The organism is Pseudomonas sp. LBUM1655 (assembly GCF_059716085.1).
Window position 1 is genome coordinate 6,210,699 of sequence record NZ_CP166801.1, and the last position, 57,671, is coordinate 6,268,369.

Annotated in this window: 54 protein-coding genes and 2 pseudogenes (2 of these 56 cut by a window edge); 18 read left to right on the forward strand and 38 right to left on the reverse strand. The window is 59.2% G+C overall.

The features are described 5' to 3' along the window. The 3 genes from uvrD to ACA074_RS28055 all read left to right on the forward strand — a co-directional run. A protein-coding gene (uvrD, locus tag ACA074_RS28045; protein WP_187677183.1) for a DNA helicase II crosses the window boundary here: on the forward strand, positions 1-1,474 show its 3' portion. Its footprint begins 710 nt before the window's first position; only the last 1,474 of its 2,184 coding nucleotides appear in the window; the start codon falls outside the window, past its left edge; it ends in the stop codon at positions 1,472-1,474. Positions 1,475-1,700: 226 nt separating this feature from the next. Beyond that, positions 1,701-2,576, forward strand: coding sequence for a Tim44 domain-containing protein (locus ACA074_RS28050; protein WP_497678175.1), 876 nt, complete (start codon positions 1,701-1,703; stop codon positions 2,574-2,576). 138 nt (positions 2,577-2,714) lie between these two features. Further along, positions 2,715-3,122, forward strand: coding sequence for an SMI1/KNR4 family protein (locus ACA074_RS28055; protein ID WP_003187120.1), 408 nt, complete (start codon positions 2,715-2,717; stop codon positions 3,120-3,122). Between the two features lie 21 nt (positions 3,123-3,143). On the opposite strand, the gene ACA074_RS28060 is transcribed toward ACA074_RS28055, so the two are convergent. Continuing rightward, on the reverse strand, positions 3,144-4,907 hold the full coding sequence (locus tag ACA074_RS28060) for a cation:proton antiporter (protein ID WP_187677185.1): 1,764 nt from the start codon (positions 4,905-4,907) through the stop codon (positions 3,144-3,146). A 280-nt stretch (positions 4,908-5,187) separates the two neighbouring features. Here ACA074_RS28060 and ACA074_RS28065 point away from each other — a divergent pair, with 280 nt between their 5' ends. Next, positions 5,188-5,670 carry an acyl-CoA thioesterase gene (locus ACA074_RS28065; RefSeq protein WP_041073853.1) on the forward strand — a complete coding sequence of 161 codons (483 nt, stop codon included), beginning with the start codon at positions 5,188-5,190 and terminating at the stop codon, positions 5,668-5,670. A gap of 101 nt (positions 5,671-5,771) precedes the next feature. On the opposite strand, the gene pdxY is transcribed toward ACA074_RS28065, so the two are convergent. After that, positions 5,772-6,644: a pyridoxal kinase PdxY gene (pdxY, locus tag ACA074_RS28070; protein WP_401266685.1), complete on the reverse strand. Its 873-nt coding sequence runs from the start codon at positions 6,642-6,644 to the stop codon at positions 5,772-5,774. 116 nt (positions 6,645-6,760) lie between these two features. On the opposite strand from pdxY, the gene ACA074_RS28075 reads away from it, so the two are divergent. Next, complete coding sequence (locus ACA074_RS28075; RefSeq protein WP_497678176.1) at positions 6,761-7,174, forward strand: DUF3301 domain-containing protein; 414 nt, start codon at positions 6,761-6,763, stop codon at positions 7,172-7,174. 1 nt (position 7,175) lies between these two features. Here ACA074_RS28075 and ACA074_RS28080 read toward each other — a convergent pair whose 3' ends face one another. Next, the gene (locus ACA074_RS28080) at positions 7,176-8,147 is read right to left on the reverse strand and encodes a CobW family GTP-binding protein (RefSeq protein WP_497678177.1); all 972 of its coding nucleotides are present in this window, start codon (positions 8,145-8,147) and stop codon (positions 7,176-7,178) included. Positions 8,148-8,187: 40 nt separating this feature from the next. On the opposite strand from ACA074_RS28080, the gene ACA074_RS28085 reads away from it, so the two are divergent. Continuing rightward, positions 8,188-8,544, forward strand: a complete 357-nt coding sequence (locus tag ACA074_RS28085; protein WP_497678178.1) for an NADH:ubiquinone oxidoreductase — start codon at positions 8,188-8,190, stop codon at positions 8,542-8,544. A gap of 4 nt (positions 8,545-8,548) precedes the next feature. On the opposite strand, the gene ACA074_RS28090 is transcribed toward ACA074_RS28085, so the two are convergent. From ACA074_RS28090 to ACA074_RS28100, 3 genes and pseudogenes are all read right to left on the reverse strand, one after another. Then, a complete protein-coding gene (locus ACA074_RS28090) occupies positions 8,549-9,199 on the reverse strand; it encodes a DUF1826 domain-containing protein (protein ID WP_497678179.1) in 651 nt (216 codons plus the stop codon). Then, entirely contained in the window at positions 9,199-10,404 is a 1,206-nt protein-coding gene (gene zigA, locus ACA074_RS28095) for a zinc metallochaperone GTPase ZigA (RefSeq protein WP_497678180.1), read from the reverse strand. The genes ACA074_RS28090 and zigA overlap by 1 nt, the downstream gene beginning before the upstream one ends. A 228-nt stretch (positions 10,405-10,632) precedes the next feature. Further along, positions 10,633-10,869: pseudogene (locus tag ACA074_RS28100) on the reverse strand (N-acetylmuramoyl-L-alanine amidase); the annotation flags it as partial. 278 nt (positions 10,870-11,147) lie between these two features. On the opposite strand from ACA074_RS28100, the gene folE2 reads away from it, so the two are divergent. The 6 genes from folE2 to ACA074_RS28130 are packed head-to-tail and all read left to right on the forward strand — an operon-like array spanning position 11,148 to position 16,354. Continuing rightward, the gene (gene folE2 / locus ACA074_RS28105; protein WP_187677192.1) at positions 11,148-12,044 is read left to right on the forward strand and encodes a GTP cyclohydrolase FolE2; all 897 of its coding nucleotides are present in this window, start codon (positions 11,148-11,150) and stop codon (positions 12,042-12,044) included. Next, a complete protein-coding gene (locus ACA074_RS28110) occupies positions 12,041-12,709 on the forward strand; it encodes a metal ABC transporter ATP-binding protein (RefSeq protein WP_497678181.1) in 669 nt (222 codons plus the stop codon). Before folE2 ends, ACA074_RS28110 begins: the two co-directional genes overlap by 4 nt. Then, complete coding sequence (locus tag ACA074_RS28115; protein ID WP_497678182.1) at positions 12,709-13,575, forward strand: metal ABC transporter permease; 867 nt, start codon at positions 12,709-12,711, stop codon at positions 13,573-13,575. Before ACA074_RS28110 ends, ACA074_RS28115 begins: the two co-directional genes overlap by 1 nt. Before the next feature lie 11 nt (positions 13,576-13,586). After that, the gene (locus ACA074_RS28120; RefSeq protein WP_497678183.1) at positions 13,587-14,462 is read left to right on the forward strand and encodes a metal ABC transporter substrate-binding protein; all 876 of its coding nucleotides are present in this window, start codon (positions 13,587-13,589) and stop codon (positions 14,460-14,462) included. Beyond that, entirely contained in the window at positions 14,459-15,019 is a 561-nt protein-coding gene (locus tag ACA074_RS28125; protein ID WP_187677196.1) for a gamma carbonic anhydrase family protein, read from the forward strand. Before ACA074_RS28120 ends, ACA074_RS28125 begins: the two co-directional genes overlap by 4 nt. A gap of 3 nt (positions 15,020-15,022) precedes the next feature. Beyond that, a complete protein-coding gene (locus ACA074_RS28130) occupies positions 15,023-16,354 on the forward strand; it encodes a dihydroorotase (protein WP_497678184.1) in 1,332 nt (443 codons plus the stop codon). A 72-nt stretch (positions 16,355-16,426) separates the two neighbouring features. Here the strand turns inward: ACA074_RS28130 and ACA074_RS28135 are convergent, their stop codons facing one another. Then, positions 16,427-16,945, reverse strand: a complete 519-nt coding sequence (locus tag ACA074_RS28135; RefSeq protein ID WP_497678185.1) for a DUF3617 domain-containing protein — start codon at positions 16,943-16,945, stop codon at positions 16,427-16,429. Between the two features lie 133 nt (positions 16,946-17,078). Between ACA074_RS28135 and cls the strand changes: the two genes are divergently transcribed. Then, a complete protein-coding gene (gene cls / locus ACA074_RS28140) occupies positions 17,079-18,518 on the forward strand; it encodes a cardiolipin synthase (protein WP_497678186.1) in 1,440 nt (479 codons plus the stop codon). A gap of 7 nt (positions 18,519-18,525) precedes the next feature. On the opposite strand, the gene cfaB is transcribed toward cls, so the two are convergent. From cfaB to hflK (ACA074_RS28180), 8 genes are all read right to left on the reverse strand, one after another. Then, positions 18,526-19,713: a C17 cyclopropane fatty acid synthase CfaB gene (cfaB, locus tag ACA074_RS28145; RefSeq protein WP_497678187.1), complete on the reverse strand. Its 1,188-nt coding sequence runs from the start codon at positions 19,711-19,713 to the stop codon at positions 18,526-18,528. 84 nt (positions 19,714-19,797) lie between these two features. Then, positions 19,798-20,586, reverse strand: a complete 789-nt coding sequence (locus ACA074_RS28150) for an HvfC/BufC family peptide modification chaperone (RefSeq protein WP_497678188.1) — start codon at positions 20,584-20,586, stop codon at positions 19,798-19,800. Further along, positions 20,577-21,422 carry an MNIO family bufferin maturase gene (bufB, locus tag ACA074_RS28155; protein WP_187677202.1) on the reverse strand — a complete coding sequence of 282 codons (846 nt, stop codon included), beginning with the start codon at positions 21,420-21,422 and terminating at the stop codon, positions 20,577-20,579. The genes ACA074_RS28150 and bufB overlap by 10 nt, the downstream gene beginning before the upstream one ends. Positions 21,423-21,487: 65 nt before the next feature. Beyond that, positions 21,488-21,739 (reverse strand): BufA2 family periplasmic bufferin-type metallophore, encoded by a 252-nt coding sequence (gene bufA2, locus ACA074_RS28160; RefSeq protein WP_401266721.1) that lies wholly within the window; start codon positions 21,737-21,739, stop codon positions 21,488-21,490. Between the two features lie 118 nt (positions 21,740-21,857). Continuing rightward, positions 21,858-23,759, reverse strand: coding sequence for a heavy metal translocating P-type ATPase (locus ACA074_RS28165; protein WP_497615708.1), 1,902 nt, complete (start codon positions 23,757-23,759; stop codon positions 21,858-21,860). Beyond that, positions 23,756-24,817, reverse strand: a complete 1,062-nt coding sequence (gene hflK, locus ACA074_RS28170; RefSeq protein ID WP_497678189.1) for a protease modulator HflK — start codon at positions 24,815-24,817, stop codon at positions 23,756-23,758. The genes ACA074_RS28165 and hflK (ACA074_RS28170) overlap by 4 nt, the downstream gene beginning before the upstream one ends. Beyond that, positions 24,814-25,851: a protease modulator HflC gene (hflC, locus tag ACA074_RS28175; RefSeq protein ID WP_497678190.1), complete on the reverse strand. Its 1,038-nt coding sequence runs from the start codon at positions 25,849-25,851 to the stop codon at positions 24,814-24,816. Before hflC ends, hflK (ACA074_RS28170) begins: the two co-directional genes overlap by 4 nt. Beyond that, positions 25,848-27,809, reverse strand: coding sequence for a protease modulator HflK (gene hflK / locus ACA074_RS28180; protein ID WP_497678191.1), 1,962 nt, complete (start codon positions 27,807-27,809; stop codon positions 25,848-25,850). The genes hflC and hflK (ACA074_RS28180) overlap by 4 nt, the downstream gene beginning before the upstream one ends. A gap of 212 nt (positions 27,810-28,021) precedes the next feature. Between hflK (ACA074_RS28180) and lpdA the strand changes: the two genes are divergently transcribed. Next, entirely contained in the window at positions 28,022-29,422 is a 1,401-nt protein-coding gene (gene lpdA, locus ACA074_RS28185) for a dihydrolipoyl dehydrogenase (protein WP_497678192.1), read from the forward strand. A gap of 86 nt (positions 29,423-29,508) precedes the next feature. On the opposite strand, the gene ACA074_RS28190 is transcribed toward lpdA, so the two are convergent. Beyond that, entirely contained in the window at positions 29,509-29,982 is a 474-nt protein-coding gene (locus ACA074_RS28190; protein ID WP_497678193.1) for an Lrp/AsnC family transcriptional regulator, read from the reverse strand. A gap of 144 nt (positions 29,983-30,126) precedes the next feature. Between ACA074_RS28190 and ACA074_RS28195 the strand changes: the two genes are divergently transcribed. Next, positions 30,127-30,756: a LysE family translocator gene (locus ACA074_RS28195; protein ID WP_497678194.1), complete on the forward strand. Its 630-nt coding sequence runs from the start codon at positions 30,127-30,129 to the stop codon at positions 30,754-30,756. Here ACA074_RS28195 and ACA074_RS28200 read toward each other — a convergent pair. From ACA074_RS28200 to ACA074_RS28225, 6 genes are all read right to left on the reverse strand, one after another. Continuing rightward, entirely contained in the window at positions 30,753-32,891 is a 2,139-nt protein-coding gene (locus ACA074_RS28200; RefSeq protein ID WP_497678195.1) for a hypothetical protein, read from the reverse strand. The two genes, ACA074_RS28195 and ACA074_RS28200, sit on opposite strands and share 4 nt — an antisense overlap. Further along, positions 32,878-34,062, reverse strand: coding sequence for a DUF3142 domain-containing protein (locus ACA074_RS28205; RefSeq protein ID WP_497678196.1), 1,185 nt, complete (start codon positions 34,060-34,062; stop codon positions 32,878-32,880). Before ACA074_RS28205 ends, ACA074_RS28200 begins: the two co-directional genes overlap by 14 nt. A 111-nt stretch (positions 34,063-34,173) precedes the next feature. Further along, positions 34,174-35,328, reverse strand: coding sequence for an acyltransferase family protein (locus ACA074_RS28210; RefSeq protein ID WP_489880170.1), 1,155 nt, complete (start codon positions 35,326-35,328; stop codon positions 34,174-34,176). Continuing rightward, positions 35,325-36,242, reverse strand: coding sequence for a class I SAM-dependent methyltransferase (locus ACA074_RS28215; protein WP_489880169.1), 918 nt, complete (start codon positions 36,240-36,242; stop codon positions 35,325-35,327). Before ACA074_RS28215 ends, ACA074_RS28210 begins: the two co-directional genes overlap by 4 nt. Further along, positions 36,239-37,543 (reverse strand): glycosyltransferase, encoded by a 1,305-nt coding sequence (locus tag ACA074_RS28220; protein ID WP_497615725.1) that lies wholly within the window; start codon positions 37,541-37,543, stop codon positions 36,239-36,241. The genes ACA074_RS28215 and ACA074_RS28220 overlap by 4 nt, the downstream gene beginning before the upstream one ends. Continuing rightward, the gene (locus tag ACA074_RS28225) at positions 37,537-39,117 is read right to left on the reverse strand and encodes a glycosyltransferase family 4 protein (RefSeq protein ID WP_497678197.1); all 1,581 of its coding nucleotides are present in this window, start codon (positions 39,115-39,117) and stop codon (positions 37,537-37,539) included. Before ACA074_RS28225 ends, ACA074_RS28220 begins: the two co-directional genes overlap by 7 nt. 598 nt (positions 39,118-39,715) lie before the next feature. Between ACA074_RS28225 and ACA074_RS28230 the strand changes: the two are divergent. The 3 genes and pseudogenes from ACA074_RS28230 to ACA074_RS28240 form a co-directional block, all read left to right on the forward strand. Then, positions 39,716-39,910, forward strand: a pseudogene (locus ACA074_RS28230) (ABC transporter ATP-binding protein); the annotation flags it as partial. Then, a complete protein-coding gene (locus tag ACA074_RS28235) occupies positions 39,907-41,274 on the forward strand; it encodes a glycosyltransferase family 4 protein (protein ID WP_497678198.1) in 1,368 nt (455 codons plus the stop codon). The pseudogene ACA074_RS28230 and the gene ACA074_RS28235, both read left to right, overlap by 4 nt. Beyond that, positions 41,265-41,660, forward strand: coding sequence for a glycosyltransferase (locus ACA074_RS28240; RefSeq protein WP_497678199.1), 396 nt, complete (start codon positions 41,265-41,267; stop codon positions 41,658-41,660). Before ACA074_RS28235 ends, ACA074_RS28240 begins: the two co-directional genes overlap by 10 nt. 24 nt (positions 41,661-41,684) lie before the next feature. Here ACA074_RS28240 and ACA074_RS28245 read toward each other — a convergent pair whose 3' ends face one another. The 16 genes from ACA074_RS28245 to ACA074_RS28320 all read right to left on the reverse strand — a co-directional run. Next, positions 41,685-43,715: a pyridoxamine 5'-phosphate oxidase family protein gene (locus ACA074_RS28245; RefSeq protein ID WP_497678200.1), complete on the reverse strand. Its 2,031-nt coding sequence runs from the start codon at positions 43,713-43,715 to the stop codon at positions 41,685-41,687. A 44-nt stretch (positions 43,716-43,759) separates the two neighbouring features. Continuing rightward, complete coding sequence (locus ACA074_RS28250) at positions 43,760-44,386, reverse strand: glutathione S-transferase family protein (protein WP_497678201.1); 627 nt, start codon at positions 44,384-44,386, stop codon at positions 43,760-43,762. Between the two features lie 104 nt (positions 44,387-44,490). Next, on the reverse strand, positions 44,491-45,417 hold the full coding sequence (locus ACA074_RS28255; protein WP_497678202.1) for a LysR family transcriptional regulator: 927 nt from the start codon (positions 45,415-45,417) through the stop codon (positions 44,491-44,493). Between the two features lie 74 nt (positions 45,418-45,491). Next, positions 45,492-47,324, reverse strand: a complete 1,833-nt coding sequence (gene glmS / locus ACA074_RS28260) for a glutamine--fructose-6-phosphate transaminase (isomerizing) (RefSeq protein WP_401266783.1) — start codon at positions 47,322-47,324, stop codon at positions 45,492-45,494. 2 nt (positions 47,325-47,326) lie between these two features. Then, complete coding sequence (locus tag ACA074_RS28265; protein ID WP_064116539.1) at positions 47,327-48,103, reverse strand: DeoR/GlpR family DNA-binding transcription regulator; 777 nt, start codon at positions 48,101-48,103, stop codon at positions 47,327-47,329. A gap of 163 nt (positions 48,104-48,266) precedes the next feature. Beyond that, positions 48,267-49,634, reverse strand: coding sequence for a bifunctional UDP-N-acetylglucosamine diphosphorylase/glucosamine-1-phosphate N-acetyltransferase GlmU (gene glmU / locus ACA074_RS28270; RefSeq protein ID WP_401266785.1), 1,368 nt, complete (start codon positions 49,632-49,634; stop codon positions 48,267-48,269). Between the two features lie 117 nt (positions 49,635-49,751). Then, positions 49,752-50,177, reverse strand: coding sequence for a F0F1 ATP synthase subunit epsilon (locus tag ACA074_RS28275; protein WP_016772407.1), 426 nt, complete (start codon positions 50,175-50,177; stop codon positions 49,752-49,754). 45 nt (positions 50,178-50,222) lie between these two features. Next, positions 50,223-51,602: a F0F1 ATP synthase subunit beta gene (gene atpD, locus ACA074_RS28280; RefSeq protein WP_025112247.1), complete on the reverse strand. Its 1,380-nt coding sequence runs from the start codon at positions 51,600-51,602 to the stop codon at positions 50,223-50,225. A 27-nt stretch (positions 51,603-51,629) separates the two neighbouring features. Then, entirely contained in the window at positions 51,630-52,490 is an 861-nt protein-coding gene (gene atpG / locus ACA074_RS28285; protein WP_007911960.1) for a F0F1 ATP synthase subunit gamma, read from the reverse strand. 50 nt (positions 52,491-52,540) lie between these two features. After that, the gene (gene atpA, locus ACA074_RS28290; protein ID WP_103302851.1) at positions 52,541-54,085 is read right to left on the reverse strand and encodes a F0F1 ATP synthase subunit alpha; all 1,545 of its coding nucleotides are present in this window, start codon (positions 54,083-54,085) and stop codon (positions 52,541-52,543) included. 21 nt (positions 54,086-54,106) lie between these two features. Then, entirely contained in the window at positions 54,107-54,643 is a 537-nt protein-coding gene (locus ACA074_RS28295) for a F0F1 ATP synthase subunit delta (RefSeq protein WP_103396062.1), read from the reverse strand. 12 nt (positions 54,644-54,655) lie between these two features. Continuing rightward, complete coding sequence (locus ACA074_RS28300; protein ID WP_064116541.1) at positions 54,656-55,126, reverse strand: F0F1 ATP synthase subunit B; 471 nt, start codon at positions 55,124-55,126, stop codon at positions 54,656-54,658. A 59-nt stretch (positions 55,127-55,185) separates the two neighbouring features. Then, positions 55,186-55,443: a F0F1 ATP synthase subunit C gene (atpE, locus tag ACA074_RS28305; RefSeq protein WP_003097235.1), complete on the reverse strand. Its 258-nt coding sequence runs from the start codon at positions 55,441-55,443 to the stop codon at positions 55,186-55,188. A gap of 133 nt (positions 55,444-55,576) precedes the next feature. Then, entirely contained in the window at positions 55,577-56,446 is an 870-nt protein-coding gene (atpB, locus tag ACA074_RS28310) for a F0F1 ATP synthase subunit A (protein WP_095188717.1), read from the reverse strand. A 16-nt stretch (positions 56,447-56,462) separates the two neighbouring features. After that, positions 56,463-56,870, reverse strand: coding sequence for a F0F1 ATP synthase subunit I (locus ACA074_RS28315; protein WP_497678203.1), 408 nt, complete (start codon positions 56,868-56,870; stop codon positions 56,463-56,465). A gap of 148 nt (positions 56,871-57,018) precedes the next feature. Continuing rightward, positions 57,019-57,671, reverse strand: the 3' portion of a protein-coding gene (locus tag ACA074_RS28320) for a ParB/RepB/Spo0J family partition protein (RefSeq protein WP_401272288.1). Its footprint extends 220 nt past the window's final position; only the last 653 of its 873 coding nucleotides appear in the window; the start codon falls outside the window, past its right edge; the stop codon is at positions 57,019-57,021.

Here is a 57,671-nt window from a genome sequence, read left to right on the forward strand (position 1 = left end):
GCTCGGCAAGGGCGGCGACAGCCTGATGGTGGTCGGCGACGACGACCAGTCGATCTACGGCTGGCGCGGCGCGAAAATCGAGAACATTCATCAGTATTCGTCCGACTTCCCGGACGCCGAGACCATCCGTCTGGAGCAGAACTACCGCTCCACCGCAGGCATCCTCAAAGCGGCCAACGCCCTGATCGCCAACAACACCGGCCGTCTCGGCAAGGAGCTGTGGACCGACGGCGGCGACGGCGAGGCGATCAACCTGTACGCCGCGTTCAACGAACACGACGAAGCACGCTACGTTGTCGAAACCATCGAAAGCGCGCTGAAAACCGGCTTGGCTCGCAGCGATATCGCGATTCTGTACCGCTCCAACGCCCAATCCCGCGTTTTGGAAGAAGCCTTGCTGCGCGAGCGCATTCCGTACCGCATCTATGGCGGCCAGCGCTTCTTCGAGCGGGCGGAAATCAAGAACGCCATGGCGTACCTGCGCTTGCTCGAAGGTCGCGGCAACGATGCGGCACTGGAGCGGGTGATCAACGTCCCGGCGCGCGGCATCGGTGAGAAAACCGTCGAAGCCATTCGCGAGCATGCACGCCACAGCGATGTATCGATGTGGGAAGCCATGCGCCAACTCGTCGCCAATAAAGGCCTGACCGGCCGCGCTGCCGGTGCACTCGGCGCGTTTATCGAGCTGATCGAAAACCTCGCGGCCAAGTGCATGGAGATGCCGCTGCATTTGATGACGCAAACCGTCATCGAGCAGTCCGGCCTGATCGCCTACCACGAAGCGGAAAAAGGCGAGAAGGGCCAGGCTCGGGTAGAAAACCTTGAGGAACTGGTCAGCGCCGCACGCAACTTCGAGAACACCGAAGAAGACGAAGAACTGACGCCACTGGCGGCATTCCTCGGCCACGCTTCGCTGGAGGCCGGCGACACTCAGGCCGACGAACACGAAGACAGCATTCAGCTGATGACCCTGCACAGCGCCAAAGGCCTGGAATTCCCTTACGTGTTCCTGGTGGGCATGGAAGAAGGCCTGTTCCCGCACAAGATGAGCCTGGAAGAGCCGGGGCGTCTTGAAGAAGAACGGCGCCTGGCCTACGTCGGCATCACCCGGGCGATGCAGAATCTGGTGATGACCTATGCAGAAACCCGACGCCTGTACGGCAGCGAGACCTACAACAAGGTCTCGCGTTTCGTACGTGAAGTGCCGAAAGGCCTGATTCAGGAAGTGCGCCTGTCGAACAGCGTCAGCCGACCATTCGGCGGCAACCAGTCGATGAGCGGCAGCAACCTGTTCAGTGGCAGCGAGATTCCGGAAACCGGCTTCAGCCTGGGTCAGGCGGTGCGTCACTCGATCTTTGGCGAGGGCGTGATCCTCAACTTCGAAGGCGCCGGAGCCCAGGCTCGGGTGCAGGTGAACTTCAGCGAAGGCAGCAAGTGGCTGATGCTGGGTTACGCGAAGCTGGAAGCGATCTGACGTTCACGCGTAGAACAAATGTGGGAGCGAGCCTACTCGCTCCCACAGGGATCGATTTCTTTCTGAACCTATCGACTTTTCCTACAGCCAAAAGTACATGGCCTTATTGCCGCGACCAAGCTGAACGTAACCTGTCAGGCAAAAGCCCGAAACACTCTCTCGCTAGCCAGCAACAGTTCAGCTGTGCAACATGGCGCGCGTGTCTCCACAAACGGGAATTCCCTTTATGAAACGTTTTCTTAGCATCGCCATGGCGTTGTGCATCGGCCTGACGATGAGCCTCGACGCCAACGCCAAGCGCTTTGGTGGTGGCAAAAGCGCCGGCGCTGCGCCGACGCACCAGACCAGCCAGATGGCTCCTTCTTCCCCAGGCGTGAGCGGCGCTGCAGCGACCGCTGGTGCTGCCGGTGCCGCTGGCGCTGCTGCCAAGGCTGGCGGCGCTTCGAAATGGCTCGGCCCTCTGGCCGGCATCGCCGCCGGTGGTCTGCTCGCTTCCATGTTCATGGGCGGCGGCTTCCAGGGTATGCAGATATTCGACATCCTGATCATGGCCGTGATCGCGTTCGTGATCTTCCGCTTCATCGCCGCTCGTCGTCGCAAGCAGCAGGAGCAACTGGCTCCGGCCGGCGCGCCAATGCAGCGTGAAGTGTTCGAACAAAAGCCTGCCGGCATGGGTTCGATCTTCGGTGGTTCGGCTGCACCTGCCGCCGCCCGTCCGGTAATCAACGCACCGGCCTGGTTCAACGAACAGAACTTCCTTGAAGCAGCCCGTAGCCACTTCCAGTCGCTGCAGCAGCACTGGGACGCCAACGAAATGGACAAGATCGCCGAGTTCGTGACCCCGCAAATGCTTGAATTCCTCAAGCGTGAGCGTGCGGATCTGGGCGACGCTTTCCAGTCGACCTACATCGACAATCTCCAGGTGCAACTGGATGGCGTGGATGACCGTGCGGACAAGACCATCGCCACCCTGACCTTCAGCGGCGTGTCGAAGACTTCGCGTTTCGACCAGGGCGAAGTGTTCAGCGAAAGCTGGAACATGGAACGTCCGCAGGGCGACAACCAGCCTTGGCTGGTGGCTGGTATCCGCCAGAACGGCTGATACCCTCTGCCTTAAGCATGCGGTAACGAAAACCCCGGACTTGTCCGGGGTTTTTCTATTTCGCGGTTGCATCTATAGCGAGCTACTGTATAAACCGGCCCATATAAACCGCGCCATTCAAGCAAGAGGATCCCGGACGTGGAAGAAATCATCGAACAACTGCGCGAAGCCAACGAACCCGTACCGGTTCCATTGGAGTTGCCTGACGAAGACTTGCTGGTCGAAATCGAAGAACAGCTGTTCATCGACATTCCGTTTGTCTTCAGAGAGTTTTTGCTGACGGTCAGCGACGTGGTTTACGGCAGCCTGGAACCGGTAACTGTCACCGACCCGCAATCGCACACCTACTTGCCGGATGTCGCCGCCAACGCTTGGGATGCCGGCGTGGATCGCAGCCTGATCCCAATTTGCCAGGACGGCGACGACTACTACTGCGTCGAAGAAGACGGCACCGTGGTGCTGTGGCAGGCCGAAGAAGAACTGATTGCCGAAGAAACCTGGGAGTCGGTGTGGCACTGGGCGCGGGACGTCTGGCTGGAAAGCTGATCGGCCAAACGCCCCGGTTGGTCAGTGGCCCGACGACTCCTTGTGGTTGTCGAGGGTTTCCAGCAAGGCCACCTGCATCCGCGTGTGCACGCGGATGAACCATCGCCAGAGCAGCGCCGCCACAGCGGCCGCGACCACGGCGATCAGCACCAGCAACTTGTTGGTCGGCAAGATACTGGCCGACAAGGCTGCCAGCAGCAGGAAAATCACCAGCAGCGAGAGAATCGGGATCACTTCTGAGATGACCCGACGCACTCGCTGCGTGTGCCGCCCGGCCATCTCCGGCTTCACGCCCATTTCCGCCAGCAGCATCGACAGCGCCTTGAGCTTGCGATAGGCGGCGATCAAGAACGGCAGCGACACCAGCAATGCCCCGCCCCAGATCAACGCCTTCTGCCAGCTCGAATCACTGATCCAGTCTTGCAGCGACAGCGAGATGCGCTCGGCGAAATACGCACCGGCGAAGAAGATCGCAATCACCAGCGCCAGATTGACCCCGACCTGCAACAGAATCCGCCGGATCATCGACGCCAGCATGGCGCCCTCGCCTTGCGGCTGGATGCTGCGCAGCCATTCGCCGTACATTCCGAATACCCGTGCGAGAGGCTTGGGCATGGCGGCAGACAGCTTGATCGACAGCGGATCCGCCGCGCGAATCAGGTACGGCGTCAGCAGTGTGGTGATCACCGACACTGCCACGGCCACCGGATAGAGGAAGTTGCTGGTGACCTGCAAGGTCATGCCCAGCGCGGCGATGATGAAGGAAAATTCGCCAATCTGTGACAGCCCCATCCCTACCCGCAGTGAGGTCCGTCCGTCATTGCCGGCGATAAAGGCACCAAGGCCGCAGGACAGAATCTTGCCGAGCACCACGGCGACGGTGATCACCGCGATCGGCCACGCGTATTGCAGGAGAATCATCGGGTCGAGCATCAGGCCAATGGCGACGAAGAAGATTGCACTGAACAGGTCTCGAACCGGCTCGATCAGCCGCTCGATCTTCAGCAGTTGCCGCGACTCGGCCATGATCGCGCCAATCAGGAACGCCCCCAGCACCATGCTGTATTCGAGCTTGACCACCAACAGGCAGAAACCGAAACACAGGCCCAATACGGTGATCAGCAGCATCTCGTTGCTTTCGAATTTCGCCACGTAAGCCAACAGACGCGGCACCAGCAGAATGCCAATCACCAGCGCGACAATCATGAACAGCGACAGCTTGCCGACCGTGGAAAATACTTCGCCGGAGCTAACAGTGCCGCTGACCGCGATACTCGACAGCAAGGCGATGATGCCGATGCCGAGGATGTCCTCGACGATCAATACACCGAAGATCAACTGCGCGAAGCGCTCGTTCTTCATCTTCAGATCGTTGAGCGCCTTGACGATGATGGTGGTCGAGGAAATCGCCAGGATCGCGCCGAGGAACAGCGAATCCATGGTGTTCCAGTCGAACCAGCGGCCGATTTCGTAGCCGATCCAGATCATCAGCACGATTTCGAGGAACGCCGCGATAAATGCCGTGGCACCGACCTTGAACAGCTTGCGCAAGCTGAACTCCAGGCCAAGGCAGAACATCAGGAAGATCACCCCCAGCTCGGCGAGGGTCTTGATGGTTTCTTCGTCGTGGATGAGGCCGAACGGCGGGGTGTGCGGGCCGATGATAAACCCGGCGACGATGTAGCCAAGCACCACTGGTTGCTTGAAGCGATGAAACAGGACGGTCACCACACCCGCGACCAACATGATCACTGCCAGGTCCTGAATAAAACTGATGGCATGCATGGCGTGGGCTCCTTGAATGACGAGGCTCGCAGTCAGACATCAGAAAAGTCTGAGCGAGCTGGGTAAAAATCCGCTTTTCGTGTGGGAATTGCCCTTGAGGCGGGCTTTTGCAGGGTAACACCGCGACTTCCGGCAGGAAGGCGGTGCAATATAAGGAAACAGATCGATCCCGGCGTGACGGCGGCCCGTCGCCCGGCGTCCCGATAACGGTACTTTTGAAAAGCGACCAGGCACCCGCAGAGGTGCTTCCAGCAAACCCGCCTTGATCCGTGAGAACGTTATGGAACCCGGAAACGCCCAGCTGTCGATGACGGTACTGATGACCCCCGACATGGCCAACTTCTCTGGCAATGTCCACGGCGGCACCCTGCTCAAATACCTCGACGAAGTGGCCTACGCCTGCGCGAGCCGTTATGCCGGCCGCTACGTGGTGACGCTGTCGGTGGATCAGGTGATTTTCCGCGAGCCGATTCATGTCGGCGAACTGGTAACCTTTCTGGCGTCGGTCAACTACACCGGCAACACCTCGATGGAAGTCGGTATCAAAGTGGTGACCGAGAACATCCGCGAGCGCTCGGTGCGCCATACCAACAGCTGCTTTTTCACCATGGTCGCGGTCGACGATCAGCGTAAACCGGCTCCAGTGCCGCCACTGCAGCCGCAGAACAGCGAAGACAAACGCCGCTATATGCAGGCCCAGCAGCGCCGGCAGATTCGCCAGGAGCTGGAAAAGCGTTATCAGGAAATAAAAGGCGACGCCTAAGATCAAAAGCAAAAGATCGCAGCCTGCGGCAGCTCCTACAGAGGATTGACGTCCACCCTGTAGGAGCTGCCGCAGGCTGCGATCTTTTCGCTTTTAGCTGGTTACAGACTGATCGGCGTAGCCTCGAACTTCACCCGCGGATGCGCAATACGATCCTGCGCCCGCACCAGTTGCAGCTCATAACTGGCGCACGCCTGGGTCTCCAGCAGCACCTCATGCACCGCTGCCGCCGTGAACTCGAACGCGGCTACCAGACTGTCGCCCAGCAGCACCCGCGCCAGAAACAGGCCGGACGTCAGATCGCCCACACCCACCGGTTGACGCGGAAACGCCAGCAACGGGCGGCGCAGATGCCAACTGCCCTCGGCAGTCACCAACAGCATCTCGAAAGCCTCCGCCGGTTTGCCCGGGTAGTCCAGATGCTTGACCAGCACCGCTTTCGGTCCGCGCGCCAGCAGCGCCCGCGCCATCGCCAGGCAATCGAACAACGATTGCGGCTTGCGCCCGGAAAAGCTGTCCAGCTCCAGTTGGTTCGGGCACATGAAGTCGGCCACAGCCGCTGCTTCTTCCAGCAAGAAATCACTGACCTCGGCCGGCACGCTGCAACCCTTCTCCGGGTGGCCCATCACCGGGTCGCACAGATAGAGAGCCTTCGGGTTGACCGACTTGATGCGTGCAACGCCGCTGAGAATCGCCCGACCCTGCGCTGCGTTACCCAGATAACCGGATAGCACCGCGTCACAGTTGCCCAGCTCACCAATGGCCGCAATGCCTTCGACCAGCTCGGGAATCTGTTGCGGCGCCAGCACTTCGCCGGTCCATTGGCCGTACTGGGTGTGGTTGGAAAACTGCACGGTGTTGAGCGGCCAGACATTCACCCCGACCCGCTGCATCGGAAATACAGCGGCGCTGTTACCGGCGTGGCCGAACACCACATGGGACTGAATGGCGAGCAGATGAGGCGTACGTTTCATTCGGGTTTTCCGTAAAACGATTGAAATTCAAGCCGCGCAGTATGCGACGAAACGCAGCCTGTACGACAGACCGGCGACGCAGTTAAGCTGACGCTATCTTTTGGAGTCCCTTGTTGATGCTGACCCTCGAAAACATCTTCGTGTTGATGCTGTTCGCTGCTGCCGGCGCTTGGCTTTGGCACAACCACGGCTTGCGCGAGCGGGCGCTGGAGCGGGTCAAACAGCATTGCACCAACGTCGGCGTCGAGCTGCTGGACGGTAACGTCGCGTTGAAGAAAATTGGTTTGATCAAGGATGCCAGTGGTCGGCGACGCCTGGCGCGGGTCTATAACTTCGAATTCACCGTGACCGGCGAAACCCGACACAACGGCACCATCACCCAATTCGGCGCCCATAGCGCGCAGATCGAACTGGCGCCCTACCCGGTCCCATTCGACGACACGCCGCCAGTGGTTGAGGTGCATAAGCCTCGGGCTGAAGTGATCGAGCTCAGTCAGTGGCGGCAGGAACATACCAAGTGGAAGCCGTGAGTCAGCCTGCCTGAATCCGGCACTGCGCCAGTCCAGCCTGTAATTGGTCGATATTTTGCGGATCGGCGAAGATCAGCTCGATCCGCGAGTCCTTTCGCCATTCGCTGGCTGTCCAGTTCAGCGTTGAGTTATCCAGCGCATTCGCCGAAACCCAGCCGTCCGCGCTGTGGATAACCAGTTTGGCCCTTGCCCACACAAGGCTTTCAAGCCAAACGGCCATTCGATGCATGTCTAACTGCTGGCTCGGATGCCAGCGCCATCCGATACTCCAACCGCCCTCCTGCGCCTGACTCAGGCAAATGGGTTGCGTCGGATCGCTCCAGACCGTCGGCATCTGCGCCAATCCTTTGGGCACGACCCAGTTATCCACACCCGCCACCGCTTGAATGGCCAGACCTGGCAGTTCGCTCAAGGACAGTTGCGCCTGTTGCGTCCAGATCAGCCTGACCGGTGGCAACCGACTGGATATTTTTTGTCGAGCGACGTCATCCAGGCTTTCAGCCTTGTTCAGCAACAACAAACCGGCGCTCGCCATCGCTTGCTGTTGCGCAGCTGGCAGCGCTTTCCCCGCGTTGAGCGACTGGGCATCTAACACCAGCACACACGGCTGTATGGCGAGTACGCCCTGCCATGGCGCTTCACTCAGTTGCTTGAGTAATTGCGCCGGATGGCCCAGCCCGGATGGCTCGATAAACAGCCGATCCGGCCTGGCCTTGCGCAGCAACCGCCCGAGGCCGATCTGAAACGGCGCGCCATTGACGCAACACAAGCAGCCCCCGGCCACTTCGCCCAGTGCGATACCATCGCCGTCGCGGGTCAGCAGTGCGGCGTCGAGGCCGATCTGGCCGAACTCATTAATCAGCACCGCCCAGCGCTCGCCTTCCGGCCGTTGCGCCATGAGATGGCGGATCAGGCTGGTCTTGCCGGCGCCTAACGGGCCTGCAATGACATGAGTAGGAATGTTCTGCAACATGGTGGGTATTTTCTGAGGAAAGCTTCTGAGGAGGTTGAAGATGCGTTGGATGGGATGGTCGTTGCTGTTAATGATGATGTCGAGCGAAGTGTTGGCCCAGGCCTGCGTGGTGCACAGTCAGGGCGAGCGGCTCGACGTCAAAGTCTGCCAGCAAAACCGCAACATCCCGGAAAAGCTGTTCAACGACGGCTTTTGCCAGCCCACACTAGCCGGGCAGAAAGTCGACGTGCAGTACGTCGATCAATGCCCGACCGGAGCTTTCGGCGTGTGCAGCAACGCGCAAGTCGCCAATATGCCCTATCGCCAGGACATCCACTATTACGGCGTTGCCACCGATGCCGCGTATCTGAAACCTTACTGCGAAGGCCAGAGCCAGGGTGCTTGGCTCAAGCCTTGAGCCGTTAGCCGAGCCAGTCGAGGGTCAGGATCAGTCGACGCTCATCGTGAGCGAGTTGCGGCGAGCGATGGATCAGGCCGAAGCCTTCATTGCCGTGCCATTTTTCGCCTTTCAATAACGCCACATCAGCGCTTTTGAGCTGCTGGATCTGCCCTGCTTCCTGAGGCTCGGCATTGGCCTGGCCCAGTTGCTGACGATCCATTGCGCCTTCCCTGAGCCACTGGCTGCCGACTCCCGCGTAGGTGGTGATCAGGCGCACCGGCACATGATCGACGTGAAAGCGTGGGCACATGGCTTTATCCAACACCCGCAGGCGCAGGCCGATCCGCCGGGCGCCGAGCAGGCACGCGAAGGCGCTCACGAGCCATTTCACATCAGCGATAAAGCCGTCATAGCCTTGCAGATCGCGAAATCCCAAGGCTAGCCCGGTAAGATCCGGCTCTGCCTCCTCGTCGAATAACTCCAGGCAGCGCGACTCGGCCAGAGGCTCGTTGAGTGACAGCAGCAAGTGAGCGAAATCGGCGATGTGCAGCGGCAGTTGTCGCTGCCAGACGGCGAGGTTGGTGTCGTCCTCTAGGATTCGTGTCAGCACCTCGGGCGTCGGCCCTTGATGCTGATGGCGTGTGCGGTTTTGCTGGAGTTTCAATGCGAGCATCAGGCGGCCTCTTCGTGCCAAGGGCCGAACGGATCCAGCAGCAATCGCCAGCCTTCAACACCGATCGCCATTTCATCGTCGGTCAGCAGACAACCATCCAGTTCGGCAGAGAGCTGTAGGAAATTGATGTTTTGGCCGATGAATACCAACTCCTGGCGGCAGTCGCCTACGCTCGGCGTCCAGTTTTCCATGATCGCCTGGGTACTTTCCTGATCCTGCGGCCACTGGTTTTTCGGCACGAAACGCCACCAGCGCCCGGCAAAACCATGGCGCATCAAACCGCCGGCCTGCGACCAACTGCCCGCATCTGTAGGCTTGCTCGCCAGCCAGAAGAAACCTTTGGAGCGCAACAGTTTCCCGTTCAGCCATGGGCGGTCGATGAAGCTGAAGAAACGCTGCGGGTGAAAGGGCCGGCGCGCGCGGTAGGCCGTTGAGGCGATGCCGTACTCCTCGGTTTCCGCGACGTGCTCGCCGCGCAATTCCTGCAACCAACCGGGCGCTTGCGCGGCTTTCTCGAAGTCGAAACGGCCGGTGTTGAGGATCTTCTCCAGCGGCACTTCACCCATCACCATCGGGATGATTTCGGCGTGTGCGTTGAGACGTTTGAGGATGGCGATCAGCTCTTCACGCTCATGTTGGCTGATCAGATCGATCTTGCTGATGAGCAGTACATCGGCAAACTCGATCTGCTCGATCAGCAAATCGGTGATGGAGCGTTCGTCCTCTTCGCCCAGGGTTTCACCGCGAGAGGCGAGGCTTTCGGCAGCCTGGTAGTCGAGCAGGAAATTCACGCCGTCGACTACAGTGACCATGGTGTCGAGGCGCGCGATGTCGGCGAGGCTTTGTCCCTGTTCATCGCGAAAGGTGAAGGTCTCTGCCACCGGCAGTGGCTCGGAGATACCGGTGGACTCGATCAGCAAGTAATCGAAGCGACCATCGCGAGCGAGCTTGCTGACTTCTTCGAGCAAGTCTTCGCGTAACGTACAGCAGATACAACCGTTACTCATTTCCACGAGTTTCTCTTGGGCGCGGTTCAGGCTGACATCGCGCTGAACTTCGCTGCCATCAATGTTGATCTCGCTCATATCGTTGACGATGACCGCTACGCGCAATCCCTTGCGATTACGTAGTACGTAATTCAAAAGTGTACTTTTTCCAGCGCCGAGAAATCCGGAAAGAACGGTGACGGGCAGTTCGGCTGACATTGGGTAATCCTCTTCAGGTAGCAGCCGATCTGCACTTTTGCGTAGCGCGTGACGTTCTGGGCTTCATACGACGGTTCGTAGAAGGTAAACGCTTGAAATCGGCTGAATCAGGCTTAGCTCAAATTAATGTTATAGTATAACAACTTAAATTAGCCAGCCTTGCTCTTGCCCCTTAGAGATAAAGAGTCAGAAGCTGCCATCAGTGCAGCGCTTGGGAAATGTGATGAAAATTGCGTAGAAATGCTGTTCCACGCGCTTCTGATGCAGTGTGGTGATGCCGGCCAGACTGCGGAGAATCGTACTTCCCAGTTGCAAACTCACGGCGATGGTAGCGTTCATTGAGATGTCGAGAATCACACCGGCGAGCATCGGATCCTTGTCCTTCAGATTTAGCAAACTGGTCGCACCGAGCAGATCCGCACCGTTCTCTCGCTGTGCCATGAAACGCGCAGTCGCCGATGTCGCTCTTCGGATGAGTCTATCCCCAGGTGTTTCACGTGGAACCTCTAGTATCGGAAGTGCCTGATTGTTCGAACGAATCATCGTGTCGCCGAGCGCCAAAGTCTCACGTTGCGGATCTTTGTCTTTGCGGCTGAGACAGTGAAAGGTAAAGCGAACACGGCGGCGAGGATCAGATTGAGCAAGTGGCATCTGTGAATATGAAAGCCTGTTCATGAAAAATGCGTCGTGATTTGAATTGTTATAATGTAACATCAAATTCAATCAACACGATGGTCCCGCACATGAACTCGCTGACACTTCCGGATATCGCTGCGCAGGCTGCGCGCCAAGCGTTAACACTCGAATGGGTGGGCATGCGCGGCATCGCTTTGCCAGTCTTGTTAGAGAGCCAACGGCTGAATGCCAAAGTCGATGCAGGTGTAAGCCTTGATGACGGCGATGCTCGCGGCATTCATATGTCACGACTGTATCTGGCACTTGAGACCCTTGAGCGGGACAACCTTTGCCCTACTTTGCTGCGTTACGTACTCCAGCGTTTCGTCGATAGCCATGAAGGTTTATCCAACAACGCGTACCTGAATATCCACACAGAGATTCTGCTGAAAAGGCCTGCACTGGTCAGTCCTTTGGCCGGTTGGAAATCGTATCAAGCGACCATTTCAGCCAGTCTGAAAAACGAAATGTTCCACGTGGAACTCAAAATCGATGTGCCCTACTCTTCGACGTGCCCTTGTTCTGCAGCCCTCGCAAGACAATTGATCCAGCAACAATTCATCGACGACTTCGCAAACAAGCCGCTACAACACGCCGACGTTTTAACTTGGCTCGGTTCGACCCAGGGCATCATCGCCACGCCCCACAGCCAACGCAGCACCGCACAACTGCATGTTCATCTCGATGAATTCATCGATGAGTTGCCGCTGAGTGCACTCATCAATGACGCAGAAGCAGCACTCGGAACAGCCGTCCAAACCGCCGTAAAACGCGCTGACGAACAAGCCTTCGCACTCGCCAATGGACAGAATCTGATGTTCTGCGAAGACGCCGCGCGTCGACTGAGTCTGGCACTGCGTCGCTCCCCCGGCGTCAGTGCTTTTCATCTGCGGGTGATCCACGCCGAAAGCTTGCACGCACACGATGCCGTTGCTGAAAGCCATTGGCATCGGGAGCACGCATGATTCGCTGCCAATCATTGAGTTGGGGCGCACCCGGTCAACCGCTGACATCCCCCCTCAGTCTCGAACTCGACAGCGGTAGTCTCACGGCAATCATCGGGGCGAACGGCTGTGGCAAAAGCAGTCTGCTGAAAGTCATCGCCGGACTGCAAAAGCCATTGGCAGGCAACGTCACCCTGAGTGTTCCACGCCAAAGCGGATTGTCCTTCCTCCCCCAGCAACAGCATCTGGATCGCCAGTTCCCCATCAGTCTCCAAGATTTGGTAGCCGCTGGTTTCTGGGGACGACGACTGTCCACGCAATTGCGCGCTCAACGCCTCGCTGCGGCACTGGAAAACTGGCACCTGAGTGGACTCGAAGATCGTCCGCTGATGGCCCTGTCCGGCGGAGAATTACAACGTGCCCTGCTCGCTCGATTGAGTCTGACCGACTCACCTGTGCTGCTGCTCGACGAGGCCCATGCTGCACTTGATGAGCTAGGCCAACGGCTGCTATGGCAACACATCCACGCATGGCATGGCGAAGGTCGAACATTGGTCGTGGTTTGCCATGACCTCGCCGCCGTCCGCCAACACATCCCAAAAACGCTGTTAATCAAAAACGGCGATTGCGTATTTGGCGCCAGCGCAGAACTCATCCAGCAGTCACCTCACACTCAGGTGGCCTGATGCTCACCCTCGCTCACTTCTGGCAACCGTTCACCGAGTTCGTCTTCATGCGCCGCGCCCTCCTCGGTGGCCTGGTATTGGCCTGCAGCACTGCGCCACTGGGTGTGTTTCTGATCCTGCGGCGCATGAGTCTGATCGGCGACGCCGTGGCCCACGGCATCCTTCCCGGCGCCGCATTGGGCTTCTGGTTCGCCGGGCTGAGTCTGCCCGCGTTGACCTTTGGCGGTCTCGCCGCGGGTATGAGCATGGCCGGCCTCGCCGCCTGGATTACCCGCCGCACAGGCCTGCGCGAAGACGCCAGCCTCGCGGCGATCTATCCCATATCGCTGGCCAGTGGCGTGTTGATTCTCGGCATCGCCGGCAAACGCCTCGACCTCTTGCATCTACTGTTCGGCTCGGCATTGGCCGTCGACGGACCAACCCTCAATGGCATGTTGTGGGTCTCGGCATTCAGCCTGATCGCGATGATGCTGATCTACAAACCCCTATTGCTCGACACCCTCGACCCATTGTTTTTAAGAACCGTGAGCCGCCTCGGTCCGCTCGCCCACGGCGTATTCCTGACCCTGGTTGTGCTGAATCTGGTGATCGGTTTCCAGGCGATCGGCGCGTTGATGGTGGTCGGCCTGATGATGCTGCCCGCTGCCGCTTCTCGATTCTGGAGCCGCCGATTGCCGACCCTGATTGCCATCGCGGCGATCATCGGTTGCGTCTCGGTGTGGTTCGGCTTGCTCGTCTCTTTCTATTACTCGCTCCCTAGCGGCCCGGCCATCGTGCTGGTCGCTGGCACGGGTTATCTGCTGTCCGTGGTGTTCGGGCCGGTCCATGGCCTGCTGCGCCGCCCGCCTTTGCTCACATCCCAATGAGGTGTTTCCCGATGCGCGCTCTACTCGTGCTGTTCAGTCTGATGCTGTCGATGTCCTTATCGGCGGCGGAGAAAATGCCGGTGGTCACCAGTTTCAGCATCCTCGCCGACATGGTGCATCAGGTCGGCGGCGAGCATATTCAGATCATCAACATGGTCGGGCCTGACGCTGACGCTCACACCTATGAGCCGACCCCGGACGACGCCAAAGCGCTGCTCAAAGCCAAACTGATCATCAAGAACGGCTTGGGTTTCGAGCCGTGGCTGGATCGCCTGGTGAACAGCACCGACACCCAAGCCACAGTCATCAGTGCCAGCCATGGCGTGATTCCACGTTCACTCGATGAGGACGGTGAAACCATTCCCGACCCGCACGCCTGGCACAATCTGGCCAACGCCGAGTTGTACGTCGCCAACATCACCAAGGCACTGGTCGCCGCTGATCCGACGAATAAGGCCGACTACGAGCGCAACAGTAAAACCTACCTGAAACAAATCTACGCCCTGCTCGCCGAAGCCAAGGCCAAGCTCGGATCGCTGCCAGCAGGCAACCGCAAAATTGTCACCAGCCACGATGCGTTCGGTTATCTCGGTCAGGCTTACGGCATCGACTTCATAGCCCCGCAAGGTCTGTCCACAGAACGCGACCCTTCTGCTGCAGAAGTCGCTGCGCTGATCACCCAAATCCGCCAAGCCAAAGTCAAAGCGGTGTTCATGGAAAACATCAAGGACGCACGACTGCTCAAACAGATCGCCGACGAGAGCGGCGCCCACATCGGCGGCACGCTCTACTCGGATGCCCTCGCCGCGAGCGGCCCAGCCAGCACCTTCACCGGGCTGTTCGAATACAACCTCAACACCCTTTACAACGCGCTGAGCCAACCATGATCCGCAAGAATCCTTCAGGCGATCTCCCCCAAATTGCCGAGTCGGCCTATGTCGACAAGACTGCGATCATCTGCGGCAAAGTGGTGATTGGCGAGAACGTCTTCGTCGGTCCCTACGCAGTCATCCGCGCTGACGAAGTGGACGCTTCGGGCAACATGGAGCCGATCACCATCGGCGCCAATTCGAATATCCAGGACGGCGTGGTGATCCACTCCAAATCCGGTGCGGCGGTGACCATCGGCGAATTCAGCTCCATCGCCCACCGCTCGATCGTCCATGGCCCCTGCGTGGTCGGCGACCGGGTGTTCATCGGCTTCAACAGCGTGTTGTTCAATTGCGTGGTCGGCGACGGCTGCGTGGTGCGGCATAACTCGGTGGTCGACGGCCGTGATTTGCCGGACGCGTTCTACGTGCCCTCCACTACCCGGATCGGGCCGAACACCGACCTTTCGTTATTCCCGCCGGTGAGCGTCAGCGCTTCGGAGTTTTCCGAAGATGTGGCGCGGACCAACGTCGATCTGGTGCGCGGCTACAAAGCCCTGCAGAACGAGTTCTGAACCATGAGCAGCGTGCTAATTCGCAACGCCAGACTGGTCAACGAGGGGCGTGAGTTCGACGCAGATTTGCTGGTCAGCAATGGCCGCATCGTCAAGATTGCCCGCAGCATCGAAGGTGAAACCGCGCGCGTGGAAATCGACGCCAAAGGACAATGGCTGCTGCCGGGCATGATCGATGACCAGGTGCATTTTCGCGAACCCGGCGCGCCGGCCAAGGGCAGCATACATAGCGAATCCCGCGCGGCGGTCGCGGGTGGCATCACCAGTTTCATGGACATGCCCAACACCAATCCGGCCACCCTCACCCTCCAAGCGCTGGCGGATAAGAAGCGCCGTGCGGCAATCAGTTCGGTGGCCAATTACGCTTTTCACTTTGGCGTGAGCCAGGACAATCTCGACACCGTTGCCGCGCTCAATCCTTATGAAGTGGCCGGGGTCAAAGTGTTCATGGGCGCGTCTACAGGCAACATGCTGGTGGATGATCCGAAGATTCTTGAACGACTGTTCGCCGAAGTACCGACAATTCTATTGGCCCACTGCGAGCACACGCCGAGTATCGACGCCAACGCGGCCAACCTGCGTGAACGGTTTGGTATTCATCTGCCTACTGCGGCTCATGCACTGATTCGCAATGCCGAGGCGTGTTATCGCTCCTCCTCACTGGCCGTGGATCTGGCGAGACGTCACGGCACGCGCCTGCATGTTTTACATCTGACTACCGCCCGTGAACTGGAACTGTTCGAGGACAAACCCCTGGCGCAAAAACACATCACTGCCGAGGTCTGCCTGCACCATTTGTTGTTCGATGATCGCGACTACTCAAGCCTCGGCAACCTGATCAAATGCAATCCGGCGATCAAGACTCAGGCCGACCGCGATGCATTGCGTGAAGCGTTAAACAGCAATCGACTGGATGTGATCGGCAGTGATCATGCCCCCCATACGTGGGACGAAAAGCAGCGTCCCTATGCCGAAGCGCCCTCGGGGTTGCCGTTGGTGCAGCACGCCCTGCCGGCGTTGCTGGAACTCGTGGCGGAGGGTGTGCTGCCGATCACCACGCTGGTGGCGAAGATCAGCCACCGAGTGGCGGATCTGTTTGCGATTCCGGATCGGGGTTATCTGCGTGAGGGGTATTGGGCGGATCTGGTATTGGTTAAACCAGAGATGCTGGATGTGTCGCGGCAACCGGTTCTGTCGCAGTGTGGATGGACGCCGTTTGCCGGCCGAAGCTTTCGGCATCGGGTAAGGACGACGTTGGTATCAGGGCAGATTGCCTGGCACGAGGGCCAGGTGAATGAGGGGTGTCGGGGATTGCCGCTGCGCTTTATGCGCTGATGCCTTCGCGAGCAGGCTCGCTCCCGCAGGTACAGCGCACTACCAGTGGGAGCGAGGCTACTCGCGAAGCTTTCAAGCTCTTGGTTTGACCGTGCCGCAATCCTGTCCCAGCCACACTGCACGGGTTTCCAGGCTGCCCTTCTGGTTGATACCAATGGCATTGAGCGTGCCATTGGCAACCGTGGTGAACTCACGATCACTGAGGAACGTCGCCACACCGGTACCCTGAGCTTTCGGGCAGCTGAAGCGGAATTTCCACTGGTTACCGCTGCGCTCGGTAATCTGCTGTTTACAGCCCGATTGTGGATCGGCCAACGGAATATCGTTGGTCGCCACTTGCTGTGGAGTCAGGCAGGCGCGGATGCCCTTGCCGCCGATATTGATGCCGTTTTTCTCCAGCGCCGCCCGTTGCTGCGGCGTCATCTGGCCTTGAAGCTGACCCAGGATCGATTGCACATCCATTGGCTGGTCATCGACTTTCACATTACTCGACGTCATTTCCCACAACCCCGGCTGCAGCATTTGCGCCTGCGCAATCACCGGCAATGCCAAACCCAGGCCCAACGCCAAACCCAGCAGACGAACGTTCATCGAGAAACTCCTGATCAGTAGTGGCCGTTAGACGTCGGCCGATTGCTTCGGTTCATGCGCCAATTAAATAGCGACATTCGCCACAGAACATGGTCTGTTAAGGCATCAAAATCTTGCGGAGCAAGGCTGCCCCATGGATTATTTTGGACCGCACATTTTCGGTTATTTGATCGCCCTTATACACACCCTCGGCTTGATCGCTGCCATACATGCGGTGCTGACGGTGCGCACGGCGCAAGGCTCGATCGCCTGGGCATTGTCGCTGATCTTCATTCCTTACCTGACGCTTATTCCGTACCTGGTGTTCGGTCGCAGCACCTTCGATGGCTACATCAAGGCGCGCCGACAGGCCAACGAGCAGATGCGCCTGGCCATTTCCGAGCTGAACTGGCGCCCGTGGGTGGAAGAAGCGCTGACCGCGCGCGCCTCGAATGCCTACGCCTCCTTGCGTGCGATGCCAAAACTGGGGCGCATGCCGTGTCTGGCGAACAACGAAGTCCAGTTGCTGCTGAACGGCACCGAGACGTTCAACGCGATTTTCCAGGCCATCGATCAAGCGAAGGAAGCAGTGCTGATCCAGTTCTTCATCATCCATGACGATCGCCTTGGCCAACGCCTGCGTGACTTGTTGCTGAAGAAAGCTGCCGAAGGCGTGACGATTCACCTGCTCTACGACCGTATCGGCAGCCACGCCCTGCCCCACAGTTATGTGCAGGCGCTGCGTGATGGCGGCGTCGAGGTCAAAGCGTTTGCCACGCGCAGCGGCTGGCTCAATCGCTTCCAGGTCAACTTCCGCAATCACCGCAAAATCGTCGTGGTCGATGGCGTGGTCGGGTTTGTCGGCGGGCACAACGTCGGCGATGAATACATGGGCGAGAAACCGCCGCTGGCACCGTGGCGCGACACTCACGTAAAAGTGCGCGGCCCGGTAGTAGCGTGCATGCAGGAATCCTTTGCCGAAGACTGGTTCTGGGCCGCGCGCACGTTGCCGCCGCTGATCCTGCCGGACGAATACCCGGACGACGGCGTGCTCTGCCAATTGCTCGCCACTGGCCCTGCAGACGCCTACGAAACCTGTTCGCTGTTCTTTGTCGAAGCCATTCACGCAGCGACAGAGCGGGTGTGGATCACCAGCCCTTACTTCATTCCGGATGAAGCAGTGTTTGCGGCGTTGCGTCTGGCGGTGTTGCGCGGTGTCGATGTGCGCCTGTTGCTGCCGTCGCGACCCGATCACCGCATCGTCTACGCCGCGTCCAGCCTATATGCCTTTGAGGCTGTGCGTGCAGGCGTGCGGGTGTTCCGTTACGAGCCCGGTTTCCTGCATCAGAAAGTGGTGTTGATCGACAGCGAGATCAGCGCGATCGGCAGCGCCAATCTGGACAATCGTTCGTTCCGGCTGAATTTCGAAGTGATGCTGCTGACCGTCGACAGCGACTTCGCTGCCAGCGTGGAACACATGCTCAAACAGGATTTCGAGCAAGCCTACGAGATCGCCAAAGAAGAAAGCCGGGAGGTCCACCGCCTGCAACAAGTCGGCATGCGGATCGCCCGGCTGATCTCGCCGATTCTCTGAAAAACCATCAAGGATGGTAGATATCGTCGCGTGTCCATGGCAGTTCATGGCTGCCATCGGCGTGTGCTTTCACCGCAAGGATCTGGTGCAGGTTGATCCAGCCGTGCGCGAACGCGTAAGCACAACCGGCCAAGTACAGCCGCCAGATCCGTAGCGCCTGATCGGGCACCAGTTTGCCGGCCGCTTCGAGGTTGTCCTCCAGCCGCTCACTCCAGTGATCCAGCGTACGGGCGTAATGCAGGCGCAGACTTTCGACGTCGACAATCTCCAGGCCTGCTTCGCTGATCTCGGCGGAAATCATCGACAGATGCGGCAACTCACCGTTGGGGAATACGTATTTCTCGATGAACTCCCCGGCGCCACGCCCGACCGGACGGCCATCGATGTGCCTGGCGGTAATCCCATGGTTCATCACCAGACCGCCCTCCTTCACCGCGCCGAACAGGGTCTTGCAGTACTCGGCCAAGTTGGCGTGGCCAACGTGTTCAAACATGCCGACGCTGACGACTTTATCGAAACGGCCGTCCTGCGGCAGATCGCGGTAGTCGAGCAATTGCAGTTCGATCTGGTCTTCCAGACCTTCGGCCTTGACGCGCTCGCGCGCCAGTTCGAGTTGTTCCTTGCTCAGTGTGATGCCGAAGACCTTGGTACCGAATTCCCGCGCAGCGTAACGCGCCAATCCGCCCCAGCCACAACCGACATCCAGCAGATAATCGCCCGGCTGCAAACGCAGCTTGCGGCACAAATGACGGAATTTGGCTTGCTGCGCCTGTTCGAGCGACTCGCTGCCAGTCTCGAAATAGGCACAGGAATACGCCATGTCGCTGTCCAGCCAGAGCTGGTAGAACGCGTTGGACAGGTCGTAGTGGTAGGAAATGGCTTTGGCATCGGTTTCCTTGTCGTGCAAGGTCCGCACAGGCTGATTGTCTTCGTCTTCATTGAGCAAAGCGTTGCTCAGTTCGTCGCAGACCCGGATGACCTCGCTGATCGAGCCCTCCAGTTCAAGCTTGCCTTCAACGAACGCCGCCCCCAGCGCGTTCAGGCTTGGATGGGTGAACTGGCTGACCATCTGCGGGTCCTTGACCACGATGGTGACACTGGGCGCCGGGCCCAGATTGTACTCGTGGCCGTCCCAGAGCCGCAGGCGAAGCGGAAGCTGCAGGTTCTGTAAGGCCGGTGGAAGTTGCACGAGCATGGAAAATCCCCCATGTTTCAGACGTCCAATCTGAGGGTAGACCATCCTGGAAAATTAGCAGGCTATCGATTTAATTAGCCTTATCTATCGTTGCAGACGCTCTAGCAGGCCCTCCTGCACCCACTGTTTCAACCAGGTCACGGCCTGAAGTGGAGCGCCCTCTCCATAAATGACTACTAACTCGGCGCACAGTTCGGCGAAACTCCAACCTTCGTTTACCAAGCCATTCAGGGCATTGGCCTCGGCAGATTCCAGACTGCGGTAATGACAGCTCAGACCGTTGCGCCAGATCAGGTAGATCTGGGGGATTTGAAGTGGCTGGCTGGGAGGGAAATCGGTTTCTTCCTTGACTGAGCGCCACAGGGTAAAGCTATTGAACCGGCATTCCAGCCACTGAACGCAAGACGCCTGTTTGACTCGCAGCGCTGGCCATTCTTGCGCGGACAGTGTCGTCATTGTTTCGAGGGTTAACGGCTCACCCGCTGGCGCATCGAAAGCCAACGTGAATGCCCATTCGACTACTGCCATTTCAGCCAAAGGAGCACTTTGCTCAGGCACCAGATGCTCGCGAATAAACCCTTCGAAGCCTTTGCCCAGCCAACGCAGACTGTAATGCGCAGACGGGGATTGGCGCAGGTACGCGGTAGCGAGCGCGTCAAATTCCTCGTCGCCCATCCAGTGCCAGATGGCTGGAAAATCGTTGCGCAACACCTCCAGTAACCGCGCTAGATAGGCGTTGTGATAGATCGCCAGACCGGTGCCGACATCCAGTGTCGGCCCGCCGATCAGGCTGGTGCTCAATAGCGGATGGGCTGTTGCCCCCTCATCCAGCAAAAACGACTCAAATGCAGATTGCCATTCTTTCAGGCGCATTGCTGTCTCCCGGCCAGAACCGTGTCACCTGACTGCCGGGCTTTCTGCAGTTCATCGAGCAACTCTTCAAAAGGCGGAAAATGATCATCACGTTCCAGCAAAGTAGCCACCGGCCCGAAGTGCTCCAATGTACGTTGATACAGCGCCCAGACGGGGTCGCTCACTGGTTGGTCATGGGTATCGATGACGTAATCGCCGTAATCGCTATGGCCCGCCAGGTGCAGTTGACGCAACTTGTCCGCCGGCAGGCTTTGAATGAATGTCCACGGATCGAAGCCGTGATTGCGTGAGCTGACGTAGACATTGTTGACGTCCAGCAGCAACTGGCAGCCGCTTTCCCGGCTCAGGGCAGCAAGAAACTCCCATTCAGTGAAATCATCTGAAGCGGCTCGGACATAGCTGGAGACGTTCTCCAGCACCAACGGACGCTGCAAAACATCCTGAACGTGGCGCACTCGCTGGGCAATGTACTCAAGACTTTCTTGGGTGTAAGGCAGAGGCAGCAAATCGTGCAACTGATGGGCGTTGCCGCGGCTCCAGCACAAGTGATCGGAGATCCACGCCGGGTTGACCCGTTCGGCCAGTTGCTTGAGTTGTTTCAGATAGTCCGCATCGAGGGCATGCGGCCCGCCGATGGAGAGGGAAACGCCATGCATCACCAGCGGATAGCGCTCGGCGATGGCGTCCAGGTAATACAGGGCTTTGCCGCCCTGCACCATGAAATTTTCGGAGACCACTTCAAACCAGTCCACGTCCGGCGACTGTTCGAGGATCTGCTGGTAATAAGCGCTACGCAATCCCAAGCCGTAGCCGAGGAAGGGAACAGAGGCGGACATGTGCAGACTCCTGATTAAAAGTGGCCGCAGTGGCGTGAGCCACTGCGGCGGCACTTGCCGGCCAGTTATTCGCCGACCTTGCCACCTGCTTTTTCGCAAGCCGCTTGAGTCATGGCTTTGAAACCCTGGCCTTTGCAGGAGCCCAAGCCTTTGCAAGCGTGGTCTTTGGTTTTGCAGTCGTTCTGGCCTTTGCAGGCAGTCACGCCGTAGCAGTGAACGTTGGCATCAGCGGCCATCGCGTTGGTTGCGACACCGGCAAACAGGGTAGCGGCAGCCAAAGCGAGAGCGGCACCAGCAGCAGCGGTCTTGATAGTCATTTTTCTTATCCTCGGTAATCATCAGGTGTGTCGGCTGGACGGTGTGTTCAGTCACGACATAGCACTAGAGAGAGCGGTCCCGACGGCGTTACAGAGGTGTCAGAAAAAATATTCAGATTTATTCCTTGAGCTTGAGCAGCGGCTCCTGAAAACGCAGCAAACGCCCAGCGTTGCCCAGTACCAGCAACGTACTGAGGTTATGCAACAACGCGGCGATCATCGCCCCGGCGGCGCCCAACCAGCCGAACGCGGCGAATACCACGATGGCCAGCGTCCAGCCCAGACCGATGATCACGTTAACCTGCAAGGTGCGACGACACTGACGACTCAGCCGCACGCAAGTGCCGAGCCGGCGCAGGTCGCTGCCTATCAGAACGATGTCCGCCGACGCCAAGGCGATGTCTGCCCCGCCCGCACCCATCGCCACACCGACTACGCCCGCCTTAAGTGCCAGCGAATCGTTGATGCCGTCACCGACCACCATAGGCCGGAAGCCGTTGTCGATTTCCTTGAGTACGCGATTGAGTTTGTCCTCGGGCAAGGCCTGGGCTTGTACCTCGTGCAAGCCGACTTCTTGCGCCAATGTCTGGGCGACACTTTGTCGGTCGCCAGTCAGCAACAGTTGCCGCCCGAGGCCCAATTCGCGCAATTCATTGAGAGCAAACCGGGCCTCCGGTTTGACGCTGTCGGCCAACAACAGCCAAGCGAGAAATTCACCGTTCAAGGCCAGGCCGGCAATGGGGCCGTCATGCTCAGGAATACTCGTCGTGGCGATTTTCAATTGGGTGAACAACTCTGGCCGACCAAGCGCTGCTTCGCCCTGCGCGGTCATTGCGACGATACCGAGTCCCTGCCGCTCGTGGATTTCGCTCAGCGGCAGATAGCCTTCCTGACTGACCAAGCCTGCCAGTGCCCGACTGACCGGGTGACTGCTCGCCGCGCCGAGGCTGGCGGCGAGCGCCATGACCGTGGATTGATCCGCGCGCGAACTGTTGATCGACTGCAAGCGCAAGGTGCCGTAAGTCAGGGTGCCGGTCTTGTCGACCACCAGCGATGTGAGGTCGGCCAGTTCTTCGAGGAACGCCGAGCTGCGGATCAGAATCCCATGCCGCGCCGCAACCGCTACACCGGCAATCGCCGTGGCTGGCGCCGACAACACCAAGGCGCAAGGGCACGCCGCCACCAACACCGCAAGCATCGCTTGCGCGTTGTTGGTGATGAACCAGGTGACCGCCGCCAGCAGCAACACCAGCACCATGTAACTGCCGGCATAGCGTTCAAGCAATCGAGTGATTGGCGGTTTGGAACGTTCGGCGTTTTGCATCAGAGCGATAACTTTGCCGAGCGTCGATTCGTCTCCGGTGCGGCTCACTTCGATTCGCAGCAGGCCGTCTAGATTGATCGCGCCGCCGAACACCGTCATGCCCACTGCAGCTTCTACCGGAACCGACTCTCCGGTAATCGAAGCGGTGTCGAGGCTGGCCTGGCCAGAGAGAACTCGACCGTCAGCCGGCACCCGATCGCCGGCACGCACCTCAACGGTATCGCCCGGTTTCAGCGTGCCGTTGTCCACTTCAATGATCGAGCCGTCAGCCTGAATCTTTCGTGCATGGCTGCGGGTCAATTGGCCGAGTGCATGAATCGCTTCTTGGGAACCAATGACGCTGCGCTCCTCCAGCACATGACCGAAGATCATGATGATCGGCAGCAAAGCCGCAGTGAGCAGATCACCCGTCGCCCAAGCGCCGAGCATCGCCAAAGCAATGAGTTGATCAGTGATGCCGTGCAAGCTCGGATAACGCAGGCTGTACCACGCCGAACGCATCACCGGCACCGCCACTAATAAAGAAGCAAAACCGAGCAGCAATTGGCTGACACCGGTTTGCTCCGGCGCCAGCCAACGCCAGATCAAGCCGAGGCCAAGCAAACCCAGGGCGAGCATCGCCAAGGTCAATTGCCTCGCCGCACGACGTTGTTCGGCCGAGGACAACAGGCTCGGTGCTGGGGTGGTCGCGCTCATTGACTGGCTCCCTGAATGATCAGGCGGGAATCGTCTTTCGGATCGACTGTGGTCACCGATCCGGCTTGGCCGAGGATCTTCGGCATGCGTTCGCGGTACAGACGCAAGAGCAATTGCGGGTCGGTGCCTTGTTGTTGGGCTTTGGCCAGGCTCAACACCGTCGCAGTGTCGGCAGATGCTTTGGCCAAGCGCTCACCCGCCTGAGCGTGGGCGACTTGCAGCGTGCGGTCGGCTTGTTCGTTGGCGGTCTGGGTGAGTTTCTCGGCATCGGTGCGCGCGTTGGCTACGGCTTTGTCGGCTTGCTGGCTGGCGGTCAAAACGGCGTTGAAGGCACTGACGGCAGGCTCGGGCAGACTCGATTGCACATCGACCCGCGTCACTTCGACACCGATGCCCTGACCGCTCGCCTTCAGTTCGGACAAACGTTTATTGATGCCTTGCACCAGATCGCCACGCAGTCTTTCGCGGCGCTCGGCGGCCTGATTGTCGGCGCCGATCAGTTCCGGTCGGGCAACCAGAATGGTGTCCAGATCCCGAGCGGCCGTCAGTGCCACGGCGCTGCGCGTGACCAAACGATCCAGCGCCGGCACCACATGCTCGCCCTGAAGCACAAAGTCATAGGGGTCAGTGACCTTGTAAAACACCCGCACATCCAGCTGCACCACACCGGCATCACCGGTCAATAAATAACCAGAGCCGGCCAACGCATCGCTGATCGGTGTGGCGAATGAAGCGACCCGTTCAGCTTTCAACGCTTCGTCACTGCGCAGCAGATTCTCCACTCGACGCTCGATCACACGATCCGCCGCTGGCAGCAGAACTACCTGCTCGAACGGCTGTGGCCAGGCCAATAACAGGCCGGCGTTCTGGATGCGATCCAGCGCACCAAAGTGCAAAACCACGGCGCGATTCTGCGGATCAATCTGCCGCACATTAGAGAACGCCCAAGCCAATGCGGCCAACACCGTCACCGCGTACAAGGCTAAAAAAGCCAAGCGTCCCGCCTGAATCCACGGACTGTTCAGCGAATGTGTTCCACGTGGAACTTCTTCATTCATGGCTGCGATCCGGATTTGCTGTCGAGATTTGGCGGGCCATCGACCAGCACGCGGAACGGCGCGGCATCGGTGCGCAGTATCAGTTTTGTGTCTGGGGTGACGATGGTCCCGAGGGTATCCAGTGAGCGCAGCAGGTTGTACAGCTGCGGCGAACCCGCGTAGGCGCGACCATAAATCTGCGCGGCCTCAACGCGAGATTGCGCTTCGATATCGGCGGCTTTCACTGTGGCATCCGCCTGAACAATCCGCGCATCGCGCTCGGCAGCGGAGCGGATTTGCGCCGCCTCACGCTTGCCGATTGCGGTGCGTTCGGTGGCAATTGTTTCACGCTCGGCGCGCATGCGATCAACCGTGGCAGTGAGTGTCACTGAGGGCAGCGTCAGCCGTTCGATACCGACCTGCACCACGCGCACGCCATAAGTGGCGAGCAATTGCTGATCAATCTGCTGACGTAATTGTGCTTCGAAATCGGCAATCCGCACCTGACTGGCATCGGTGTTCACCAAGTTGGCCAAGTCGAAACTGCTGGCGGTGGTCTCCAGGGCAGAGCCGACAAACGTGCGAATCTGCCGCGCCGCTTCGTCGGGTTGGTTCTGCACCGCACGCATGAAGCGCTGCACATTGTCCGGGTCACCCTGCACCTGCCAGGCAACGTAAGCCTGGACGATGATGCGCAAACCGTCGCGGGTGCCAACATCCTGCAAACCGCTGGAGGTGGTGCGCAGGCGCAAGTCCACCGGGATCGCCGCTTCGAACGGCGCCGGCCAGCGCCAGCTCAACCCCGGCTCGAGCAGAACTCGCGACGGGTTACCGAAACGGGTAATGACAGTCGCTTCACCGGAGCGCACTTGCACCAGACTCGCTGCGGCGATGGCAAACGCCACCAGCAACGCCGCCCAACCCATGCGCCGCCAAGGGAATGGCCCCGCCTCCTCCGGCGCACCGTGGTGGTGACCGTGATGATGGTGATGCCCGCCGTGGCCGTGATCGTGGCCGCCGTGGTCATGATGATCGTGTGTATGCGACTGGCTCAATGGGCAACTCCTGGTTGAGCGGTGGTACGCGCGGGCGTCGGGTCAGCCGGCAGCGTGAACGTGCGCAAGTCGATGGTCGGCGCGTTGCTGCTGCCGCCCAGGCGATGGTCGAGGATCAGCAATTTGGCTTTACTCAGGCCTTGGCTGAGCTGACTGAGGTATTGCTCCAGCACAAACGCCTGGCCGGCGCTGACGTAGGCTTTTTGTTCGGCACTGAATTTCAAATCAGCGGCCTGTGCGGCTGCGCCGATTTCGCGGGCGTTGGCGCTGGCCTGATCGCGAGCAAGGCTGGCTTGCAACTGCGCCTGGTTGCTCGCTTCGGCAGCAGCACCGCGCTCGCGGGAGATCAACGCCTGCGCACCGATCTGCGCCGCTTGCACACTGTGATAGGCGTTCGCGGCGCCGGCCGGCGGGTGAATCGCCTCAACCACCGTGGCGAGAATCTCCACGCCACTGTCGAGTGTTTGCAGATCATTTTGCACCGCACGGCCGATCTCTTCCGCCAGCCCTACCCTGTCCGCACCGAGCAAACCGTCGAGGGTGCGTGAGGCAAAGTCGTGGACGAGAATTCGGCTGGCGGTGCTGCGGATGAGAGTCGGCACGTCGGCGCTGTTGTAGGTTGCAGCCAGCGCTGCCTGATCACTCAGACCGATGCGGTAGACGAAGCGCACGTCCATGTTGACGATTTGAAAGCTCTGTTGCTCGCCCCGACTGCTGGCGATGACTTGGGATTTATCGTTCACATGACTGGCGTCCCACAGGCGATTTGCTGTAATCGGTGCTGGGCCTTCGGCGGGATCGAATTGCAGCGGTGCCGGGTTTTCGCCGACGCTGGTCGCCAGTTCATGGACCACGCCGTTTTCGACGTTCAACACTCGACCCAGTGGCCATGGCAAACCGGCGTGCAAACCGGGGCCGAACACCTGCACCGGTTTGCCGAAACGTTCGTAGATGCCACGACCTTGCAGGGGAATTTCGTGGATACCGGTCAGCAACCAGCCGAACGCCGCGACCAGTGCCAACACCGGAAGAAACGCACGACGCATGTAACTGAACGCCCAGATCTGGCGCAGATCGATGCCGAAGCGGTTGTGCAATTCGTGCTGCAGCGCGAGCAGTGGTTGAGGCGGCCAACGCAGCAGGTCGGCGACAAAACTGCGCGCCAGTAGCGTCGGTTCAAGCTGTTCGCGGCGCGGGCTGAATATCGAAAGAACGGCACGCAATAGCAACTCAATCGCGACCAACCCCGGCAAGATGCCGATCAGCACTGCAAGGCGAACCGGCCATAAGGCGGTCTCGCTGGCGAACAACAAACACAGCGCCACCACCACCAGGCTGATGATCGCGACTCGCGACAGTTGCGCCAGCGAACTCGCTTCAGGCCATTGCGCCGGGGTTTGCTGAGCCAATTGCCGCTCCAGCACCAGCAAACCAAACGCCAACAACAGGGCCAAAGCCGCGCCGACAGTGGCAGACGCCCCAACAGCGGCGGGCGGTAAGGCAAGGTTCCACACCTGATCAAGGCTGATTACCACCAGCACTGCCCAAGCGCCCAGCCATAACGTCGCCGTACCGATCAGACTTAGTAGGTGCAGGCTGCGTTGACTCAGTCGATCCAGCAGCCGTTCGTACCAGCCATCCGGCGCGCCAGGCTGCTCCATCGGCGCAGGATTCGGTACGACAGGATTGATCACCCGTGCCCGCCATCGCGTCACCCACCAAGCCGATTGCAACCCGGCAACCAGCACCAGCAACGCCGCGCTCTGGTTGATCAGTAGCGGAACCCACAACGATTGCGGCGCAAACAGTGCGACAAAAAACGCCAGCACCCACCCTGCCCCGGCCAATCCACCCAAAGCAATCGCCAGCCGTCGCAATCGGCGGCCCTGCGTAACCGCCTGCTGAAAGCGCGGCAATCCGGCCACTTGCGTGCCATCAACCTCCAGATCGACCTGCATATCACCCCAACGCCATCGGCTCTCATCTCATATCGTTACGATATAACGAAATACGTGAAATATTCGTCCACAAATTGCGCTTATCTAAGAACGCCCAAGCTGTCGCTTGCCTGAAGCCTTGACCGAAATGTTCGGGAGCGCACATATTACGCTCGTAATTTTACTCAAGAACTACCGTTAGCGATCCGCATCCCTCAACCAGGAGTAAGCGCATGAGCAACTATGACGTAGTGATTCTGGGCGGCGGCCCCGGTGGCTATAACGCGGCCATCCGCGCTGGCCAGTTGGGCCTCAAGGCTGCCTGCGTTGAAGGTCGCGCGACGCTCGGCGGCACCTGCCTGAACGTCGGTTGCATGCCGTCCAAAGCCTTGCTGCACGCCTCCGAGCTTTACGATGCGGCCATGGGTGCGGAATTCGCCAATCTCGGCATCGAGGTCAAACCGACGCTCAATCTCGCGCAGATGATGAAGCAGAAAGACGAAAGCGTGACCGGCCTGACCAAAGGCATCGAGTTTCTGTTTCGCAAGAACAAGGTCGACTGGATCAAAGGCTGGGGCCACATCGACGGCCCGGGCAAGGTCACCGTGACAGGCGATCAGGGCAGCAAGATCGAGCTGACTGCCAAGGACATCATCATTGCTACCGGTTCCGAGCCCACGCCCCTGCCCGGGGTCGAGATCGACAATCAGCGCATTCTCGATTCGACCGGCGCGTTGTCCCTGAGCGAAGTACCCAGGCATCTGGTGGTGATCGGCGCCGGCGTGATCGGCCTCGAATTAGGTTCGGTGTGGCGCCGTCTCGGCGCGCAGGTCACCGTGGTCGAATACCTCGACCGCATCTGCCCCGGCGTCGATGGCGAGGCAGGTAAAACCCTGCAACGCTCACTCAGCAAGCAAGGCATCGCGTTCAAATTGAGCTCGAAAGTCACCAGCGCCACCACTTCGGCCAACAGTGTACAACTCAGCGTCGAACCGGCCGCGGGCGGCTCGGCTGAGTTACTGGAGGCGGATTACGTGCTGGTGGCCATCGGTCGCCGCCCCTACACCCAAGGCCTGGGCCTGGAGAACGTCGGCCTGAGCACCGACAAGCGCGGCATGCTCGCCAACAAACAACATCGCACCGAAGCCCCGGGGGTCTGGGTGATCGGCGACGTAACTTCCGGCCCAATGCTCGCGCACAAGGCTGAAGACGAAGCCATGGCCTGCGTCGAGCAGATCCACGGCAAGGCCGGCGAGGTCAATTACGACCTGATCCCCAACGTGATCTACACCAAACCGGAGCTGGCCAGCGTCGGCAAGACTGAAGAGCAGCTCAAAGCTGAGGGCCGCGCCTACAAGGTCGGCAAGTTTCCGTTCACCGCCAACAGCCGGGCGAAGATCAACCACGAGACTGATGGTTTTGCCAAAGTCCTTGCTGATGAGCGCACGGATGAAGTGCTCGGCGTGCACCTGGTCGGCCCCAACGTAAGCGAAATGATTGGCGAGTTTTGTGTGGCGATGGAATTCAGCGCTTCGGCCGAGGACATCGCCCTGACCTGTCACCCACACCCGACTCGCTCCGAGGCGCTGCGCCAGGCCGCGATGAATGTGGAGGGGATGGCGACGCAGATGTAGAAGATCAAAAGATCGCAGCCTCCGGCAGCTCCTACCTGAAATGCGTGCCCTTTAGGAGCTGGCGAAGGCTGCGATCTTTTCGGTTTTCAGGATGGAAGATGCCCCAGCGGCAAGGCGCCCGGCATCTTCACCGTGTGAATCGCAAAGTTGCTGCGGATATCACTCACGCCTGGCAGCTTCAATAGGCAACCACTGAGAAACCGGTCATACGCACGCAGATCCGGCACCACCACTTGCAGCAGAAAGTCCGATTCCCCCGATACCAGAAACGCTGAAATCACCTCCGGCAACGCGGTGACGGCCGCGTAAAAAGCTTCGGCCTGTTCGTCGTTGTGGCGCTCGACCTTAACCCCGACAAACACCGTCAATCCCAGCCCCACCTCATCGCGATCCACGTTGGCCTGATAGCCGCGAATCACCCCCGCCTCTTCCAGCATCCGCACCCGCCGCAAACACGGCGACGCCGACAGGCCGATCTCATCCGCCAGCTCGACATTGCTCAAGCGTCCGTCACGTTGCAGGGCGGCGAGAATCTTGCGGTCGAAGGCGTCGAGTTTCATGGTTGGCAGATCCTGATGGCGAGAGCGCAAAAAGAAATCAGGTTATGCCAATCCCGAGTCATTTTGAAGCGGACTACGCAAGCACCTGCCCCACCCTCCGCCCCTAGACTGACGTCACCGAATCGACAACGAAAGGAGTGTGACGTGGCGAGTCTATGGCTGTTTTTCCTGGCATTGGCGGTGGTGTTTCTGTTGCCCGGGCCGGACATGATTCTGCTGCTGCAAACTGGCGCCCGACAGGGTCGCGGTGCGGCGCTGGCCACCGTAATAGGCTTGGCGATTGCCCGCGCATGTCACGTGGTATTGGCAGCGTTGGGGCTGGCGGCGCTGTTCAAGGCTGCGCCGTGGACGTTCGAAGTGGTGCGCCTCGCCGGGGCGGCGTATCTGCTGTGGATCGGCATTCAATGCCTGCGCAGCACGCTGGTGCCCAACCTGGATGCAGGGGATGCTACCGAGGCACGCGGGCAATGGCGCGAAGCAATCCGCCGTGGCTTGCTGACCAATCTGCTCAACCCCAAAGCGTTGCTGTTCTGCTCGGTGCTGCTGCCGCAATTCATCGTCACCGACGGCGCACCGGTGCTGAGCCAGTTCGCCCTGCTCGGCCTGTTGCTGGTCGGCATAGGCCTGCTTTTCGACAGCATCTACGCCCTGACCGGTGCCGCGCTGGGCCGTTGGCTGCAACACAGTCCAACGGCGCAACGGGTTCAACAATGGCTGTTCGGCAGCCTGTTGATCGGCTTCGCCGTGCGCCTGACGTTCATCCAGCAGGCTTAACCCTTGCGAGCCTTGCGCTGGCGACGAGTGATCAGCAACAACGCCGCGCCGACCGCCAGCACAATCGCGCCGATCTGCACCGGCCACTTGTACGGTCGCAGGCCCGCGCGGACAGCGTCGGTGACTTGGGTGACGTAGCGCTTGTCGGCGTTTTCGAAATCCGGGTACGGGCACTGATTGCCGAAATCCACTGCCCACGGCACGTAAGCGCCTTCCTTCACGTAACGCTGATACAACGCGCTCTGATCTTCCAGGCTGCTGTTCCAACCAGCGGCGGAACAGAGCACGGCGGCAAACGCCTGACTCGTGTGCGGCAGGTTGTCGGCGGCGCGATTGGCCAGCGCGGTGGCAACAAAGCGATAGTGATAACGCTGATCGGGCTGCGCTTCACTGGCCTTTTGGCGTTGAACCTCGGCTTCGGATACCAACGGACCGATTTTCAGCTCGGCGGTTTCCAGGCTGTAATTGCCGCCGAACGTGGCGTAATCCGGGGCCATCTCGTAACCGAGGATATCCATGCCCCACTCACGGGCCGTCCACGCCGCGTTGTACAGCGCACTGGCACGCTTGGTTGGCCACCAGGCGGAATCGGCTTTCAGTCTTTGCTCGCCGTAGAGGCGGGCCTTGTTCTGCAGATCGGCATTGTCGAAATAGCCGACGGCCTCTGCGTAATGCCCTTCGCGCAGCAAACGCCGGCCCAGCAGATTGCGCAGGCTGGCGGCGACGGGCAGCGGCACGTAATTGTCACGCTGCTCTTGGGTCAGCGCCGGCGGTGCCGGCACGTTGGCGTCGACATACTGCTTGAGTTCGTCGACGGTCAGCACGCGTTCCGCGACCGTCGCGGCATCGAACCAATAAATGCTGTTGCTGCGATACAGCTGGACGAAGGCTTGCAGGTACTCACCGCGTTGCAACGCCAGAATCGCGCTTTCGCCCTCTACCCGGCATTTCGGCTGGACCGTTTCCAGTGCCCAGTCCGGCGTGCGTCGATAGCCCCAGTCTTCGTTTTGCGGGAAGGCCTGCGCGGCTTTCGCATAGGCGGCTGCCGCCGCATTCTTGTCACCGTCGCGCACTGCCAGTTTCGCTCGCAGCCACCACGCGAGACCACCGTCGCCAGCGTGTTTGAGGAAGGCTTTGGCGCTGGCGTAGTCGCCCTGCTGATAATTCACCGCTGCCAATCGATCGGCGTTGTCGAAGGTGCCACGGGTACTGTTTTGCAGAAGCTTGACCAGTTTCTTTTCGTTCGGCGGTTCATCGCCAAACGACCAGCCGAGGCGGCTGAGCAACGATGCGGTAACCAGTTTCTGCACACCTTCGTGTTGCATCAGCTTGGCCAATTCCGGCTCGGGCATGTCGGCCAACTCGTTCGCCAGTTGTTTCAGCGAGGTGTAGCCAACCGGTGAACCGTGCACGCTCTGCGCTGCATAAAGATTGATCGCATCGTCCCAGCCACCGGCCATACGCGACGCTCGCGCCTCTTCCCCGAGGCTGGCGACACCCAGTCCCAACGGATCGCTGAAACCGTCGATGCTCAGTTGCCGGGTCTGGCGAAACGCCGAGATCGCCTGCTCCAGCGGATCGAGCATGTCGTCAGCCTCGGCGCTCATGGCGAACAGCGCGCGCCCCTCGGAATACGCTGCCCACGTACTGCGCAACGGGCGCTGATCCGCCGGTAGCGCCAGCAGTTGGCGGAAATAATCGACCGCCAGTTGATGCTCGCCGACATTGAAGGCCACCGCTCCCGCCACATACAGACGGATTTCCGCCGGCAGACTGCTGCCCTGTGTATAAGCGTCGCGGGCATCGGTAAGCCCGCGCAGACGCGTAACCAGTGCTTGCTGTTCATCGGTCAGGCCGGCGGCTTCAGCCTTGTTGCGCTCCTCGGCAGGTTCCGCCGGCTCGGCGTAAATAGCGTTCGCATTGTCGGCGGCAGGTGCGGGGTTTTTCAGCCCGGCGATCGCTTTGCCCAAGCGGCTGACTTCGAAGTTGAAGTTGCCTTCGGGCAGATCGGCCAGCGTCTGCCCTCGATTGTCGAGCAGGCGCATCGGGAAGTCCGGGCCGCAGGCCAGCGCCGAGCCCAGCGGCAGACAGAGGCTCAGGCAGAGCAGATGGCGGGGCCAGTTACGGGTCAACATGCGAACCTCCTTGATCAATAAATGCACAGCGCGCCCAACCGATGGCGCGCTGCCCGTTCGCCGGCAAGCGACCGTTGCGAAGGCGGGTGAAGGTAAGCAGATCCGGGCTCTGTTGCAATGAATAACCGGCGAGCGCGTCGGCGCCTTCGCAGTCGCTGGCCTTCACGGTGATACGTGCGGGCCAGGCGCTGTCGAGGTTGCCGGGATTGTCGAGTCGGAGGTCGTAGAGGCCGCTGTGTTCACTGACGCTGAGGGCGAGTTGGCTGTGCAACTCATCGCCCCGCGCCACCGCGCGTAACGTGGTCAGGCTCCAGGCGCGGCGGTCATTGACCAGCGGTAAGCGAAACCAGATCAACCCGGCCAGATGCTTTGGCGGATTTTCACGCAGCGCTTTGCCGAGTTGGCTCAGTTGCACTGGATCGGCGAGCAGTTCTCGGCGCTGACCGCCACGCTCCAGCGGCACCTCACTTTCCACCACAGGCGCGCCGTCGACATCCGGCAACAGCGCCACACCGTAGGCGGGCAACGCCAGATAAAACGGTTTGCGGGTGATTTCCCCCCAGGCCTCGGCCCAGCGCCGCGCCTGCTCAGCGTCGAACAAGCCGCGTCGCGGGTCGCTGACGGCATGCACTTGCAGCACGCTGCTGTCGACTGTCGCCAGCAAGTTCGGCAATTGCGCACTGTCGAGCCAGGCCGGCAGCGCGGTAATGCTCAGAGGCAACGATTGCGGGAGTGCCGAGCGTAGATGTGTGAGAAATTCTGCATAGGCCGGCAGCCGCGCATTGCCGGCATCGTGGTCGATTTCCACGCCACTCAGGATCAGGCCCAGCGCCTGCCAGTCATTGATGAGCAGAAGGATCTGCGCCGTGACCTGCTGCTGATCCAGCGCCTTGAGTTGGCCATCAAGGCGAATCACCGCAATCAGCGGGCGGCCATCGCTTTTCAGCAACTGCGGGTCGATACGCGCGCGGCTCCACCCGGCATTCGGGAACGCCTGCAACGCGAGCACCCGCAAGGTGGAAAAATCACTGCGGCTATCGCGCAACGCCGCCTCATGGGCCGACGTCCACTGGCGTTGCCAGACGTAGAGTTGCTGATCGAGTGGCGGTGAATCATGCCGTTCACAACCCGAGAGCAAGACCCCAAAAAACAGCCCCACAATAAACCGCATACCTTCCAGATCCCGGACACCACAAGAGTGCAAGGTTACACAAAACCCTGCAGGAGCGGGCTTGCGGGCGTCGAGCGGGGTATCACCCGCGCTTGCAGGGGACCAAAAGACTCAACATGAAGAAGCTTCAGTGGACGGAACAGGCCTGCGGGACGGGCCGAGGCGTTTCACCAGTGCCACGCCGCGATTGCGCATAGGCATTTCGATGAAGCGGTAATTCAATTCGCTGAGAAATACGATCAGACCGAATGCAAACAGCAAGGTAACGATCGGGTGTCCCGCCGGGCTCGGCAGGCCTGCACCCTGCAAACGGAAAATCACTTCGCGCACCAGGAAATACACCGGAACGTGGATCAGGTAGATGCCGTAGGAACGACTGCCCACCCACGCCATCAACCGCTGCCAGCGTCCGGCGGGCAACAGATAGTTACCGTCGTAAGACGCGATCCACACCAGCACTGCACTGAGTACGGCAATGGCGCCGATGCGATAGTGGGTGGGGGAAAAACGGTCGGTGGCCAGGTAACTCATCAGCAACCCGACGACTATCAGCGCTGAAATCCCGGCCCACGGACTCCTGAGAAACGTCGGCTGCCACCGTCGATAGCTCGGTTGCACACTCCACATCGCCAACAGCACGCCAAGGGCCAGCGCGTCCGTCCTGACGACCATCAGCAGCGGCGTACGGATCATGAAGAGTTGCACCGCAACCAGCGCCAGCAACACCCACACCAGATGCCTGCGACAGACCAGAATCAGCAGCGGAAACAGCAGGTAAAATTGCTCCTCCAGCGCCAGACTCCAGTAGACGAAACTGCTGCCGTACTCGTAATGAAAAAAAGCGTCGGCAAAGCGGAAGTTGGCGTACTGCAACACCCCCGCGAGCGTGGCCTGAAGGTTGGCCTGTAGTGTGCCGAATGCCCCGGAGCGGTTAAAAACCACGCACATCAGCAGCACCAGTGCCAGCCACAACCAGGCCGATGGCAGCAGGCGAAAAGCTCGTCGCAACCAGAAATTACGCGTTTGCTCCCAGTACTCCTGACGGTTGCTGCAACCGCGCAGCGCGGGGATCAGACTGCGGGCAATGACGAATCCGGAAATGGCAAAAAAAAGATCCACCCCCCACCAAGGCTGCGCCCAGGCATGAATGGATTCGAGCAGCGGCACGGGATCGCTGAACAGATTGCCGGATAGATGATGAAACAGCACCCCAAGCACGGCTATGGCACGCAGCACTTCGATGTCCATGATTCGTTTACTGCTCATGACGCATTCCCGGCATCCAGTGGTTTACGGGCAATGATCACCTGGCTCTTGGGCATGAATTGGTCAAGCGCCTGTTTGATTGCAAGCCCGTCGGGCCGGTCCAGCATCTCTTCCCAGGTTCTGGCCCACCCGCCCATCAAATGGGGGAACGGCGCATGAATGCGATCGCGCACCGCACCGCCAGGATCTTTACCGGCAACCTTTTCGCTGGCCCAGAAGAAAATCATGCCCATCACCCAGAAAAACCCGGTGGCTTGTCGATGTTCGATGACCAGTCCGGCATCCTCGACCATGGCAGCGAAGCGCTCCGGGGAAAAGATCTGCACATGATTGGGCGTCTGGTAATAACTCGGCGGGGCGATGCCTTTCTGCAAATGCTCGCCAACCGGCGCCGGTACACTGAGCAGGTACAACGCACCGGGACGTCCCATACGCGCCAGTTCGGCCATAAACGATTCGGGCTCGTCTACGTGCTCCAAAACCTCCATGCACACCACTTTGCTCGCGCAGCCATCCGCCAATGGCAATGGCAAGGTGTTACTGACCAGCCCCAGATTCGGCCTGGTGCTCTGAGCTTCGACCTGGCGAGCCAGGTCGCGCACTTTGTCGTGTTCGCTGTCGGTAAAGATCACCGAAGCGCCCTGGCGTACAGCAAACAACGTCGCCGCACCCTCGCCGCAACCTACGTCGAGCAGGGTGTCGTCAGGCGTTATGGCAAAACCCTTGAGCAATTCGCCACTGTCATTGAGAAACCAGCCATCCAGTACTGCATCACGTAATCCCACATCACGCGGCGACCAGGTGAACAAGGGTTCCGGTTCAGGCGTCGCCTCAACCAGCGGCTCGGCGACAGGCTCAACAGCCAGCGGCGGTTGCGGTTCGGCAAAAAAACGCTGGAGCAATCGACGAATCATGCTCCAGTCACCTCCATGGCAAGTTCGGCGCGACGCTCGAACAATTGCGCAAAGAATGCCTGCAACCGCTGCTCGGCCACGGCCTGACTGCAAAACCCTTGCAGGCTGCTCACGGCTTGCGCCGACATCTGCGCATAACGCTGCGGATCGTTTTTAGCCACCTCGTAGCTGGCGCGATAAGCCGCGCAAATCGTGGCCCAATTGGTCGCGTAGCGCAGGGTCCGGTAAGCCGAGCGCGGATCGTGTGGCCAGGCCGTGAACTCCTCGGTTGACTCGATCAGGAACGCGTTATCGGCGTTCAGATAATCAATCATCGCCGTCGTGCAAGGGGCCACCGCCGGTTTACCGCAAGACATGAACTCCATCAGCGGCAGGCACTGGCCTTCGCCATAGGACGTGTTGACGACGTAACGGGTCGCCTGCACCAGACGTTCGTAATCCGCGTCGGCCAGATAGCCATAGACCAACACGATGCGGCAGCGATAAGGCTGATTTTTGTACAGGTGATGAAGGATGTCGGTGAGCGCTTCTTGTGCATCGTGGTGGGTGAGCTTGAGCACCAGCGTCACGTCATCGGTCTCACGGAACGTCGCGCAGAAGGCACTGATCATGTCCTCCCAGTTCTTGCGTCCGTCACGGGGGTTGAACACCGAGGTGTACACCACGCCTTCGAGCAATAACGTCTGCTCGGTGACAGGCGCCCGGAAATCGATTCCCGGGCCACGCCGCCGATTTACCGGGCCGAAGGCATTCAGATCGACCCGGCGGCTGTCGACCACCAAACCTTTGATCTTCAATCGTACTGAATCGACCACAGGTTGCCCCTGCAACTGAACGCCGCGCGCCGCGAATCGATCCCAGACCGGGGCGGGTACGGCGACAATCGGGTAATCGACGTCCGTCGCTTCGCGCACGGCGTTGACGGTATAGCTGGAATGGGTGATCGCCGCCCCGCAGGCATTGAGTACCGTGCGCCAGTCGTTTAGCGGATCACCGTTAAACGGCTCGTTGGGGATGGTGCTGAACTCCCAAGCAAATACCGGCAACGTCGGGCAGGCCAGATGCACCGGCGTGCGGTGCGGTGGCGAGAACGATAGAAACACACAGGCCTCGCCACGGGATTGGCAGTCGGCGTACAACGCATCGACTTCAGTGTTCGGGTCAGTGACCTCGATCACCCGCCCGAGGCGCTCCAGCACCGGCCGATACTCCTTGAGGACGAAGTAATAGCTGTACTCCGAACGCCCCAGGTTGCGGGTAATTGTGTGCTGGTTGGTTTCCGAATGGATGATGATCAGCATGAGGCGTTATCCGTAACCGGGGCAATGTTGCTCGCCTGTGACTGTGGCCCGAAGAAATCCGCAACACGCTTTTGCAGTGCCGGCATCGCGCTGTAATCGCGCATGCGTTCGGCTGCCGCCAGCGACATGCGCTGATAATCCTGAGGCTGTGTCTTGGCCATTCGGTAGCTGTTTTCGTAGGCCTTTTTCAATGAGCCCCAGTCCGGTCGATGACGCTGTGCGCGAAAGAGCATTCGCGGGTCATGTGGCCAAGTGCACACCTCTAAGCTGGAGCCGACCACAAACGCCACGGAATCGTCGATGTAATCTTGCATCGCCGTATGATCGGGAGCGATCACCGGTTTGCCGCACGCCATGAACTCCATCAGTGGCAGGCACAGCCCTTCACAATGCGAAGCGTTGACGTAAAAACTCGTAGCCTGGTAAAGCCGCGCATATTCAGCATCATCCAGATAGCCCTGAATCATCACTACCCGACAGGAAAAGGGTGCCAGTTGCGCCAGTGGTGTCATCAAGTGCGCATAGACGGCCGCCAGATCGCTCTGGGTGAATTTCATCACCAGTGTGGCGTCTGGCGTGTCACGAAACGCCGCGCAAAAAGCGCTCAGGATCTGTAGCCAGTTCTTGCGCCCGTCTGAGGGGCGGAATACCGACACGTAGACCACACCGTCGACGTGGGTTTCGACCTGCAACGATGTGTCCGGCATATCCCGCGGTGGCGGTTGAACGGCCACAGGTAAAGGGATAGGGCCGGCGATATTCGGCAGGCGGTTACCCAGCCATTCATGCACGGAGTCCGAGAGCAGATCGCGAATCCCTTCCCAGTACCAGTTCTGCACAAACCTGACCCGAGGCACCGGCGGCGTCTGCTCGTGGCCCAGATTCAGTACCCACAGGCGCAGGAAATGCCGGGCAATCACAAAGCGCCGCTTCAAGGTCAGCGGCGGAGGTCGCGAGGCCTCCAGTTGAGCCTCGATTTCGGCCTGCTCCTCCGGGGTGAGCGGCTCCGGTAGCAGATTATCCGGGTGCAGGTTCATCAGGCGGGAATCAAAGATGCAACCTTTGACGGTCAATGTCGCGCCGGCATTGACCGGTGCGCTGACATGCCGATCGCGAATCGTTGCAAAGCTTTCCCACAGGGGCGCCGGCAGCACCAGCACCGGGAAGTCGTCGCCCATAGCGCGATGGATCGCCCGGGCCGCGTGGCTGGACAGCGTGATCACTCGCCCGTGCCTGGCCAGCATGCGCGTCCAGTCCTGCCGCGGATCGTTGTCCCACTGTTCGTCGGGGATCGAGTCGTACTCCCACGCGACAACGCAAACTGTCGGGCACTCAAGATCGATCGGGGTGTTCTGCGGCCGCGTGAACGAGAGGAAGACACTCTCCTGGCCTGCGGCGAGCAACTGTCGGTAGACCGGATCAACGTCTGCAACCGTATCCACCACGTGGACTCGCCCGAGCGTTTCGAGCAGCGGGCGATAGGCCTTCAGGACAAAGTAGTAACTGGAATCGGGATGCCCCAGATTCTGACTGATGGAACTGTCGTTGATGTCCGAGTAAAGAATGAAATTCATGGCATTCCACGATGAAACTGCCATCCCGGCAGCCTCACACTATGACGGCCGCGCGTCGAACCGGATTGATATCCGTCCTTCGTCTTCAGTCCCGTCTTGTTCTTGTTTTAGTAGTCAGTTTCAACTCTTTGCACGACGGCCCCGACGAAGCCGGGTAATCGCGACAAGGCGCATTCTAAACACATCCGCAGAGGGTTCGTGAACCGCCCGGCGAGAAAAATCGGACTACGCTGACGAGAACTGACCAGTCACGGTATGGCCTGTTGAAATTGCTGCGCAATTGGCACAGATTGGTAACAAACAACTACAACAAAGACTTCGCCTGTCGTCCTGCCGGTTTTTTCTATCGGTCTGACAGACTTACCCTCAAAGCCTGTGGGAAAGCGGCGCAAGTTCAAAACCAAGGGGTCGATGTTTGAAAAAGCGTCTGTTCGTCACGGATACGAGTAGATTCGGGGGACAACCTATTCGGTCGCGTCTGGCATCGTCGGATTCGTCTCGGGAACTGCTGCCTGTCCCCTCGCCCTACGAACTCATCAATCCGCATAGCCTCACCAAATGGTGGCCACCACAGCCTGATACAGTCATCCATTTGGCCGGGTATACCTTCGCGACCCTGAGCCTGTCGAGGCTGGACTCGCACCTGGATCGAAACTACGAGTGGCGTGATCTCGCTTTGGTGTTTCATGTCATCAACAATCGACGCGAAGATTTCGTCGGGTGTTCATGGCTCAACGCGCAGACCACGGTCAGCCGTTATTCCGAAGTCAGCCATGTCGAGCGTACACCATGACCCGCTTGCTGGTGGAATGTACCCACGTGTTCAAACACCCGACGGTCAACTCGGGCATTCAGCGCGTGGTACGCAACGTCATCAAGCAACTTCCCGCCAGCGTCGACGGCGTCGAGTGCATACCGGTAGTGATGCTCTATGGTCAGCTCTATCGTGTGCTGCAACTGACGCCGCTCGATACACCATTGCTCAACAGGCTTGAGAACTTCGGTGAGCGTCTGGAGCGCCTGGCCTATCGCTTCTGCCAATGGCACCAGCGACGTGACGCACAGTGCATTTCGAAACTGGCACAACAGCTTTTGTATGTCGGCTATCGACTGACAACCTTTGGCGCGTTCGGCATACCGCTGCGCCTGATTCGACGGATCAATCGCAGGCAACTGCTCAAACGTTGTTCACCGCTGCAACACCGACCAGGCGATCAACTGGTGTTGCTGGATTCGTCATGGCATTCGGATTTTTTCGCCCATGTTGAGCGGCTCAAACGCGACGGCGTTGGCGTGACTGCGGTGATCTACGACCTGATCCCACTGACTCATCCACAGTTTTACGACACACGTCCGGCTGAGGTTTTCAGCGAGTGGTTCGACTGGATCACCCGCACAGCCGATGGCTACATGGCTATTTCCGCCACAGTGCGCAATCAGGTGCGCGCAGAATTGCAGCGGCGTATCGGCGCCGAGCAGACGGAAAAGCGCTGGTTCGAGTTCTTCCACCTCGGCTCCGAACTGGACCTGCGCAGCACCGACGCGACAGTCGAACCGCGCCTCCAGGCTTTGTTCAACACACCTGAACCGGTGTTCCTGATGGTCAGCACCATCGAGCCGCGCAAGAACCATGCGTACCTGCTCAATGCCTTCGAACGCGCCTGGGCCGCCGGTTCAAACGTACGGCTGTGCATCGCCGGACACGTCGGCTGGAAATGTGACAGCCTGCTCGCCCGTGTGCGCAATCACGCAGAACTGAACCAGCGCCTGTTCATGTTCAACGACCTCAACGACACCAGCCTCGAATTCGCCTATGCGCAGTCCAGTGCGCTGGTATTTCCATCTTTCGTTGAAGGCTTCGGCCTGCCACTGGTGGAAGCCATGCAGCGTGGCTTGCCGGCGATGGGCAGCGATATCGCGGTGTTCCGCGAAATCGGCGGCGAGTTCATGGCGTACTTCGATCTGCAGAACCCGCAAAGCCTTGCCGATCTGGTCACCACCTTTGAGCGCAGCGGCCAGTTCCCCGCCGCTCGCGAGGTCGCCGACTGGCAGTGGATCGACTGGCGGCAAGCCAGTCTGCAACTGGCCGAACGCAGTGTGCGCAATGTTCTGAAAGCGCCGGTGGCGCCAGCGAGGCAACATGCGCATTGCCCTTAACGCAGGGAGTTCTTCATTTTTTCACGACGTACCTGCCGGGTTCGGTCGGCGACATCGGACAAGTGGTCTATCAGTTGTGCGAAAGCGGCGCCAACCACGGCATCGACGGCCAGGTGCTGCTGCCGATGAACCGCTTCCTCGCCAGCGCTGACCGCATTGTCGCGGCCTCGCCGAACTACCTGCACAGCAGCGACGTGTTGCAGCAGCTCCAGGACAAGACCCGAGTGATTCCCTACGATTTGCGAGAAAACCCGCTGCGCTCAGCAGAGATGGGGGTGAAAGCGGAGGCTCGCTATCGGCAGTTATTCACAGCCGATGAAATGGGCCGCAAGTGGACAGAGCTCTATCAGGAATTGCTCGAAGAAAAATCGCTGTCCTACGCCTGATCCCTATCAGACACGGGATCAGGTTTAAAGATCCAGCACCAGCGGCTGCTCACTCTGCGCCGGCACCGCACAGCAAATCAGCACATGTCCCGCCTCCGGCACCTCGGCGGGTACCTGTGGATAATTCACCGCGCCACTGACCAGCCGCGTCTTGCAGGTGCCGCACGAACCACCGCGGCAACTGAACTCCGGACGCAATCCGCGACTTTCCGCCAGCTCCAGCAAACTGCCGCCGTCCGGTTGCCAGCGGGCTTCCTTGGCTGAACGTTCGAATACCACCGGCACCGATTGGGTGGCGGCCGGTGGTTGCTCAATGACGATCGCGTCCGCATCGGCACGCCGCTTGAGCGTCGAAGGGCCGAAGGTTTCGGCGTGAATCTGCGCGTCGCGCACATCCAACTCGCGCAAACTGTCGTACAGGCCTTGGGTGAAGGCGCCGGGGCCACACAGAACAAAGTCGATCTGATCGTAATCCTCGACCTCCAGCAGATTTCTCAGCACCGCGTCATCAATGCGCCCATGCAGGTCAAAATCCTCGCCCTCGTGCGCATCCGCTTCCGGCTGACTGAGCAAACGCAGGACCCGCACCGCATCACCAGCACTTTCCAGCAGGCGATCCAGTTCCTTGCGAAACGGCTGATCGGCCAGGCTGCGCGAACTCTGCAGCAACCACGTCGGACGAATCCTGCGCGTGCGCAACCCCTGATAAATCACCTCACGCAGCATCGACAGTATCGGCGTGATACCGACCCCGGCCGCCAACAACACCAGCGGCCGGCGCTCCAGCGGCGCCACGGTGAAATGCCCTTGCGGTGCCCGCGCCTCCAGCACATCACCCACCTGGATCTGCTCATGCAGATGGTTCGACACGCGCCCCTCGCGCTTCACACTGATGCGATAGAAACCATCCGATGGCGCACTCGACAGGCTGTAAGTGCGGATGTGTACTTCGCCGTCGAGGGTAAACCGCAGTGGCAGATGCTGGCCCGCGAGAAACACCGGCAAACCGGCGCCATCGTCCGGCTCCAGGTAAATCGAGCGGATGTGGCGGCTCTCCATTTCAATCTTCGCCACCCGCAACGGCCGCCACTGGTTGCCCAAAGCCTGCGCCTGCAAACGGGCGTCGGCCTCGGCCCAGTTGCCGGTCAACAGACTGGTGGGCGACATGCCGTCGAAGCGCCAGCGCAAAGCCAGCGCCGCCGGACGCCGCACCAGTTTCTCCACCTCAAATGTCCACAGCCGCTCCGCACCTTGAAACGCCTCGATCTGCGGCCCTTCCAGAATGATTTCGGTGCGCCCGCTGAGCTGCAACAGATCGCCTGTGGAAAAGTCGATGAACAGCAGGCCGGCCTTGGGGTTGACCAGCAAATTGCCGAGGGTGTTGAAGTGCAGGTTGCCGGCAAAGTCGGGGATGGTCAGGCGATTGCCTTCCACCCGCACAAAACCGGCCTGACCGCCTCGGTGAGAAACGTCCACAGCACGCTGGCCGTCGGCGTCCAGATAACTGGCGACAAAGAACGTGTCGGCGCCTTCGATCAGGGTAATGGCCGCGTCATCAAGCGCATCGGAATGCTGAGCAGGCCGGGTCTGCGGATCGCTCAGCGGGACGCGCTGGAATTGACGCAGCTGGATGTATTGCGGGCAGTTGCCGAACGCTTGATCGACGCTCACCTCGAAACCGTCGGTGCCGAGATGATCGACATGGCCATTAAGGCGATTGCGCCGACGGGTGTGCAGTTTGATGCCGAGCAATCCGATAGGCTCGCCGTTACGCAACTGCGCCGGATCATCGGCAGCAGGCAGACTTGCGAAGTGCAGATGCTCAGGATCGGGCGAATGGGCAAACCCCGGCGCGCCTTCGAGCACACTGGCCCAAGGACGACCATCAACATCGACCGCGCCGTACACCATGAAAGGCAGTTGCTGATAGAACTCACGGTGCTGATCCGGCATCCAGGTGCGAATCACCTTACGCCCGAATGCCTCCATGCGTTCGGCAACACCGACATGCGCCTGCAACTGTTGCTCGCCAGCGTGCCACGGTGAACGTTCCATCACGACCTCCCCCTGCGCCGTCGGCACAGTGTGAATTGCGAGCATCAGACTGAAGTTTGCAGACCGGCGACGGTGCGCGGCATCGCGACAAAACCGCGCAGCGCTTCGATTCGAGCCAGCCAGGCGCGCACATTGCCGTAGTCATCCAGCGACACATTGCCTTCCGGCGCGTGGGCGATATAACTGTAGGCCGAAACGTCGGCGATGGTCGGCTCGCTGCCCGCCAGATAGGGCGTATTGCCCAACTCGACGTCCATCACCTTGAGCAGGTTGTGTGCACGGGAGATCACCTCTTCAGCATTGAATTTCGCGCCGAACACCGTGATCAACCGCGCCGCCGCCGGGCCAAAAGCGATCGGACCGGCCGCTGCCGACAACCAGCGCTGTACCCGTGCGGCACCCACCGGATCGCTTGGCAACCAACGACCTTCACCGTACTTTTGCGCCAGATAGACCAGAATCGCGTTGGAATCAGCCAGCACCACGCCATTGTCATCAATGGCCGGCACCTGACCGAAACTGTTGATGGCGAGATAGGCCGGTTGTTTGTGCTCACCTTTGGCCAGATCAACAAAGATCAGCTCGGTCGGCAGTTGCAACAGGGACAACATCAGCTCTACCCGGTGGGCATGGCCGGAACGGGGAAAGTTGTAGAGTTTGATCGCTTGCATGGTCGACTCCGCTGGATGATCGCACTGCCCGAGGGTGGCAGCGCCGATGGAAGCCATCTTCCACCTATCTTCGAAGCAACAGAATCACCAGCATTCGCAATCGATTATTTCTTCTCGTGCAATAACGCTGTGTTTTTCAGCGCCGGATGCTCACGCAGAGCGTTCACGGTGAAATCAACAAAACTGCGCACCCGCGCCGGCGCCTTGCGCCCGCCCTGATACACCACATGGATCGGCAGCGGTGGCAGTTCGAATTCCGCGAGGACGATTTCCAGTTCGCCGGCCGCGACCTTGCTCGCCACTTGATAGGACAACACTCGAGTCAGCCCCAGCCCCAGACACGCAGCCGTGATCGCGGCCTGATTGGCGGTGACCACCAAGCGCGGCTCGGGACGCACGATCAGCGGTTCACCTTGTTCCAGAAACGGCCAGTTCCGCATCTGGCCGGTGGCCGAAGTCGCCACCACGGACAAACCGGCCAACGCCTGAGGATGGTTGGGCCGGCCGTGCTCTGCCAAGTATTGCGGCGAACCACAGACCACTCGCCGGACTTCACCCACGCGAATCGCATGCTGATTGCTGTCCGCGAGCTCGCCGATACGCACGGCTACATCGATGCCCTCTTCAACCATGCTGACGACCCGGTCAACCAACACGGCGTTGATCGAAACATCCGGATACTGCGCCAGATAACCCGCCATCACCGGGGTAACGAACAACTCGCCGAACAACACCGGCGCCGTCACCGTCAATTGCCCACGGGGCTGGGCGTGACTGCCCGCCGCGGAATCCTCGGCTTCCTGCACCTCGGCGAGAATTCGTCGACAGTCCTCCAGATAACGCTGCCCCGATTCGCTCAGATGCACACTGCGGGTGGTACGGATCAGCAACTGCGTACCGATCCGCTGCTCCAGCGCTGCTACCGCGCGGGTGACACTGGCGGCCGACAGGCCGAGGCGCCGCGCGGCTGCGGAAAAACCCTGGTCCTGGGCGACGGCGGCGAATACCTGCATTTCCTGGAAGCGATCCATGGATACCTCGAATCAGATACAAAAATCGCAGCCGAAGCTGCGATTTTTTTGGGCCGAATTTAGCTGTGGATAACTTATTCCACCGTCACCGACTTCGCCAGGTTACGCGGCTGATCAACGTCCGTACCCTTGAGCACAGCAACGTAGTACGACAGCAGTTGCAGCGGAATGGTGTAGAGGATCGGCGAGAGGATGTTGTGGATATGCGGCATTTGCACGACGTGGGTGCCTTCGCCGTTGGTCATCCCGGCTTTTTCGTCAGCGAACACGATCAGTTCGCCGCCACGGGCGCGGACTTCCTGCAGGTTGGACTTGAGCTTCTCCAACAGTTCGTTGTTCGGCGCCACAGTGACTACTGGCATGTCGTTATCCACAAGCGCCAGCGGGCCGTGTTTCAACTCGCCCGCCGGGTAGGCTTCGGCGTGGATGTAGGAGATTTCCTTGAGTTTCAAGGCACCTTCCATCGCCACCGGGAATTGTGCGCCGCGACCGAGGAACAGGGTGTGGTTCTTCTCGGCGAACAGTTCGGCGACTTTTTCCACAGTACTGTCCATCGCCAGCGCTTCGCCCAGACGTGTCGGCAGGCGACGTAGCTCTTCCACCAGCGTGGCCTCAACGCCATTTGCCAGACTGCCACGTACTTGGCCCAACGACAGCGTCAGCAACAACAGACCCACCAGTTGCGTGGTGAAGGCCTTGGTTGAAGCCACGCCGATTTCGCGACCGGCCTGGGTCAGCAGGGTCAGATCGGATTCGCGCACCAGCGAACTGATGCCAACGTTGCAGATCGCCAGGCTGGCGAGGAAGCCCAGCTCTTTAGCGTTGCGCAACGCGGCCAGGGTGTCGGCGGTTTCGCCAGACTGGGAGATGGTGACGAAGAGGGTGTCCGGCTGCACCACTACTTTACGGTAGCGGAATTCGCTGGCGACTTCGACCTGGCAAGGGATGCCGGCCAGTTCTTCAAGCCAGTAACGCGCAACCATGCCGGCGTGGTAACTGGTGCCACAGGCGACGATCTGCACGTTGCGTACTTTGGCGAACAGCTCGGCGGCTTGCGGACCGAAGGCTTGCACCAAGACTTGATCGTTGCTCAGACGACCTTCAAGGGTGCGCTGCACCACCGCCGGCTGCTCGTGGATTTCCTTGAGCATGTAGTGGCGGAATTCGCCTTTGTCGGCGGCTTCAGCACCGTCGCTGTATTGCACAGTCTGGCGCTCTACGGCGTTGCCGTTCACGTCCCAGATCTGCACGTTATCGCGGCGAATTTCGGCGATATCGCCTTCTTCCAGATACATGAAGCGGTCTGTGACCTGACGCAGAGCCAGTTGATCGGAAGCGAGGAAGTTCTCACCCAGACCCAGACCGATCACCAGCGGACTGCCGCTGCGGGCGGCGACCAGGCGATCAGGTTGCTTGGCATTGATCACCGCCAGACCGTATGCACCGTGCAGTTCTTTGACGGTGGCTTTGAGGGCGACGCTGAGGTCAGGCTGCGCCTTGAGTTTTTCGCTGAGCAGGTGGGCGATGACTTCGGTATCGGTGTCCGAAGTGAATACGTAGCCCAAGGCTTTCAGTTGCTCACGCAGGGCTTCATGGTTTTCGATGATGCCGTTGTGCACCACCGCGATGTCGCCGGAGAAATGCGGGTGCGCGTTGCGCTCGCACGGGGCGCCGTGGGTTGCCCAACGGGTGTGGGCAATACCGAGACGGCCAACCAACGGATGCTCGGCCAATGCCGCTTCCAACTCGCTGACCTTGCCCGGACGGCGCATGCGCTCAAGGGTTTCGTCGTTGGTGTACACCGCCACACCGGCGCTGTCATAGCCGCGGTATTCAAGGCGCTTGAGGCCTTCGAGCAGGATGGCGGTGATATTACGTTCAGCAACTGCGCCGACAATTCCACACATGCTTATTTCTCCTGACTGACAGCCGCGCAAATCACGGTGATACCGCGGGCCTGAATCTGATCGCGTGCATCAATGGGCAGGCGATCATCGGTAATGAGGGTATGGACGCTGCTCCATGGCAGTTCCAGGTTGGGAATCTTGCGGCCGATCTTGTCGGCTTCGACCATCACGATCACTTCCCGCGCCACTTCAGCCATCACCCGGCTCAGGCCAAGCAATTCGTTGAACGTGGTGGTACCGCGCACCAGATCGATCCCATCGGCGCCGATAAACAATTGGTCGAAGTCGTAGGAGCGTAGTACCTGCTCTGCAACCTGGCCCTGGAAGGATTCCGAATGCGGGTCCCAGGTGCCGCCGGTCATCAGCAGCACGGGCTCGTGTTCGAGTTCGCTCAAGGCATTGGCCACGTGCAGGGAGTTGGTCATGACCACCAGACCCGGCTGCTGGCCGAGTTCGGGAATCATGGCAGCGGTGGTGCTGCCGCTGTCGATGATGATGCGCGCGTGTTCGCGGATACGTTTCACCGCTGCGCGGGCGATGGCCTGTTTGTACTTGGAAACGCTTTGCGCAGTCTCCGCGACCAGTTCCTGAGGCATGGTGATCGCCCCGCCGTAGCGGCGCAGCAACAGACCATGGCTCTCAAGCGCGGCGAGATCCTTGCGAATCGTAACTTCGGAGGTTTCGAATCGCTTTGCCAGCTCATCCACACTGACTTCGCCCTGCTCGTTGAGCAAGGCGAGAATGTTGTGGCGGCGTTGCGGTGTGTTGCGTTTCGACATAGCGACGGCTTAAGTTTCGATTCGAAAGATAACGGAAGCAATCAAAACCTATCGGCTATGAATCGTCAACCCGGAAGACAAAAAAAATCGCAGCCACCGGTCAGCTCCGTTGAAGAGCTGCCGAATGCTGCGATCTATTGATCTTTAAACGGCTGTGGATAACTCAGCCCTTCTTGATCTTCTCAGGCCGCTTCCAGCCATCAATATTCTTCTGCCGTGCGCGACCGACGGCCAACTGTGCGTTATCCACATTCTGGGTGATGGTCGAACCGGCCGCGGTGGTCGCACCGTTGGAGATATCCACAGGTGCTACCAACGAGTTGTTTGAACCAATGAAGACATCCTCGCCCAGCACGGTTTTCCACTTATTGGCGCCATCGTAGTTGCAGGTGATGGTGCCAGCGCCAATGTTGGTGCGCGCACCGATTTCGGCGTCACCCAAGTAAGTCAGGTGTCCGGCCTTGGCGCCTTCGCCCATGTGGGCGTTTTTAAGCTCAACAAAGTTACCCACATGGGCACGGGCATCCAGCACAGTACCCGGACGCAGGCGAGCAAACGGACCGGCATCACTGCCCTCACCCAGAATCGCGCCTTCGATGTGAGAATTCGCCTTGATCACCACGCCTTTGCGCAGGGTACTGTCCTTGATCACACAGTTAGGGCCAATGATCACGTCGTCTTCAATGACCACATTGCCTTCGAGGATCACGTTGATATCGATCAGCACGTCGCGACCAACGGTGACTTCGCCGCGCACGTCGAAGCGCGCCGGGTCACGCAGAGTGACGCCTTGTGCCATCAGGCGACGACCGGCGCGCAATTGGTAATGACGCTCCAGTTCGGCCAGTTGCTTGCGGTCGTTGGCACCCTGCACTTCCATCGGATCGTGCGGTTGCTCGGTGGCTACCACCAGACCGTCACTGACCGCCATTTCGATGACGTCGGTAAGGTAGTACTCGCCCTGTGCGTTGTTGTTCGACAGGCGGCTCATCCAGTCGGCCAGACGATTGGCCGGTACCGCGAGAATGCCGGTGTTGCCTTCGGTGATCGCGCGTTGCGCTTCGCTGGCATCTTTATGCTCAACGATTGCAGCGACCTTGCCCTCAGCGTCTCGGACGATGCGGCCGTAGCCCGTTGGATCGTCCAGTTCGACAGTCAGCAAACCCATCTGCCCTGGCACAACGTGTTTGAGCAGGCGTTGCAGGGTTTCGACTTCGATCAGCGGCACGTCACCGTAAAGAATCAGCACGGTGTCGGCAGTAATGAACGGCACGGCCTGAGCAGTGGCGTGACCCGTGCCCAATTGTTTGTCCTGCAGCACGAAATTCAAATCGTCAGCCGCCAGACGTTCACGCACCACATCGGCACCGTGACCAATAACTACGTGAATACGCAGTGGATCAAGCTGGCGGGCGCTGTGGATAACATGACCCAGCATGGAATCGCCGGCAATCGGATGTAGCACTTTCGGCAATGCTGAGCGCATACGAGTGCCTTGACCGGCCGCGAGGATAACGATTTCGAGAGACATGACTGGCTACCAATCCTGGGTGGTCAGCAACTGCGACCGGGTTGTTAAAATCGGAAAAGAAAAAAGGGTAGCCGAGGCTACCCTTTTTTATCAATCACACAACAAGTGGCTGACGGATTAACCGCCAAACTTCTTGCGGATCTGCTGGACGGTGCGCAGCTGAGCTGCAGCCTCGGCCAGACGTGTGGCAGCGGCGCCGTAATCGAAGTCCGCGCCTTTTTCGTTCAGGGCATTCTCGGCAGCCTTGAGAGCTGCTTGAGCCTGAGCTTCATCCAGGTCGGCAGCACGTTGCACGGTGTCGGCAAGAACCTTGACCATGTTCGGCTGAACCTCGAGGAAACCGCCGGAGATGTAGAACACCTCGGCTTCCCCGCCTTGCTTGATCAGGCGGATAGGACCCGGCTTGAGATTAGTGATCAGCGGCGCGTGACCCAGAGCGATACCAAGATCACCCAGTGCACCGTGCGCAATCACCATCTCGACCAGGCCGGAAAAGATTTCCCCTTCCGCGCTGACGATATCGCAATGGACTGTCATAGCCATCTGATTGCCTCAACCTAAATTAGCGCCCGTTGCCGGGCGCCGGGATTACAGTTTCTTGGCTTTCTCGATCGCTTCTTCGATGCCGCCAACCATGTAGAACGCTTGTTCTGGCAGGTGGTCGTAGTCACCGTTGAGGATGCCTTTGAAGCCAGCAATGGTGTCTTTCAGGGAAACGTATTTACCCGAAGCACCGGTGAAGACTTCAGCCACGAAGAACGGCTGCGACAAGAAGCGCTGGATCTTACGAGCACGGTTAACCAACTGTTTGTCGGCTTCCGACAGCTCGTCCATCCCCAGGATCGCGATGATGTCTTTCAGCTCTTTGTAACGTTGCAGAACGTACTGGACGCCGCGAGCGGTGTCGTAGTGGTCCTGGCCGATTACGTTCGGATCCAGTTGGCGCGAAGTCGAGTCCAGTGGATCTACTGCTGGGTAGATACCCAGGGAAGCGATGTCACGGGACAGAACGACAGTGGCGTCCAAGTGGGCGAAGGTGGTCGCTGGCGACGGGTCGGTCAAGTCGTCCGCAGGTACGTATACCGCTTGGATCGAGGTGATCGAACCTTCCTTGGTCGAAGTGATACGTTCTTGCAGAACGCCCATCTCTTCAGCCAGGGTCGGCTGGTAACCTACTGCCGAAGGCATACGGCCCAGCAGTGCGGATACTTCAGTACCGGCCAGGGTGTAACGATAGATGTTGTCGACGAACAGCAGAACGTCGTTACCTTCGTCACGGAACTTCTCGGCCATGGTCAGGCCGGTCAGTGCTACGCGCAGACGGTTACCCGGCGGCTCGTTCATCTGACCGTAAACCAGTGCCACTTTGTCCAGAACGTTGGAGTCCTTCATCTCGTGGTAGAAGTCGTTACCCTCACGAGTACGCTCACCCACACCGGCGAACACGGAATAACCGCTGTGCTCGATGGCGATGTTACGGATCAGTTCCATCATGTTTACGGTTTTGCCTACACCGGCACCACCGAACAGACCGACTTTACCGCCTTTGGCAAACGGGCAAACCAGGTCGATAACCTTGATGCCGGTTTCCAGCAGGTCGTTGCCGCCTGCCTGTTCAGCGAACGAAGGCGCTGGACGGTGAATGCCCCAACGCTCTTCGGTGTCGATCGGGCCAGCTTCGTCGATCGGGTTACCGAGGACGTCCATGATCCGGCCCAGAGTCGCTTTACCGACCGGTACGGAGATGGCTGCGCCAGAGTCGGTAACTTCCAGACCGCGCTTCAAGCCCTCGGTGGAACCCATCGCAATGGTGCGAACCACGCCGTCGCCCAGCTGTTGCTGAACTTCCAGAGTGGTTGCGGCCGCGCTTTGAACTGTCAGCGCGTTGTAGATGCTCGGTACGCTGTCGCGTGGAAATTCCACGTCGATAACGGCGCCGATGATTTGAACGATACGTCCGCTACTCATAGCTGGATCCTCTGAATATTTGAACCGTTAAACCGCGGCAGCGCCGCCGACGATTTCCGAGATCTCTTGGGTGATCGCAGCCTGACGCGCCTTGTTGTAGATCAGCTGCAAATCGCTGATCAAATCACCGGCGTTGTCGGTAGCGTTCTTCATCGCGATCATCCGCGCAGCTTGTTCAGCCGCGTTGTTCTCGACCACCGCCTGGTAGACCTGCGACTCGACGTAACGGACCATCAAGCCATCAAGCAGCTCTTTGGCATCCGGTTCGTAGAGATAGTCCCAGTGGTGCTTGAGATCCTGATCAGGGGTCGCCACCAATGGAATCAACTGCTCCACGGTAGGCTGTTGCGTCATGGTGTTGATGAACTTGTTGGACACCACGGACAGGCGGTCAATACGGCCGTCCAGGTAGGCATCCAGCATCACCTTGACGCTGCCGATCAGATCATTGATCGACGGCTCTTCACCCAGGTGGCTGATAGCTGCAACGACGTTACCGCCGAAGTTGCGGAAAAAGGCCGCACCCTTGCTACCAACGACACACAGATCAATCTCGACGCCGTTTTCGCGGTTTACCGCCATGTCCTTGACCAGGGCCTTGAACAGGTTGGTGTTCAAGCCGCCGCACAAACCACGGTCACTGCTCACGACGACATAACCAACACGCTTGATTTCGCGGTCGATCATGAACGGGTGGCGGTATTCCGGGTTGGCGTTGGCCAGATGCCCAATTACCTGGCGGATACGCTCCGCATAAGGACGGCTAGCAGCCATGCGCATTTGTGCCTTGCGCATTTTGCTTACCGCCACTTTTTCCATGGCGCTGGTAATCTTTTGCGTGCTTTTGATGCTCGCAATCTTACTGCGAATCTCTTTTGCGCCTGCCATGTAACACCTATCAGGTTAGCAAGCGGGAGCCTCGCGGCTCCCGCTGCGGCTTACCAGGTTTGGGTGGCCTTGAACTTCTCGATACCGGCTTTCATGCCAGCGTCGATTTCGTCATTGAAGTCACCTTTAACGTTGATCTTGGCCATCAAATCGGCGTGATCGCGGTTGAAGAAAGCGATCAGCGCTTGTTCGAAGCTGCCGATCTTGGCGATTTCAATGTCAGTCAGGAACCCACGCTCAGCGGCATACAGCGACAGCGCCATGTCAGCAATCGACATTGGTGCGTATTGCTTCTGCTTCATCAGCTCGGTAACGCGCTGACCATGCTCAAGTTGCTTACGGGTCGCTTCGTCCAGGTCAGAAGCGAACTGGGCGAATGCCGCCAGTTCACGGTACTGAGCCAGAGCGGTACGGATACCACCGGACAGCTTCTTGATGATCTTGGTCTGAGCGGCACCACCCACACGGGATACCGAAACACCGGCGTTCACTGCAGGGCGGATGCCCGAGTTGAACATGGCCGATTCCAGGAAGATCTGACCGTCGGTGATGGAAATCACGTTGGTCGGAACGAACGCGGAAACGTCGCCAGCCTGGGTTTCGATGATCGGCAGTGCGGTCAGGGAACCGGTTTTGCCGGTCACTGCGCCGTTGGTGAACTTCTCTACGTACTCTTCCGAAACGCGGGATGCGCGCTCCAGCAGACGGGAGTGGAGATAGAACACGTCGCCTGGGTAAGCTTCACGGCCTGGTGGACGGCGCAGCAGCAGGGAAATCTGGCGGTAAGCCACTGCTTGCTTGGACAGATCGTCATAAACGATCAGCGCGTCTTCACCGCGGTCGCGGAAGAATTCACCCATGGTGCAACCGGAGTACGGTGCCAGGAATTGCAGCGCAGGAGATTCCGAAGCACTGGCAGCCACGATGATCGTGTTGGCCAGGGCGCCGTTTTCTTCCAGCTTGCGAACCACGTTGGCGATGGTCGATTGCTTCTGACCGATAGCTACGTAGACGCAGAAAATGCCGCTGTCTTTCTGGTTGATGATCGCGTCGATCGCCAGAGCGGTTTTACCGATCTGACGGTCACCGATGATCAGCTCACGCTGGCCACGGCCGACAGGAATCATGGCATCGACAGCCTTGTAGCCAGTCTGTACAGGCTGGTCTACCGACTTACGCCAGATCACGCCTGGAGCAACTTTCTCGACCGCGTCGGTCTCGGTGTTGCCCAGTGGACCTTTGCCGTCAACAGGGTTACCCAGTGCGTCGACTACGCGACCCAGCAGTTCCTTACCAACCGGAACTTCGAGGATGCGGCCAGTGCACTTGGCGCTCATGCCTTCAGCCAGAGACTGGTAGGAGCCCAATACAACGGCACCTACGGAGTCTTGCTCCAGGTTGAGGGCCATACCGTAGACGCCGCCCGGAAACTCGATCATCTCGCCGTACATTACGTCGGCCAGACCGTGAATCCGCACGATGCCGTCAGATACGCTGACGACAGTGCCTTCGTTACGGGCTTGGGAGGTCACATCGAGCTTGTCGATGCGGCCCTTGATAATTTCACTTATTTCGGAAGGATTGAGTTGCTGCATTGCTCTGCTGCCCCTTCAAACTCAAGATTTCAATGCTTCGGCAAGTTTCGCGATTTTGCCGCGAATCGAGCCATCGATAACCAGGTCGCCGGCGCGGATAACGACACCACCTATAAGGGCAGCATCCTCCGCAACTTGCAGGCGCACTTCCCGGTTGAGTCGTGCACTGAGAACCTTGGCGAGTTTGTCTTGCTGTTCTTGGTTCAATGCAAATGCACTGGTTACTTCCACGTCTACCGATTTCTCTTGTTCGGCCTTGTACAGGTCGAAAAGAGCGGCGATCTCCGGCAGAAGCAGGAGACGGTCGTTTTCGGCAACGACGTTGATGAAGTTCTGTGCCTTGGCATCAAACTTGTCGCCGCACACGTCAATAAACGTGGCGGCCTTTTCTGCGCTCGTCAGTCGCGGGGCCTTGAGCACGCGCTGCATGGTGTCGTCTTGCGACACCGCTGCAGCCAGGCCGAGCATGGCTGACCAATTGGCCAGTTGCTGGTGGGCCTGAGCGTGCTCGAAGGCCGCCTTAGCGTAAGGTCGGGCCAACGTGGTCAGTTCTGCCATGATCGCCCTCGCTTAGATTTCAGCAGCCAGTTGGTTAACCAGCTCTGCGTGCGCGTTTTGATCGATTGTGGCACCCAGGATCTTCTCGGCGCCGCCGACAGCCAGCATACCCACTTGGGCGCGCAGCTTGTCTTTGACACTGTTCAGTTCCTGTTCGATCTCGGCTTGAGCCTGAACCTTCACACGGTCAGCGTCGACACGGGCCTTTTCAACGGCCTCTTCGACAATCTGGTTACCGCGTTTCTTGGCTTGCTCGATGATTTCAGCTGCCTGAGCTTTCGCTTCGCGCAGTTGCTGACCCGCTTTTTCTTGGGCCAACTCCAGGTCGCGAGCTGCACGGCTGGCAGCGTCCAGACCATCAGCGATCTTCTTTTGACGTTCGTGCAGAGCAGCGATGACCGGAGGCCATACATACTTCATGCAGAACAGTACAAAAATCAGGAACGCAACGGACTGGCCAATCAGGGTCGCATTAATGTTCACGCCAACACCTCGCAGTTACGTTGTCCATCACATCAAATTACTCGGAAAACTCCGGGTAATTAGCCAGCGATCTGACCAACGAACGGGTTCGCAAAGGTGAAGAACAGAGCGATACCAACACCGATCATGGTTACGGCGTCGAGCAGACCGGCAACGATGAACATTTTAACTTGCAGCATTGGAACCATTTCTGGCTGACGCGCTGCGCCTTCCAGGAACTTGCCGCCCAGCAGGCCGAAACCAATTGCGGTACCCAGTGCGCCCAGGCCGATCAACAGTGCAACAGCGATAGCGGTTAGACCAACTACAGTTTCCATCTTTCCTCCCGACTTTTACGTCGTATGGTTTAGGTTTTTTAGATTAAAGCGGTAAAACAAATCGTTTCAGGTGCCCTGTGAAGAGCCCCTTCCCGTTTGACCGGGAAGGACATCAGACTAGTCGAGACTGGTCTTAATGGTTTTCTTCGTGCGCCATCGACAGGTAAACGATGGTCAGCATCATGAAGATGAACGCCTGCAGTGTGATGATCAGGATGTGGAACACAGCCCACGCCCACTGCAGAACAACGCCCAGGCCGCTCAGCCAGAGCAGGCCGCTGCCGAACATCACAGCGATCAGAATGAACACCAGCTCGCCGGCATACATGTTGCCGAACAGACGCAGAGCCAGGGAGATCGGCTTGGCGATCAGGGTCACGAATTCCAGCAGGAAGTTCACCGGGATCAGCAGGGCCTGAACGAAGATGTTCTTGCTGCCGAACGGGTGCAGGGTCAGTTCGCCGATGAAGCCGCCGATGCCCTTGACCTTGATGCTATAGAAAATGATCAGTGCGAAAACCGAGAGCGCCATGCCCAGGGTCGCGTTCGGGTCAGTAGTCGACACGGCGCGGAACGGGATGTGCTGGTCGCCGGAGATCAGGATGGCCAGTTGAGGAATCCAGTCGACCGGAATCAGGTCGACTGCGTTCATCAGGAACACCCAGACGAAGATGGTCAGTGCCAGCGGTGCAATCACCGGGCTACGGCCATGGAAGCTGTCTTTCACGCTGCCATCGACGAATTCGACCAATACTTCAACGAAGTTCTGCAAAGCACCCGGCTGACCCGACGTTGCCTTTTTTGCCGCCATGCGGAAAAGAAGGACGAAGATCAGACCCAACGCAACCGACCAGCCGAGGGTATCGACGTGGAAAGCCCAGAAGCCCATTTCTTTGGCTTCTGCTGCGGTATGGGCAAAGCCCCAGCCGCCGTTAGGTAGCTGACCGAAGGTCAGGTTCTGCAAGTGGTGCTGGATATAGCCCGAAGCGGTTGTTTCTGCCATGGTTGCCTCAAACGCCCTAAGGTCTCGAAAGTCTTGTTCTCATCAGCAGGGGAGCGAACCAGCTGACCGACTGAGTCAGCACGAACGCGCCGAATACAGCTATCGGCGCCAGTGGCTTCACACCTGCAAACACCAGTGCAAAGAGCACTGCCGTCAAAATCAGTTTGCCTGCCTCGCCGGCGTAAAAAGACCGGACGATGGACTGGGCTGCTCGGGCGCCGGAAAACCGAAATGCCTTGAGAGCGAAATAAACATTGGGCAGCAAGGCTATCAGGCCTCCGCAAAGTCCCGAGTATCCGGCAACGACTCCATGCCATTGCCAGAGCGCCAAAGCGGCAATGAGCAAAATGACAAATTGAGCCATTAACACCGGAAAAACCGCCAGGCGATGGAACGGCAGGCGGTTTGGCTTGCGGGTTTCCATCACGTTTGCTCTCCAATGGTCGGCTGCCAGAATTCAATAACTTGGCATAATTTGTGCCGACAAAATGCGCGCAGAGTATAGGGGCGGTTCTGCCCCTATTCAACTGTCAGGTAGTGATTTCCGACTGCTCGCTACATGTGGAAATGTTTCAGCGGATGTGTGCGAGCACACCTTGGAGCTCATCGAGGGAGTTGTAACCGATCACCAACTGCCCCTTTCCCTTCTTCCCGTGGCGAATCTGCACCGCAGAGCCTAGGCGCTCGGCCAGACGCTGTTCGAGGCGGGCGATATCCGGGTCGGGTTTGGTGGCTTCCACAGGCTCCGGTTTACCACTCAACCACTGGCGAACCAGTGCCTCAGTTTGGCGCACGGTAAGACCGCGTGCGACAACATGTCGCGCCCCTTCAACCTGCTGATTGTCCGGCAAACCGAGCAAAGCACGGGCATGACCCATTTCCAGGTCGCCGTGGGACAGCATGGTCTTGATGACTTCCGGCAGCGCAATAAGCCGCAACAGGTTAGCCACAGTGACGCGGGACTTACCCACAGCCTCGGCGACTTGTTGCTGAGTCAGCTGGAATTCCTGCTGCAAACGCTGCAAGGCCACCGCTTCTTCAATCGGGTTGAGGTCCTCGCGCTGAATGTTCTCGATCAGCGCAATGGCAATTGCGGTTTCATCCGGGACATCGCGGACCATCGCCGGGATGGTTTCCTGCCCGGCTTGTTGGCTAGCGCGCCAGCGACGTTCACCGGCAATGATCTCAAACCGGCCACCACCGATCGGGCGCACCACGATCGGTT

Coding starts and splice junctions, on each gene's coding strand:
- ACA074_RS28135 (WP_497678185.1), bottom strand. CDS start 16,945: ATGAACGTTCGTCTGCTGGGTTTGGCGTTGGGCCTGGGTTTGGCATTG.
- ACA074_RS28255 (WP_497678202.1), bottom strand. CDS start 45,417: ATGGATCGCTTCCAGGAAATGCAGGTATTCGCCGCCGTCGCCCAGGAC.
- bufA2 (WP_401266721.1), bottom strand. CDS start 21,739: ATGACTATCAAGACCGCTGCTGCTGGTGCCGCTCTCGCTTTGGCTGCC.
- ACA074_RS28215 (WP_489880169.1), bottom strand. CDS start 36,242: ATGATTCGTCGATTGCTCCAGCGTTTTTTTGCCGAACCGCAACCGCCG.
- atpB (WP_095188717.1), bottom strand. CDS start 56,446: ATGGCAGAAACAACCGCTTCGGGCTATATCCAGCACCACTTGCAGAAC.
- ACA074_RS28050 (WP_497678175.1), top strand. CDS start 1,701: ATGAAACGTTTTCTTAGCATCGCCATGGCGTTGTGCATCGGCCTGACG.
- ACA074_RS28115 (WP_497678182.1), top strand. CDS start 12,709: ATGCTCACCCTCGCTCACTTCTGGCAACCGTTCACCGAGTTCGTCTTC.
- hflK (WP_497678191.1), bottom strand. CDS start 27,809: ATGCAGGTCGATCTGGAGGTTGATGGCACGCAAGTGGCCGGATTGCCG.
- glmU (WP_401266785.1), bottom strand. CDS start 49,634: ATGTCTCTCGAAATCGTTATCCTCGCGGCCGGTCAAGGCACTCGTATG.
- ACA074_RS28275 (WP_016772407.1), bottom strand. CDS start 50,177: ATGGCTATGACAGTCCATTGCGATATCGTCAGCGCGGAAGGGGAAATC.
- zigA (WP_497678180.1), bottom strand. CDS start 10,404: ATGTCAGCCGAACTGCCCGTCACCGTTCTTTCCGGATTTCTCGGCGCT.
- ACA074_RS28125 (WP_187677196.1), top strand. CDS start 14,459: ATGATCCGCAAGAATCCTTCAGGCGATCTCCCCCAAATTGCCGAGTCG.
- atpA (WP_103302851.1), bottom strand. CDS start 54,085: ATGCAGCAACTCAATCCTTCCGAAATAAGTGAAATTATCAAGGGCCGC.
- hflK (WP_497678189.1), bottom strand. CDS start 24,817: ATGAATGAAGAAGTTCCACGTGGAACACATTCGCTGAACAGTCCGTGG.
- ACA074_RS28315 (WP_497678203.1), bottom strand. CDS start 56,870: ATGGAAACCCGCAAGCCAAACCGCCTGCCGTTCCATCGCCTGGCGGTT.
- ACA074_RS28075 (WP_497678176.1), top strand. CDS start 6,761: ATGCTGACCCTCGAAAACATCTTCGTGTTGATGCTGTTCGCTGCTGCC.
- ACA074_RS28200 (WP_497678195.1), bottom strand. CDS start 32,891: ATGTTGACCCGTAACTGGCCCCGCCATCTGCTCTGCCTGAGCCTCTGT.
- ACA074_RS28250 (WP_497678201.1), bottom strand. CDS start 44,386: ATGCAAGCGATCAAACTCTACAACTTTCCCCGTTCCGGCCATGCCCAC.
- ACA074_RS28120 (WP_497678183.1), top strand. CDS start 13,587: ATGCGCGCTCTACTCGTGCTGTTCAGTCTGATGCTGTCGATGTCCTTA.
- folE2 (WP_187677192.1), top strand. CDS start 11,148: ATGAACTCGCTGACACTTCCGGATATCGCTGCGCAGGCTGCGCGCCAA.
- ACA074_RS28220 (WP_497615725.1), bottom strand. CDS start 37,543: ATGCTGATCATCATCCATTCGGAAACCAACCAGCACACAATTACCCGC.
- ACA074_RS28205 (WP_497678196.1), bottom strand. CDS start 34,062: ATGCGGTTTATTGTGGGGCTGTTTTTTGGGGTCTTGCTCTCGGGTTGT.
- ACA074_RS28150 (WP_497678188.1), bottom strand. CDS start 20,586: ATGCGCCTGAAAGAATGGCAATCTGCATTTGAGTCGTTTTTGCTGGAT.
- pdxY (WP_401266685.1), bottom strand. CDS start 6,644: ATGAAACGTACGCCTCATCTGCTCGCCATTCAGTCCCATGTGGTGTTC.
- ACA074_RS28210 (WP_489880170.1), bottom strand. CDS start 35,328: ATGAGCAGTAAACGAATCATGGACATCGAAGTGCTGCGTGCCATAGCC.
- ACA074_RS28245 (WP_497678200.1), bottom strand. CDS start 43,715: ATGGAACGTTCACCGTGGCACGCTGGCGAGCAACAGTTGCAGGCGCAT.
- ACA074_RS28085 (WP_497678178.1), top strand. CDS start 8,188: ATGCGTTGGATGGGATGGTCGTTGCTGTTAATGATGATGTCGAGCGAA.
- lpdA (WP_497678192.1), top strand. CDS start 28,022: ATGAGCAACTATGACGTAGTGATTCTGGGCGGCGGCCCCGGTGGCTAT.
- ACA074_RS28225 (WP_497678197.1), bottom strand. CDS start 39,117: ATGAATTTCATTCTTTACTCGGACATCAACGACAGTTCCATCAGTCAG.
- ACA074_RS28110 (WP_497678181.1), top strand. CDS start 12,041: ATGATTCGCTGCCAATCATTGAGTTGGGGCGCACCCGGTCAACCGCTG.
- ACA074_RS28065 (WP_041073853.1), top strand. CDS start 5,188: ATGGAACCCGGAAACGCCCAGCTGTCGATGACGGTACTGATGACCCCC.
- ACA074_RS28080 (WP_497678177.1), bottom strand. CDS start 8,147: ATGTTGCAGAACATTCCTACTCATGTCATTGCAGGCCCGTTAGGCGCC.
- cls (WP_497678186.1), top strand. CDS start 17,079: ATGGATTATTTTGGACCGCACATTTTCGGTTATTTGATCGCCCTTATA.
- atpG (WP_007911960.1), bottom strand. CDS start 52,490: ATGGCAGGCGCAAAAGAGATTCGCAGTAAGATTGCGAGCATCAAAAGC.
- bufB (WP_187677202.1), bottom strand. CDS start 21,422: ATGTCCGCCTCTGTTCCCTTCCTCGGCTACGGCTTGGGATTGCGTAGC.
- ACA074_RS28130 (WP_497678184.1), top strand. CDS start 15,023: ATGAGCAGCGTGCTAATTCGCAACGCCAGACTGGTCAACGAGGGGCGT.
- atpE (WP_003097235.1), bottom strand. CDS start 55,443: ATGGAAACTGTAGTTGGTCTAACCGCTATCGCTGTTGCACTGTTGATC.
- glmS (WP_401266783.1), bottom strand. CDS start 47,324: ATGTGTGGAATTGTCGGCGCAGTTGCTGAACGTAATATCACCGCCATC.
- ACA074_RS28265 (WP_064116539.1), bottom strand. CDS start 48,103: ATGTCGAAACGCAACACACCGCAACGCCGCCACAACATTCTCGCCTTG.
- cfaB (WP_497678187.1), bottom strand. CDS start 19,713: ATGCTCGTGCAACTTCCACCGGCCTTACAGAACCTGCAGCTTCCGCTT.
- ACA074_RS28090 (WP_497678179.1), bottom strand. CDS start 9,199: ATGCTCGCATTGAAACTCCAGCAAAACCGCACACGCCATCAGCATCAA.
- ACA074_RS28295 (WP_103396062.1), bottom strand. CDS start 54,643: ATGGCAGAACTGACCACGTTGGCCCGACCTTACGCTAAGGCGGCCTTC.
- atpD (WP_025112247.1), bottom strand. CDS start 51,602: ATGAGTAGCGGACGTATCGTTCAAATCATCGGCGCCGTTATCGACGTG.
- ACA074_RS28235 (WP_497678198.1), top strand. CDS start 39,907: ATGACCCGCTTGCTGGTGGAATGTACCCACGTGTTCAAACACCCGACG.
- ACA074_RS28165 (WP_497615708.1), bottom strand. CDS start 23,759: ATGAGCGCGACCACCCCAGCACCGAGCCTGTTGTCCTCGGCCGAACAA.
- ACA074_RS28060 (WP_187677185.1), bottom strand. CDS start 4,907: ATGCATGCCATCAGTTTTATTCAGGACCTGGCAGTGATCATGTTGGTC.
- ACA074_RS28190 (WP_497678193.1), bottom strand. CDS start 29,982: ATGAAACTCGACGCCTTCGACCGCAAGATTCTCGCCGCCCTGCAACGT.